Origin of the sequence: Paraburkholderia sp. (assembly GCF_036488795.1) — a bacterium.
In the GTDB taxonomy this organism is placed as follows: domain Bacteria; phylum Pseudomonadota; class Gammaproteobacteria; order Burkholderiales; family Burkholderiaceae; genus Paraburkholderia.
In genome coordinates this window covers 1-56,837 of the sequence record NZ_DASXHA010000141.1, presented here as the reverse complement: position 1 = coordinate 56,837, position 56,837 = coordinate 1, and the positions used below count along the sequence as shown (strand labels likewise).

The 56,837-nt window shown below is 63.6% G+C and carries 52 protein-coding genes and 1 tRNA gene (1 of these 53 running past the window's edge); 19 read left to right on the top strand and 34 right to left on the bottom strand.

All coding sequences use genetic code 11. The features are described 5' to 3' along the window. The 6 genes from VGH41_RS20920 to VGH41_RS20895 all read right to left on the bottom strand — a co-directional run. Positions 1-25, bottom strand: partial view of a 50S ribosomal protein L25/general stress protein Ctc gene (locus VGH41_RS20920; RefSeq protein ID WP_331599463.1) — the start only. It extends 599 nt beyond the left edge of the window; 25 of the gene's 624 nt are visible here — the first part of the coding sequence; the start codon lies at positions 23-25; the stop codon falls past the left edge of the window. A 155-nt stretch (positions 26-180) separates the two neighbouring features. After that, positions 181-1,137: a ribose-phosphate pyrophosphokinase gene (locus VGH41_RS20915; RefSeq protein ID WP_331599479.1), complete on the bottom strand. Its 957-nt coding sequence runs from the start codon at positions 1,135-1,137 to the stop codon at positions 181-183. Between the two features lie 45 nt (positions 1,138-1,182). After that, positions 1,183-1,259: transfer RNA gene (locus VGH41_RS20910), tRNA-Gln, on the bottom strand. Positions 1,260-1,311: 52 nt separating this feature from the next. Beyond that, on the bottom strand, positions 1,312-2,193 hold the full coding sequence (gene ispE, locus VGH41_RS20905; RefSeq protein WP_331599462.1) for a 4-(cytidine 5'-diphospho)-2-C-methyl-D-erythritol kinase: 882 nt from the start codon (positions 2,191-2,193) through the stop codon (positions 1,312-1,314). 34 nt (positions 2,194-2,227) lie between these two features. Beyond that, complete coding sequence (gene lolB, locus VGH41_RS20900; RefSeq protein ID WP_331599461.1) at positions 2,228-2,872, bottom strand: lipoprotein insertase outer membrane protein LolB; 645 nt, start codon at positions 2,870-2,872, stop codon at positions 2,228-2,230. Further along, positions 2,872-4,713 carry a tetratricopeptide repeat protein gene (locus VGH41_RS20895; protein WP_331599460.1) on the bottom strand — a complete coding sequence of 614 codons (1,842 nt, stop codon included), beginning with the start codon at positions 4,711-4,713 and terminating at the stop codon, positions 2,872-2,874. Before VGH41_RS20895 ends, lolB begins: the two co-directional genes overlap by 1 nt. 87 nt (positions 4,714-4,800) lie before the next feature. On the opposite strand from VGH41_RS20895, the gene mutM reads away from it, so the two are divergent. Continuing rightward, positions 4,801-5,631, top strand: coding sequence for a bifunctional DNA-formamidopyrimidine glycosylase/DNA-(apurinic or apyrimidinic site) lyase (mutM, locus tag VGH41_RS20890; protein ID WP_331599458.1), 831 nt, complete (start codon positions 4,801-4,803; stop codon positions 5,629-5,631). A gap of 5 nt (positions 5,632-5,636) precedes the next feature. Beyond that, positions 5,637-6,761 carry an A/G-specific adenine glycosylase gene (gene mutY, locus VGH41_RS20885; RefSeq protein WP_331599457.1) on the top strand — a complete coding sequence of 375 codons (1,125 nt, stop codon included), beginning with the start codon at positions 5,637-5,639 and terminating at the stop codon, positions 6,759-6,761. A gap of 37 nt (positions 6,762-6,798) precedes the next feature. Here mutY and VGH41_RS20880 read toward each other — a convergent pair whose 3' ends face one another. The 11 genes from VGH41_RS20880 to kdsD all read right to left on the bottom strand — a co-directional run bounded on the left by VGH41_RS20880 (position 6,799) and on the right by kdsD (position 16,241). Beyond that, entirely contained in the window at positions 6,799-7,431 is a 633-nt protein-coding gene (locus tag VGH41_RS20880; RefSeq protein ID WP_331599456.1) for an LON peptidase substrate-binding domain-containing protein, read from the bottom strand. Between the two features lie 38 nt (positions 7,432-7,469). After that, entirely contained in the window at positions 7,470-8,363 is an 894-nt protein-coding gene (rapZ, locus tag VGH41_RS20875) for an RNase adapter RapZ (RefSeq protein WP_331599455.1), read from the bottom strand. Between the two features lie 115 nt (positions 8,364-8,478). Beyond that, the gene (hprK, locus tag VGH41_RS20870) at positions 8,479-9,447 is read right to left on the bottom strand and encodes an HPr(Ser) kinase/phosphatase (RefSeq protein WP_074263299.1); all 969 of its coding nucleotides are present in this window, start codon (positions 9,445-9,447) and stop codon (positions 8,479-8,481) included. A gap of 132 nt (positions 9,448-9,579) precedes the next feature. Beyond that, entirely contained in the window at positions 9,580-10,095 is a 516-nt protein-coding gene (locus tag VGH41_RS20865; protein WP_137955000.1) for a PTS sugar transporter subunit IIA, read from the bottom strand. A gap of 291 nt (positions 10,096-10,386) precedes the next feature. Further along, entirely contained in the window at positions 10,387-10,746 is a 360-nt protein-coding gene (gene hpf / locus VGH41_RS20860; protein ID WP_090684953.1) for a ribosome hibernation-promoting factor, HPF/YfiA family, read from the bottom strand. A 171-nt stretch (positions 10,747-10,917) separates the two neighbouring features. Then, positions 10,918-12,426, bottom strand: coding sequence for an RNA polymerase factor sigma-54 (locus VGH41_RS20855; protein ID WP_331599454.1), 1,509 nt, complete (start codon positions 12,424-12,426; stop codon positions 10,918-10,920). 184 nt (positions 12,427-12,610) lie between these two features. Next, positions 12,611-13,393, bottom strand: coding sequence for an LPS export ABC transporter ATP-binding protein (gene lptB / locus VGH41_RS20850; protein WP_331599453.1), 783 nt, complete (start codon positions 13,391-13,393; stop codon positions 12,611-12,613). Positions 13,394-13,398: 5 nt separating this feature from the next. After that, positions 13,399-14,070: a lipopolysaccharide transport periplasmic protein LptA gene (gene lptA / locus VGH41_RS20845; protein ID WP_331599452.1), complete on the bottom strand. Its 672-nt coding sequence runs from the start codon at positions 14,068-14,070 to the stop codon at positions 13,399-13,401. 19 nt (positions 14,071-14,089) lie between these two features. Further along, positions 14,090-14,698 carry an LPS export ABC transporter periplasmic protein LptC gene (gene lptC, locus VGH41_RS20840; RefSeq protein WP_331599451.1) on the bottom strand — a complete coding sequence of 203 codons (609 nt, stop codon included), beginning with the start codon at positions 14,696-14,698 and terminating at the stop codon, positions 14,090-14,092. Beyond that, positions 14,695-15,258 (bottom strand): HAD family hydrolase, encoded by a 564-nt coding sequence (locus VGH41_RS20835; protein WP_331599450.1) that lies wholly within the window; start codon positions 15,256-15,258, stop codon positions 14,695-14,697. The genes lptC and VGH41_RS20835 overlap by 4 nt, the downstream gene beginning before the upstream one ends. Beyond that, a complete protein-coding gene (kdsD, locus tag VGH41_RS20830; RefSeq protein ID WP_331599449.1) occupies positions 15,258-16,241 on the bottom strand; it encodes an arabinose 5-phosphate isomerase KdsD in 984 nt (327 codons plus the stop codon). Before kdsD ends, VGH41_RS20835 begins: the two co-directional genes overlap by 1 nt. Positions 16,242-16,376: 135 nt before the next feature. Between kdsD and VGH41_RS20825 the strand changes: the two genes are divergently transcribed. The 5 genes from VGH41_RS20825 (at position 16,377) to purU (ending at position 21,569) form a co-directional block, all read left to right on the top strand. Next, the gene (locus VGH41_RS20825) at positions 16,377-18,383 is read left to right on the top strand and encodes a cation:proton antiporter (protein WP_331599448.1); all 2,007 of its coding nucleotides are present in this window, start codon (positions 16,377-16,379) and stop codon (positions 18,381-18,383) included. A gap of 132 nt (positions 18,384-18,515) precedes the next feature. Continuing rightward, positions 18,516-19,082, top strand: coding sequence for an adenine phosphoribosyltransferase (locus VGH41_RS20820; protein WP_331599447.1), 567 nt, complete (start codon positions 18,516-18,518; stop codon positions 19,080-19,082). A gap of 39 nt (positions 19,083-19,121) precedes the next feature. Further along, positions 19,122-19,736, top strand: coding sequence for a LysE family translocator (locus VGH41_RS20815; protein ID WP_331599446.1), 615 nt, complete (start codon positions 19,122-19,124; stop codon positions 19,734-19,736). A 19-nt stretch (positions 19,737-19,755) separates the two neighbouring features. Continuing rightward, on the top strand, positions 19,756-20,604 hold the full coding sequence (locus tag VGH41_RS20810; protein WP_331599445.1) for an NUDIX hydrolase: 849 nt from the start codon (positions 19,756-19,758) through the stop codon (positions 20,602-20,604). Between the two features lie 95 nt (positions 20,605-20,699). After that, entirely contained in the window at positions 20,700-21,569 is an 870-nt protein-coding gene (purU, locus tag VGH41_RS20805; RefSeq protein ID WP_331599478.1) for a formyltetrahydrofolate deformylase, read from the top strand. Between the two features lie 93 nt (positions 21,570-21,662). Here purU and VGH41_RS20800 read toward each other — a convergent pair whose 3' ends face one another. Together VGH41_RS20800 and uvrA are read right to left on the bottom strand one after the other, a co-directional pair. Then, positions 21,663-22,748: an AI-2E family transporter gene (locus VGH41_RS20800; protein ID WP_331599444.1), complete on the bottom strand. Its 1,086-nt coding sequence runs from the start codon at positions 22,746-22,748 to the stop codon at positions 21,663-21,665. Positions 22,749-22,783: 35 nt separating this feature from the next. After that, the gene (uvrA, locus tag VGH41_RS20795) at positions 22,784-25,657 is read right to left on the bottom strand and encodes an excinuclease ABC subunit UvrA (protein WP_331599442.1); all 2,874 of its coding nucleotides are present in this window, start codon (positions 25,655-25,657) and stop codon (positions 22,784-22,786) included. 347 nt (positions 25,658-26,004) lie between these two features. Between uvrA and VGH41_RS20790 the strand changes: the two genes are divergently transcribed. Together VGH41_RS20790 and VGH41_RS20785 are read left to right on the top strand one after the other, a co-directional pair. Beyond that, positions 26,005-27,195, top strand: a complete 1,191-nt coding sequence (locus tag VGH41_RS20790) for an MFS transporter (RefSeq protein ID WP_331599441.1) — start codon at positions 26,005-26,007, stop codon at positions 27,193-27,195. A gap of 110 nt (positions 27,196-27,305) precedes the next feature. After that, positions 27,306-27,839 carry a single-stranded DNA-binding protein gene (locus VGH41_RS20785; protein ID WP_331599440.1) on the top strand — a complete coding sequence of 178 codons (534 nt, stop codon included), beginning with the start codon at positions 27,306-27,308 and terminating at the stop codon, positions 27,837-27,839. Between the two features lie 125 nt (positions 27,840-27,964). Here the strand turns inward: VGH41_RS20785 and VGH41_RS20780 are convergent, their stop codons facing one another. The 6 genes from VGH41_RS20780 to VGH41_RS20755 form a co-directional block, all read right to left on the bottom strand. Continuing rightward, positions 27,965-29,122 (bottom strand): ABC transporter ATP-binding protein, encoded by a 1,158-nt coding sequence (locus VGH41_RS20780; RefSeq protein WP_414696689.1) that lies wholly within the window; start codon positions 29,120-29,122, stop codon positions 27,965-27,967. Next, positions 29,071-30,081: an ABC transporter ATP-binding protein gene (locus VGH41_RS20775; protein ID WP_331599439.1), complete on the bottom strand. Its 1,011-nt coding sequence runs from the start codon at positions 30,079-30,081 to the stop codon at positions 29,071-29,073. The genes VGH41_RS20780 and VGH41_RS20775 overlap by 52 nt, the downstream gene beginning before the upstream one ends. 1 nt (position 30,082) lies before the next feature. After that, entirely contained in the window at positions 30,083-30,991 is a 909-nt protein-coding gene (locus VGH41_RS20770) for an ABC transporter permease (RefSeq protein WP_331599438.1), read from the bottom strand. 73 nt (positions 30,992-31,064) lie between these two features. Then, positions 31,065-32,003, bottom strand: coding sequence for an ABC transporter permease subunit (locus VGH41_RS20765; RefSeq protein ID WP_331599437.1), 939 nt, complete (start codon positions 32,001-32,003; stop codon positions 31,065-31,067). 37 nt (positions 32,004-32,040) lie between these two features. Then, a complete protein-coding gene (locus tag VGH41_RS20760) occupies positions 32,041-33,657 on the bottom strand; it encodes a peptide ABC transporter substrate-binding protein (protein WP_331599435.1) in 1,617 nt (538 codons plus the stop codon). A 649-nt stretch (positions 33,658-34,306) separates the two neighbouring features. Further along, a complete protein-coding gene (locus tag VGH41_RS20755; RefSeq protein ID WP_331599434.1) occupies positions 34,307-34,783 on the bottom strand; it encodes an Lrp/AsnC family transcriptional regulator in 477 nt (158 codons plus the stop codon). Between the two features lie 248 nt (positions 34,784-35,031). On the opposite strand from VGH41_RS20755, the gene VGH41_RS20750 reads away from it, so the two are divergent. Then, positions 35,032-36,105 (top strand): Leu/Phe/Val dehydrogenase, encoded by a 1,074-nt coding sequence (locus VGH41_RS20750; protein ID WP_331599433.1) that lies wholly within the window; start codon positions 35,032-35,034, stop codon positions 36,103-36,105. Positions 36,106-36,211: 106 nt separating this feature from the next. On the opposite strand, the gene VGH41_RS20745 is transcribed toward VGH41_RS20750, so the two are convergent. Continuing rightward, the gene (locus VGH41_RS20745) at positions 36,212-37,015 is read right to left on the bottom strand and encodes a hypothetical protein (protein WP_331599432.1); all 804 of its coding nucleotides are present in this window, start codon (positions 37,013-37,015) and stop codon (positions 36,212-36,214) included. Positions 37,016-37,380: 365 nt separating this feature from the next. Between VGH41_RS20745 and VGH41_RS20740 the strand changes: the two genes are divergently transcribed. Then, positions 37,381-39,024: a methyl-accepting chemotaxis protein gene (locus tag VGH41_RS20740; RefSeq protein ID WP_331599431.1), complete on the top strand. Its 1,644-nt coding sequence runs from the start codon at positions 37,381-37,383 to the stop codon at positions 39,022-39,024. A 39-nt stretch (positions 39,025-39,063) separates the two neighbouring features. Here VGH41_RS20740 and VGH41_RS20735 read toward each other — a convergent pair whose 3' ends face one another. The 7 genes from VGH41_RS20735 to VGH41_RS20705 all read right to left on the bottom strand — a co-directional run bounded on the left by VGH41_RS20735 (position 39,064) and on the right by VGH41_RS20705 (position 45,724). Beyond that, positions 39,064-39,873, bottom strand: coding sequence for a c-type cytochrome (locus VGH41_RS20735; RefSeq protein WP_331599430.1), 810 nt, complete (start codon positions 39,871-39,873; stop codon positions 39,064-39,066). Continuing rightward, a complete protein-coding gene (locus VGH41_RS20730) occupies positions 39,870-41,495 on the bottom strand; it encodes a b(o/a)3-type cytochrome-c oxidase subunit 1 (RefSeq protein WP_331599429.1) in 1,626 nt (541 codons plus the stop codon). Before VGH41_RS20730 ends, VGH41_RS20735 begins: the two co-directional genes overlap by 4 nt. After that, positions 41,482-42,060, bottom strand: coding sequence for a cytochrome C oxidase subunit II (locus tag VGH41_RS20725; protein WP_331599428.1), 579 nt, complete (start codon positions 42,058-42,060; stop codon positions 41,482-41,484). The genes VGH41_RS20730 and VGH41_RS20725 overlap by 14 nt, the downstream gene beginning before the upstream one ends. A 2-nt stretch (positions 42,061-42,062) precedes the next feature. After that, complete coding sequence (locus VGH41_RS20720) at positions 42,063-42,239, bottom strand: hypothetical protein (RefSeq protein WP_331599427.1); 177 nt, start codon at positions 42,237-42,239, stop codon at positions 42,063-42,065. A 93-nt stretch (positions 42,240-42,332) separates the two neighbouring features. After that, on the bottom strand, positions 42,333-43,676 hold the full coding sequence (locus tag VGH41_RS20715; protein ID WP_331599426.1) for a cytochrome c: 1,344 nt from the start codon (positions 43,674-43,676) through the stop codon (positions 42,333-42,335). Next, positions 43,673-44,389 (bottom strand): c-type cytochrome, encoded by a 717-nt coding sequence (locus tag VGH41_RS20710; RefSeq protein WP_331599424.1) that lies wholly within the window; start codon positions 44,387-44,389, stop codon positions 43,673-43,675. Before VGH41_RS20710 ends, VGH41_RS20715 begins: the two co-directional genes overlap by 4 nt. A 447-nt stretch (positions 44,390-44,836) precedes the next feature. Then, the gene (locus VGH41_RS20705; RefSeq protein ID WP_331599423.1) at positions 44,837-45,724 is read right to left on the bottom strand and encodes a LysR family transcriptional regulator; all 888 of its coding nucleotides are present in this window, start codon (positions 45,722-45,724) and stop codon (positions 44,837-44,839) included. A gap of 100 nt (positions 45,725-45,824) precedes the next feature. On the opposite strand from VGH41_RS20705, the gene VGH41_RS20700 reads away from it, so the two are divergent. The 8 genes from VGH41_RS20700 (at position 45,825) to VGH41_RS20665 (ending at position 56,345) form a co-directional block, all read left to right on the top strand. Next, a complete protein-coding gene (locus VGH41_RS20700) occupies positions 45,825-46,454 on the top strand; it encodes an MFS transporter (protein WP_331599422.1) in 630 nt (209 codons plus the stop codon). Positions 46,455-46,587: 133 nt separating this feature from the next. Further along, positions 46,588-47,322, top strand: a complete 735-nt coding sequence (locus VGH41_RS20695; protein ID WP_331599421.1) for a response regulator transcription factor — start codon at positions 46,588-46,590, stop codon at positions 47,320-47,322. A gap of 164 nt (positions 47,323-47,486) precedes the next feature. Beyond that, the gene (locus tag VGH41_RS20690) at positions 47,487-48,179 is read left to right on the top strand and encodes a response regulator transcription factor (protein ID WP_331599420.1); all 693 of its coding nucleotides are present in this window, start codon (positions 47,487-47,489) and stop codon (positions 48,177-48,179) included. A 103-nt stretch (positions 48,180-48,282) separates the two neighbouring features. Then, complete coding sequence (locus VGH41_RS20685; RefSeq protein WP_331599419.1) at positions 48,283-48,927, top strand: response regulator transcription factor; 645 nt, start codon at positions 48,283-48,285, stop codon at positions 48,925-48,927. Positions 48,928-49,169: 242 nt separating this feature from the next. Then, the gene (aqpZ, locus tag VGH41_RS20680; protein ID WP_331599418.1) at positions 49,170-49,916 is read left to right on the top strand and encodes an aquaporin Z; all 747 of its coding nucleotides are present in this window, start codon (positions 49,170-49,172) and stop codon (positions 49,914-49,916) included. Between the two features lie 30 nt (positions 49,917-49,946). After that, on the top strand, positions 49,947-54,404 hold the full coding sequence (locus tag VGH41_RS20675; RefSeq protein ID WP_331599417.1) for an ATP-binding protein: 4,458 nt from the start codon (positions 49,947-49,949) through the stop codon (positions 54,402-54,404). Positions 54,405-54,793: 389 nt separating this feature from the next. Continuing rightward, the gene (locus VGH41_RS20670; protein WP_331599416.1) at positions 54,794-55,228 is read left to right on the top strand and encodes a CHRD domain-containing protein; all 435 of its coding nucleotides are present in this window, start codon (positions 54,794-54,796) and stop codon (positions 55,226-55,228) included. A gap of 157 nt (positions 55,229-55,385) precedes the next feature. Beyond that, positions 55,386-56,345: an alpha/beta hydrolase gene (locus tag VGH41_RS20665; RefSeq protein ID WP_331599415.1), complete on the top strand. Its 960-nt coding sequence runs from the start codon at positions 55,386-55,388 to the stop codon at positions 56,343-56,345. On the opposite strand, the gene VGH41_RS20660 is transcribed toward VGH41_RS20665, so the two are convergent. Further along, positions 56,312-56,837 (bottom strand): EcsC family protein (locus VGH41_RS20660; protein WP_331599414.1); only part of this gene is annotated, 526 nt, incomplete at its 5' end. The two genes, VGH41_RS20665 and VGH41_RS20660, sit on opposite strands and share 34 nt — an antisense overlap.

Below are 56,837 nucleotides of genomic sequence, written 5' to 3'. Positions count from 1 at the left end.
AACGCTCGAAAGCGACTACTTTCATCTTGAATCTCCAATGCACTGCCCGCGACCAGGCAGTAAAAACGGGGCCTTCACGCCATTCTGGCTGAGGCCCCAGACTCGACGACACGAACCTTCGTTCGTTCATGCCGATTGTGCAAAAGCGCAACGTGAATCACGCTGCGCCTTCGCAAATACTTAACTTTCTGCAAACAGCGACATGACCGAATCGCCGCGGCGGATGCGCGAGAACGTTTCGGCCAGCAGACCGGCGCTCGTCAACGAGCGGATCTTGGCGCACGAGCGAGCTTCTTCGCCGAGCGGGATCGTATCGGTCACAACCAGCTCGTCCAGAGCCGACGCGGCGATACGCTCGCCGGCACCGCCCGACAGCACCGGGTGCGTCGCATACGCGAACACCTTGGTTGCACCGCGTTCCTTCAGCACTTGAGCGGCCTTGCAGAGCGTGCCCGCGGTGTCGACCATGTCGTCCATGATCACGCAGGTACGGCCTTCGACTTCACCGATGATGTTCATCACTTCAGCGACATTCGCCTTGGGGCGGCGCTTGTCGATGATGGCGAGATCGCAGTTCAGCTGCTTTGCCAGTGCACGGGCGCGGACCACGCCGCCGACGTCCGGCGACACGACCAGCAGGTTCTCGTGATTCTGCTTGCGAAGGTCGCCAAGCAGCACGGGCGTTGCGTAGATGTTGTCGACCGGAATGTCGAAGAAACCTTGAATCTGGTCAGCGTGCAGATCCATCGTGATGATCCGCTCGACACCGGCGATTTCCAGCATGTTCGCCACGACCTTCGCCGAGATGGCGACGCGCGCCGAACGCGGGCGTCGATCTTGACGGGCATAGCCGAAGTAGGGAATGGCTGCAGTGATCCGGCCGGCGGATGCGCGCTTGAGCGCGTCGACCATGATCATCAGTTCCATCAAGTTGTCGTTCGCCGGTGCGCAGGTGGACTGCAGGACGAAGACATCCTTGCCACGTACGTTTTCCTGAATCTCGACCTGGATTTCGCCGTCCGAGAAACGGCTGACCATTGCTTTGCCGAGGGGAATACCGAGGATTTTTACGACTTCTTGTGCAAGCGCCGGATTTGCGTTGCCAGTAAAAACCATCAGGCCGTCATGGCTGCTCATCATGCACCTGCTTCAGGCTGGGGGGCGAGGAAATGCGAGAATTTTTGGCAGGGGAGGAAGGACTCGAACCCTCGAATGCCGGAATCAAAATCCGGTGCCTTAACCAACTTGGCGACTCCCCTACACTAACTTTGAGCTTCACCGAGCGTGTAGGACCGCTCGACGATGCAAAACTTATGACGCGAAAGCAAAGAGTGGATGCGTATCCAGGCTTGCTGTTACTGCGCTGTTCCAGTCGCCGGGCAGTTTGGCTTGCGCCAGCTCTGCTTCACCGCGACTACGAAACGCTGCAAAAACGCTTGCACCCGATCCGGTCATCCGCGCCGGCGCGATGTTATCAAACCATCGAAGCACCTGCGCAACTTCCGCGTATTTTCCCACGACAACTGGCTGCATGTCATTTCGGCCAAAACTGTCAGGCCATTCTGCGCTGCAACTATGTTGTGCAAGAAAGTCCGTAATTGTGAGGGGTTTTGAATCTCTTGTCAACGATTTCTCGGAAAAAATCGCTGCAGTTGGAACATGAACCCGTGGCGTCACAACCAGGAAATAACGCGGCGGCAATTGTACAACCTCTAATGCTTCTCCGACACCCTCTGCGAACGCATTTTTTCCAAAAACAAAAAATGGCACATCCGCGCCGAGCTTCAGCGCCAGCTCCTGCAGTTCGATGCGCGGCAGATCGAGCTTCCACAGACGGTTGAGCGCGAGGAGCGTGGTGGCCGCGTCGGAGCTGCCGCCGCCGAGACCCGCGCCCATCGGCAGCCGTTTGTCGATTTCGATATCCACGCCTTGCGCGGTGCCCGTATGCGTCTTCAGCAGGGTCGCGGCGCGCACGGTCAGGTCGTGTTCGGGCGGAACATCCGGCACGTGGGTGCTACGCGTGATGCTGCCGTCAGCGCGACGGGTGAAATGCAGCGTGTCACCCCAGTCGAGCAACTGGAAGACGGTCTGGAGCGCGTGATAACCATCCGGGCGACGGCCGGTGATGTGCAGGAAGAGATTGAGCTTCGCTGGCGCAGGGCAATCGCGCAGCGAATCGGTCGTTTCGATCATGAGGCGAGGCAAAAAACGGGTAGGGTAGCGCGCGCTACTGGTCGAGCACGAGCTTGATAGCGAGCGGCGGTTCGTCGCGGGACAGGTTGACGCGCTTCACGCCAGTGGCCGGCGCATCCGCGTAGGCCACATAGTCGATTGTCCAGCCGTCCTGACGAATTTCCTTCAGACGCGACGGCTGCTGCGGATCCTGCTCGGTCTGCGCCTTCGAGGTCGGTGCGGGCGAGGGTTGCAGCCAGTAGCGAAGACCTTCGACAGGCAACGCAAAACCGAGCGCATTCTGCATCAGCGTCGACACATTGTCTGCGGTGAGCGGTTGACGGTTCGGCAGTTCGAGCGACGCCGAAGCCGGCGACGACGTCACGATGGCGAGCGTCTGCCCAAGCGGGTTACGCAGCTGCAGGCTGACCGTATCGCCAGTTTCCTGCCATGCGAAGTTGCCGTAGGCGTTGCGCTGCGCGCCGTTCTGGTCCACGTACTGCACCGCGAAGCGACCGTGATACGCGCGAGTCGTCTGCGCGGTGACGGCCGTGGCGGCATTCGAAGTGGACGGCCCCTGGGGCTTGACCGACGCACAACCGGCGAGCACCACGGCGGCGGCCACTGCGAACCCAAGCGCCGCGCGGCGCGGCGCCTGGGTATAACGGGCAAAACGGGTGGAGCGGTTCGTGATGAGCATCAGAGATCGTTCACCTGAAAACGTTTGAGCGTTTTGAGGAGCGTATCGTTGTCAGGTTCCAGCTTGCGCGCTTCGCGCCAGGTCGCGCGGGCCTGATCCTGGTCGCCCGTCTTCCACAGCACTTCACCCAGATGCGCGCCGATTTCCGCATTCGGCTGCATGTCGTAGGCCTTGCGCAGCAGCTTGATCGCGTCTGCCGTGTCGCCGAGGCGATATTTGACCCAGCCCACGCTGTCCATGATGAACGCGTCGTCCGGCGCCAGCGACGAAGCCTTCTCGATCAGCTTGTTCGCTTCTTGCAGCCGCAAGCCGCGGTCGGCAAGCGAGTAGCCAAGCGCGTTGTACGCCTGCGGATTGTCAGGCTGCGTTTCGATCAACTTGCGCAACTGCGCTTCCATCACGTCATAGTGGCCGTTCTTTTCGGCCGCCATGGCGTAGTCGTAGGTCAGGTCCGGGTCATCGGGGAAATCCGCGGTGGCTTGTGCCAGGCGGGTTTCCGCCTCCGTATAGCGTTTCGAATCGAACAGGATGGCCGCGTCCGTGCGCGCGATCAGTGCCTGATCGCGCGGGTCCTGCGGCTGCAGGCTGGCCAGCAGCTTGCGGGCGTCGTCCGGCTTACCCTGCTTTTCGAGCAACTGGGCGCGCGTGATCTGCGCGGGTATGTATTGCTGGCTGGACGGCGCAATCTTGTTGAGCCAGTCGCTCGCGGCTGCGTCGTTTTTCTGCTCGAGCGAGATCTGGGCGAGGTAGATGTACGCCTGACCCGCATCCGCGCCCGGCGTCTTCTCCGCCTTCTGCGCGTACTGCTGCAGAAACGGCTGGGCGTCTTTGAAGTCTTTCTTCTGAATGTTGATCAGCGCGAGCGCCATCAGCGGCGTCAGGTCGTTCGCGTTGTCCTTGTGCATGATCTCGAACTGATTCTGCGCGTCGTCGAGACGGTCGCTTGCGAGGTACATCTGCGCGAGCGCAAGGCGCGCGTCATGCGACTTCGGATTCTGCTGCACATACTTTTCGAGCGACGCGATACCTTCCTTGCGCTCTTCCGGTCCCATCTGCGACAGGGTCAGCGCGGCCGGCAGGTAGTCGGGCTTGATGGCCAGCGCCTGCTCGAGCGATTTTTTCGCACCCGGAGCGTCGTCCGCGGCGATCTGCTGCCGGGCAATCGCCAGTAGCGCTTCCGGCCGGTTCATATCGTTCTTGAGCAGGTCCTGCAATACATGCAGGCCGCCGACCCGGTTCGGTCCGCGCGAGAGCAGCAGTTGCAGCGCGAGAATGGCGCTGCCGCGATTTTCAGGCGGAACCTTGGCCAGTTCGCGGGCCAGCAGCGGCTCGGCGTCGTCCGGTTTGCCGGACAGCACGAGCAGCGACGCATCGAGTTGCGCCGCGCGCTCCGAGGTGGGCGCATACTGCTGCCACAATTGCGCGGCGGCCAGGGCGTCGGAAGGACTCTGGGCGGCGAGGGCAATTTCGGTTGCGCGTTGCGCCATGCGCGGATCATGCGTGTCGCGCGCAAGCGCGAGGTACGTCTGATAGGCGGGAGCGGGCTGGCCGCGCTGCAGTGCGACTTCGGCCGCGAGCACCTGGAAGACGATCTGGCTCGACAGCGGGATGCCGGGCAGATCTTTCTGATCCTCGGCGGACTGAGGCCCCAGCGCGTCCGGGATGGTGACGGAGTTGTCGTCCGTATCCGGAGATGGATCCTGCGCGTGCGCAGGCAAGGCGGCGAGCGCCCATACGGCCAGTGCTGCAGCGCCCAGCATACGGCGAGCAGACACGGCGTGCGGCACCCGCGCCGCACGCGCCGGGCGCTTCGAAAACAGCTTCACGAAGGACAAGTTCATGGAAATCCGTTCAATGTTTCGGACGATTGTAACGCGCTCGCTACAATAAGCGCACAACCACTCACGCAAGTTGCAGACCAGTAAGACATGCCAGAGTTGCCAGAAGTTGAGGTTACCCGAAGGGGAATCGAGCCGTACGTATCCGGACGCCGGGTTGAGCGCGTGGATGTGCGCACGCCCGCACTACGCTGGCCGATTCCGGCCGACCTTGCGAGAACCTTGCGCGGCCGCGTCATCAACAAGGTCGAGCGGCGCGGCAAATACCTGCTGTTCGAACTCGACGCGGGCTGGTTCATTGTGCACCTCGGGATGACCGGTACGCTGCGCGTTCTGCGCAATCTGCCGCACCTGCCGGCCGCTGCAAAGCACGATCACGTGGACTGGATCTTCGATGAGTTCATTCTCCGCTATCGCGATCCGCGGCGCTTCGGTGCCGTCCTGTGGCATCCGCGCGAGGCGGGCGACGTGCTGGAGCATCCGCTGCTCGCCGGGTTGGGCGTGGAGCCGTTTTCGCCGGCGTTTTCGGGCGCGTTGATGCACCGGCAGACGCGCGGGCGCACGGTTTCTGTCAAGCAGGCGTTGCTGGCCGGTGAGATCGTCGTAGGAGTGGGCAATATTTACGCTTCCGAGAGCCTGTTTCGCGCTGGCATCCGCCCGACGACCGCTGCCGGCCGCGTGTCGCTGGTGCGCTATGACCTGCTGGCCGACGCCGTGCGTTTGACGCTGGCTGCCGCCATCGAAAAGGGCGGCAGCACACTGCGGGATTTCGTCGGCAGTAACGGTGAAAGTGGCTACTTTCAGCTGGACTATTTCGTCTATGATCGCGCGGGGCTGCCGTGCCGCGTATGTGGAACGCCGATCAGGCAGATCGTGCAGGGGCAGCGCTCCACTTATTTTTGTCCGACCTGCCAGCGCTAATTCTCATGCCCTCTCGCTTGACGCCGTCCGCCGTAGCCACCTCAGTCGTCGCGCCTGCCGCCCCCGCCTTGCCGGATTTTTCCGCTCGCCTGATTGCCTGGCAGCGCCAGCACGGCCGCCACGACCTGCCCTGGCAGAACACGCGTGACCCGTATCGCATCTGGTTGTCGGAAATCATGCTGCAGCAAACCCAGGTGTCGACGGTGATTCCGTACTACGCGCGGTTCCTCGCGCGCTTTCCCGATGTCGCTGCGCTGGCCGCAGCGCCGATCGACGATGTGATGGCCCTGTGGGCCGGTCTCGGGTACTACTCGCGCGCGCGCAATCTGCATCGGTGTGCGCAGGCGGTGGTCGAACTGCATGGCGGCGCCTTTCCGGCGTCCGTCGAAGCGCTTGCCGATCTGCCGGGCATCGGGCGCTCGACTGCTGCGGCAATTGCATCATTTGCCTTCGGCGCACGCGCGACGATTCTCGACGGCAACGTCAAGCGCGTGCTTGCCCGCGTGTTCGGCGTGGAAGGCTTTCCGGGCGAAAAGCGCGTTGAAAACGCCATGTGGACGCTGGCTGAATCCTTATTGCCTTCAAACGCGAGCGAAGCGGATGTGAGTGCCTACACTCAGGGCTTGATGGACCTCGGCGCGACGCTATGCATGCGTGGCAAGCCGGACTGTGTCCGCTGCCCGTTCGCCCCCGACTGCGTGGCGAATGTGACCGGCCGGCAACGTCAGCTGCCGGCGGCACGTCCGAAGAAGGCCGTGCCGACCCGCCGTACCTGGATGCTGGTGCTGCGTGACGGTGATGCGGTGATGCTGGAAAAGCGCCCGCCAACGGGTATCTGGGGCGGCCTGTGGAGCTTGCCGGAGGCGCCCGACGAAGCGGCGCTCGCGGGCCGCGCGCGCGACTTTGGCGGTGACGGCGCGGTTTCGCCGCTGGCGCCGCTCACGCATACGTTCACCCACTTCAAGCTGGATATCGAACCGCGCCTCGCCGAACTGGATCGTGTGGGGGGCGGCAGCGCCGCGCTCGGCGACGCGGAGACCGTATGGGTGCCACTGCGCGAGATCGATGCGTACGGTGTGCCCGCGCCGGTGCGCAAGTTATTGGACGGTCTGCAGGGGTCGTTGCTGTAGAGGCATGGCACGGCATCAGGCGCGCCGTGCCAGCACCCTAAAGCAACTGATGCTGCTGCATATAGTGATGAACCACGTCGATGCGCGCGCCGGCGTCCTGCAACTCCATCAGCTTTTGCCGCGCCCGCAACGCAATCGGCAGCACTTCCGAAAGCCGGTTCGACACCCACGTAGGATCATCGAGCTTGAACGGTTCGGCGAAGGGCAGGCTGTCCGCGTCGCGCTCGCGAATCGTCGCAATGATGCGTTCCAGCACTTCGGCGCAGGCGCCGAATTTAGCCAGTTGCTGGTTGCCTTCGAGCGGCACGTCGTCGCCCAATGGTTCGGCCATTCCCACCAGTAATCCGTCTGGCTGCACGCGATGCGAGAGCAGCCTGAAGCGTCGCGTGCCTCGCGCGCGGATCAGCAACATGCCGAAGGTTTCGACGTCGCATTCCTCGATTTCCGCGAGGCAGCCGATGCTCTCCGGCACCGAAGGCTCGTCCGGCTGCGCGACCTCACCGCCGCTTTTCAGCAGACATACGCCAAAAGGTGTTTTTTCTCGCAGGCAGTCGCGCGCCATGTCCAGATAGCGGGCTTCGAAAATCTTCAGGGGCAGCAGGCCGCCGGGAAACAGCACCGTGTGCAATGGAAAGAGCGGCACATCGGCAAGCACGGAAGTAGAGGACATGGCGCAACACTTCAGTTAAGGCCGCGCAATGCGGCCGGTTAAGCCACTAGCTTCGATGATTCGCCGACGTCGACCGGCGCATCGCGGTGCCGCACGATCACATTTGCCTGCTTCGCAAGACGCGCGGCGAGCGTCTCGGCAATGAACACGGACCGATGCTGGCCGCCGGTGCAGCCAATCGCAACGGTGAGGTAGCTGCGGTTATCGTCACGGAAGTGCGGCAGCCATTTGACGAGGAACATTTCGATGTCGCCCATCATGTCATGCACGACGGGCAACGCGCCGAGAAAGTCGATGACCGGTTTGTCGAGACCCGTGAGCGGGCGCAGTTCATGATCGTAGTACGGGTTGGGCAGGGTGCGGACGTCGAAGACGAAATCCGCGTCGAGCGGCACGCCGCGCTTGAAGCCGAACGATTCGAACATCAGCACGAGACCGCTGTGTTCCTGTTCGATGAAGCGCTTGACCCATGCACGCAGCACGTTCGCGCGCAGATTGCTGGTATCGATCTGATGACCGAACTCCGCCAGGTTGGCGACGAGTTCACGCTCGCGTTCGATTGCCTCTTCAAGCGAGGTCAGCAAGCCCACGTCGGCGTCATGCGCGGTCGAACCGGACAGAGGATGGCGGCGGCGTGTTTCGGAAAAACGTTGGATCAGCGCCTGGGTGCTGGCGTTGAGGAACAGCACACGCACGTCGTGCTCGCGCGACAGGTCGCGGATCATCGCGGGCATGTCGTCGAGCGAGGCGCTCGAGCGCGCGTCGATCGCCACCGCGAGACGGTCTTGCCCATCTTCGGCGAGGTAGGTGGCGAGTTGCGGCAGAAAGCGCGGCGGCAGATTGTCGACGCAGTAGTAGCCCGCGTCTTCAAGCGCGTTGAGCGCAACGGATTTGCCGGAGCCGGAAATACCGGTGATCAGAATAATGCGCATGGAGTGGTGAAATCTGTACGTTTCATCATAGCATCTGCTCCCCGGGCGCGCGCCCGTCTGCCGTCTAGCGCCTGCGTGCCGGGTGCTGCGTGTACTGCGCGAACGGTCGGCGAGCCTAGATCAGCTTGCCGGGAAACTGGCTGTCCGGGTCCTGCATGGCCAGACGCTGGCGGTCCATGAAGTCGCGCAACGTGTCGATACCGCGCAATTGCAGGATCGTATTGCGCACGGCGGCTTCCACCAGCACGGCGAGGTTGCGGCCGGCCGCCACCTGGATGGTGACCTTGCTGATGGGCAACCCCAGTACGTCGACAGTCTGGCTTTCCAGCGGCAGACGCTGGAATTCACCATCCGGGCGCCGCACCAGCTGAACGATCAGCTTCAGCTTCATTTTGCGACGCACCGCGGTCTCACCAAAAATAGTTTTGATGTCGAGCAGACCCAGACCGCGCACTTCCAGCAAATTTTGCAGCAGTGGCGGGCAGCGGCCTTCGACGAAATCAGGTCCGAGACGCACGAAATCCACCGCGTCGTCCGCCACCAGACCGTGGCCGCGGCTGATCAGTTCGAGGCCGAGTTCGCTTTTGCCGAGACCCGAGTCGCCGGTGAGTAGCACGCCCATGCCGAGGATGTCGAGAAATACGCCGTGCAGCGTGGCACGTGGCGCAAGAATGCGCGACATGTACAGACGCAGGCTGTCGATGACAGCGGCGGCCGACATGGGTGTAGTAAAAAGCGGTGTGGATGAACGTGTACAGCGCAGAACCAGTTCCGGCGGCGCGGCGACTCCGCCTGCGACCACGAGAAACGGCGGTTCGAGGGCGATCAGCTCGGCCATGTGGCGCGAGCGGTCTTCTTCGCTCTGCCGTTGGTAATAGTCGACTTCGGCGTCGCCGAGCACCTGAATCCGGTTCGGGTGAATCAGGTTCAAGTGGCCGACAAGGTCGGCGCTCGAGGTGGCATTGGCCACCGTTTCCGCCGAGAAGCCGCGCTCCCAGCCTTCATGCCCCGTCAGCCAGCTGAGTTTCAGCATGGCGGCGTTGTCGTCGAAAATACTTTGGGCGTTGATGCTGGACGTATCCATGAGTCCGTGACTCCAATGTGGGCCGCTTATTTCCGCTGTGCCGGCTGCGTTAGCGCAGCCCGGCTGGCCGGCACGAGCCGGTTTCGACGCGGCGGGGCTGAACCCGCGCGCGTGCGGTTTGCCGCTGAGGCATCAAGGTTGCCACTGAGTGAGCAGCCGATGCAACGCTTCGCGATCTTCTTCCGTATGCAAGCGCTCGCGAGCTTCGCGATCCGAGAGCAATTGGGCGATTTCCGACAGGATTTCAAGGTGTTGCTGGGTGGCCTGCTCGGGTACCAGCAGAAAGATCAGCAGCGATACCGGCTGACCGTCGGGCGACTCGAAGGGGATGGGTTCTGCCAGACGCACGAACGCGGCGAGCGGCTGCTTCAAGCCTTTGATCCGGCCATGCGGAATCGCGACGCCTTCGCCGAGCCCCGTCGACCCGAGGCGCTCGCGCGCGAACAGATTGTCTGTGACCGTGCTGCGGGCGATGCCGTTCTGGTTTTCGAAGATCAGGCCCGCTTGCTCGAAAACGCGCTTCTTGCTGGTGACGGATAGACCGACGACGACGTTTTCGAGGGGAAGAAATTTGGCTAAACGATTCATGTTGGCAGGCGGAAACGTGGCCTGGATACTCCTCGCTGTGGCGTTTGAGTGGCGTTCCATTCTCGACGACTGATGCTCACGGCGATGTGCCCGGGAGCCCGAAAGCGCAGGACTCCGGCTGAATAACCCCGATTGACCCCGATGGTAACCGGCCCATTATAGAACAGCGTGGACGTGCCTGGTGCGGCGCGCCATGCATAGATCATGGCGGTCTGCCGGAGTGCGGCGAATTGCCGCCCCTTGATGAAGGCGCTGGGCGAGGCGCCGCCTGCAACGAAAAACCGCCCGTTGCCGGGCGGTATGCGCAAAAGTCTGGATCAGAAAACAAATAAGGAAAACCTTCTGGTTCCCCTATTGCGGCGGCACTTCCACTTGCGGCGCCAGCGGTTGATACTTGATCGCTTCGTGCTGATGACCTTGCAGGCGATCCTTGTGACGAATGACTTGCCGGTCGAGCTTGTCGATCATCAGATCGATCGCGGCGTACAGGTCGCCGTCACAGCTCTCGACAAAGATGTCCTTGCCTTTCAGATGCAGGTTGATTTCAACCTTCTGCCTCTTTTCCTTTTCCTTGTGGTTGTCGACCGAGAGGACCACACTGCCATCGATCACCTGATCGAAATGTCTTAGCACCCTATCCAGTTTGGTGATCACGTATTCTCGCAACGCTGGCGTTACTTCGAGATGGTGTCCACTGATCTGCAGATTCATAGTGCTTCTCCAAGCTAGTGGCCGCTTGATCCACACGAAGGAGGCAGTACCGGTCGATCTGTCGGCTCGCCTGAGTCGTCCCCCGTTGACTGACTTCTGGCAGGTCGCATCGGCCGGCCTGTCCGCCAACAGCGGAGCGGCCGGAAAATGCCCGCCACAGAAGGCGACGGGCTACAGAGACTTGCGCAGGTTGACTGCCGGAATCTTGAGGGCTTCGCGGTACTTCGCGACGGTTCGGCGTGCGACCACGAATCCTTGCTCCGCCAGCAGTTCGGCTATGCGGCTGTCTGAAAGAGGAGATTTGGTGTTTTCCGCTCCTATCAGTTGCTTGATGAGCGCGCGTATGGCCGTGGAAGACGCCGCGCCGCCCGTGTCCGTTGAAACGTGTGATCCGAAGAAGTACTTAAATTCAAGCGTCCCAAATGGGGTCAGCATGTATTTGCCGGTTGTCACACGGGAGACAGTTGACTCGTGTAGGCCCAGCGTATCAGCAATCTCCCGCAAAACCAAGGGCCGCATGGCAATTTCGCCATGTACGAAAAAGCTCTTCTGGCGCTCCACAATGGCTTGCGCAACCCTGAGGATGGTTTCGAAACGCTGCTGGATATTCTTGATGAGCCAGCGTGCTTCCTGGAGTTGCTGGCGCAGCGAACCGCTGCCCGGATCGCCCCGGTTATTGCGCAGAATGTTCGCATACAGATGGTTGATGCGCAGCTTCGGCACCACCTCCGGATTCAGTTCGGCCTGCCACCCCTGCGACGTTTTGCGCACCATGATGTCCGGCACGACGTAGTCCGCTTCGGCCTTGCCGTACGCTGCGCCCGGGAAGGGCTCGAGCGAGCGGATCAGGTCGTGGGCGTCGCGCAGGTCGTCGTCGCTGGCCTTCAGATGCTTGCGCAGACGCGTGAAGTCGCGCGCGGCGAGCAGCTCCAGATGGTGAGCGACGATGTCGAGCGCGAGCGTGCGGGTCGGCGAGGACGGCAGCCGCAACAATTGCAGCTTCAGACATTCGGATGCGGAGCGTGCGCCCACGCCGGCCGGGTCAAAGCTATGCAGCAGGGCGAGCGCGGCGTTCAGCTCGTCCTGATCGACTTCTAGCTCTTCCGGCAGATCCGCCTGCACCTCTTCGAGGGTGGCGGTGAGATAGCCGTCGTCGTCGAGCGATTCGATCAGGAACGTGATCAGCGCGCGATCGCGCTGGCCCGCCTGGGTCACGCGTAGCTGCGCCATCAGGTGATCGCGCAGCGAGGTGCTCGATTCGTGGATTTGCAGCGGGGGCAGGTCGTCGTCGTCGGAGGCGGTGCCGGAGCGGCCGTAGTCGTCGAGATTCCACTGCGTCGAGTCGCCGTTGTTGTCCGAGGCGAGGCCGTTGTACTCGTCGACGCCTTGCGGCTCGCCGCTCTCCGCTCGCTCCGTGCTGCTGCTGGACGACGAGCCGTTGCCCATCTGTTCGGCCGGGGCGCTATTGGGCGCCTGAGCGATCAGCGAGCCGTCCGCGGCGACCCGCAACGGGCTGGCGATCCAGTCGTCTTCGTTTTCGAGCAGGGGATTTTGCGCGATCGCCATCGCGACCTCCTGCTGCAGTTCAAGCGTAGACAGCTGCAGCAGCCGGATGGACTGTTGCAGTTGAGGGGTCAGCGCAAGATGCTGCGACAGGCGGAGTTGGAGGCTGGCTTTCATGGCAAGTTGAGATTCATTGTAAAGAGTTTGCCACGAGCGCGATACCTTGCGACATTCGCAATAACGCGCGCACCCGGATGGGGTTTGCGAGGAGGCGGGCGGCCCGGATTGTCAAAAATACGGATTGGCCGCCGCAGCAAGGGGCAGGCGGCAAGTTGTGCCGCCGGGCGCGCCCCTCGCGCAGTTACATGCGGAAGTGTTCGCCTAGATAGACGCGCCGCACACTTTCGTTTTCGATGATGTCGCCCGGCGCGCCGGCGGCGAGCACGCTGCCGTCGCTGATGATGTATGCATGGTCGCAGATGCCGAGCGTTTCGCGCACGTTGTGGTCCGTAATCAGCACGCCAATATTGCGCTGCTTCAGGAACTTGACGATCTTCTGGATTTCCAGCACGGCGATCGGGTCGACGCCGGCGAACGGTTCGTCGAGCAGGATGAAGCTGGGATTGGTGGCCAGCGCGCGCGCAATTTCCACGCGGCGCCGCTCGCCACCCGACAGCGACAGCGCCGGATTCCCGCGCAGATGCGCAATCTGCAGCTCGTCGAGCAGCGCTTCCGTGCGGGTGGTGATGGTGTCTTTGGAGAGGCGCTTGCCGTTGTCGCCGAGCTGCAGTTCCAGCACGGCGCGAATATTCTCTTCAACGGAGAGTTTGCGAAAAACCGAGGCTTCCTGAGGCAGATACGACAGACCGAGCGAGGCGCGCTTGTGAATTGGCAGCAGGCTGATGGACTTGCCGTCCAGGTCGATTTCGCCGGCGTCGAGCGGTACGAGCCCCACGATCATATAGAACGAGGTGGTCTTACCCGCGCCGTTCGGGCCCAGCAGACCGACCACTTCGCCGCTTTTGACGTCGAGCGACACGTCCTTGACGACCGTGCGCGAGCCATAGCGCTTCTTCAGGTTGCGAACTACCAGCGAACTGCTGGTCCCAGCCGGCTTGCGATGGGGGAGGGAGGGCGAATTCACTGAGTTCACTGCGTGGGGGCTCCCTGAATCGTGTTGGACGGCGCGAGCGTAGCCGAAGCGCCGGTGAGCGGCGCAGCGCCGCCGTTACGCGGCGAGAGCATCGCGCGCACGCGGCCCGAAGGATTGCCCGGACCCGCGACGTCCTTACCCGCCTTGGCGGTGTAGAAGTCGTTCTGGCCGTCATAGGTGATGACGCTGCCGTGCACCGTGTCCATCACCGTCGACAGGCCCTGCAGGCGGTTCACGGTGGCGTTGGTGGTGAGCGTGGTGAGATCCAGCTTGCCGTCGTAGTCGATCCGAACCGCAGTGCCGTCGACATATTCGTTCAAACCTTCGCGCTTCTGGCGGAAATACGACAGATTGCCGCCGCTGGAGGTGCCGGTGGCGTACTGATAGCCTTGCGGATCCTGGGTGACTTCGACGCGATCGGCCTTGATCACGATCGTGCCTTTGGTGGCCACGACGTGTCCGGTGAAGATGTTGACCTGCTTCAGGTCGTCGTACGTCATGTTGTCCGCTTCAATGTTGAGCGGCTTGTCCTTGTCGGCGCGTTCGGCGTGCGCGAGCGGCGCGAAGCCGGCAAACGGCAATGCGACCAGCAGCGCGGCAAGTCCGGCGCGGCACGCGTAAAGCGCGCGCAAGCGGCCAGTATCAAAACGGTGGAACGATTCGTTCATGCAGTCACGCTGAGATGGATTACCCGGGTTGCTTCAGGGAGCTGCCGGCGGCGTCGGACGCGGCAATCGCGCCGCGGACGTTGCCGAACAGCTGCATAACCCGGGTGACGTTGTTGTAGTTCATGCCGCTGGCCGTCATGACAGACAGGCCGCGCTGAAGTTTAACCGGCTTTTCGGTCTCGATCACATCGTCGTTGACCAGCACCCGAAAATGCTGGGAATCGGCCTGCATCTGCGGGTCGCCGTCGCCGGCGGCGCGCAGGATGCGGGCGTTGTCGTACAAATCGACGATCGACGCGTCGCCGTTCACCTTGCCGGTGTCGCCGGTTGCCGTGACGATCGGCTTGCCAGGCTGGAATGCGCGGATAGCCGGCTTGACGAGGTCGCTCAATTCGTCGTCTTCATAATGGATCAGATGGGTGGCCGTCAGCCGGTACTGCGTGGCGCCGGACTGATCCAGTTCGGACACCGAGAAGTTATCGGCGAAGTAGTCCGGCGTGTGTTCCTTCGGCTTCACCTCGCCTTCGTGCGGCGGCGGCGCGGTGGCTTGCAGCAGCCACCACGTGATGCCGGCGAGCGCGGCCATCGCGACCAGCGGGATCAGCGAAGTCAGGCGAAACTGGTTCATCCGACAAGGCCCTTCTGCTGCTCGCCGCTGCAGGCTGCCGCGAGCAGTGCGTCGTATTTGTTCTGCGCGCGCAGCAGGGTATCGCACACTTCGCGCACCGCGCCGTGGCCGCCGCGCGCTTCGCTCACCCAGTGGGCGCGCGCGATCACTTCAGGATGCGAGTTGGCGGGCGCCGCGGCAAAGCCGACCTTCAGCATCACCGCGAGGTCTACCCAGTCGTCACCCATGTAGCCGCATTCCTCGGGCGTCATGCCGGTCTGCTTGAGCAGGTCGGCAAAGGCCGCGGGCTTGTTTTCAATGCCCTGGTAAAGATGCGTGATCTTCAGCTCTTGCGCGCGCACGGCGACGATGCCCGACTTGCGGCCGGTGATGATCGCCGTTTCGATGCCGGCTTGGCGCAACAGCTTCGCGCCGTGGCCGTCCATCGAGTGGAACGACTTCATCGTGTCGCCCTCGGCGGTAAACATCAGGCCGCCGTCGGTCAGCACACCGTCGACGTCGAAAATCATCAGCTTGACGCGGCGGGCGCGTTCAGTGGCAGTAAGGGGAGCGGCAGCCATCAGATCACCTTCTTCGAGAAAAGGTCGTGCATATTGAGCGCGCCAATCAGCTTGCCGGTGTCGTCGACCACCAGCATCTGGTTGATGCGATGGCGCTCCATCAGTTCCACCGCTTCGACGGCCAGATGATCCGGACCGATGGTGCGCGGGCCGGCGGTCATCACGGAGGCGATCGGCAGCGCGCGGAAGTCGCCGCTGCGTTCGAGCACGCGGCGCAGGTCGCCGTCGGTGAAGATGCCTTTGACGCGCTGGTTCTCGTCGACGATCGCCGTCATGCCCATGCGCTTGGCGGTCAGCTGAAACAGCGCGTCGCGTACTGTGGACTCGGGCATCACCATCGGCACCTGATCGCCGGTACGCATGACGTCGCGCACATAAGTGAGCAGGCGCCGGCCGAGTGCACCGCCCGGATGCGAACGCGCAAAGTCGTCCGGTCCGAAGCCGCGTGCGTCGAGCACCGCCACGGCCAGCGCGTCGCCGAGCGCGAGCGCGGCGGTGGTGCTGGCGGTGGGCGCGAGATTCATGGGGCAGGCTTCCTTCGCGACGCCGGCGTTCAGATGCACGTCGGCCAGTTGCGCGAGGCTCGAACCGGGCTTGCCGGTGATCGCAATCAGCTTGGAGCCGAGGCGCTTGACGAGCGGCAGGATCGCGATCAGCTCTTCGGATTCGCCGGAATTGGACATGGCCACGAACACGTCGTCGGCGGTGACCATGCCGAGGTCGCCGTGGCTCGCTTCGGCCGGATGCACGAAGAAGGCGGGCGTGCCGGTGCTGGCGAAGGTGGCCGCCAGCTTGCGGGCCACATGCCCTGATTTGCCAATGCCCGAGACGACCACGCGGCCGCGGCAGCTTAAGATGAAATCGATCGCCTCGACGAAACCTTCGTCGAGTTGATCGCGAAGCGCGCGCACGGCGTCCGCTTCGATGTCGAGCACGTCGCGAGCAAGCGCAAGTGCCCGGTCGCCATTGATTTTCGCTATCATTCGCGGAGTATAGCAAAGGCGTTTGTTCGCCGCGCCGGGCGCGCTCTGCCCGGCCGTTGCCCTAACCGGCCCCTCAACCTTGTCGCACGGCGGTTTGCGTGCGATGGTTACGACGACGAACCAGGACGCTTTCAGATGATTTCCCCGCTCGAAATGACGCTGTTCCTGCTGCTGGCATCGGTGGCGGGCGTCGTCGTTTTCCGTTTCCTGAACCTGCCGCCCATGCTCGGCTACCTGACGGTGGGCATCGTCGTCGGACCGCACGCGTTCGGCATCGTTCCGGATTCGCGGGGCGCGCAGAATCTGGCCGAATTCGGGGTGGTGTTCCTGATGTTCTCGATCGGCCTGGAGTTTTCGCTCGCCAAGCTGCGCGCAATGCGCCGGCTGGTGTTCGGTCTGGGCCTTCTGCAGGTGATTGGCACGGTTGCGGTGGCGGTCGCGCTCGGCTTCGTGCTGGAGCGCTGGATGCACATCACGTGGCAGGGCAGCGTCGCGCTGGGCGGCGCGCTCGCCATGTCGTCCACGGCAATCGTCAGCAAGATGCTGGCGGACCGGCTCGAGATCGAAACCGAGCATGGCCGCAACATCTTCGGCGTGCTGCTGTTCCAGGATCTGGCGGTGGTGCCGCTCCTGATCGTCATCTCGGCATTGGGCGGCAACCCTGAGAGCCTCGTGCCGTCGCTCGGACTGGCGGCGGTGAAGATCGTCGTTGCGCTGGCGTTGCTGCTGATCGTCGGGCAGCGCTTCATGACGCGCTGGTTCAATGTGGTCGCGCGGCGCCGCTCGCAGGAGCTGTTCATCCTGAACCTGCTGCTCGTGACGCTCGGGTCGGCGTTCATCACGGACAAGTTCGGCTTGTCGCTGGCGCTCGGCGCGTTCATCGCGGGCATGCTGATTGCCGAGACGCCTTACCGGCATCAGGTCGAGGAAGACATCAAGCCGTTCCGCGACGTGTTGCTCGGCCTCTTTTTCGTCACCACCGGCATGCTGCTCAATCCGGTCGTGATCTGGACGCATCCGTTGATCGTGCTGGCCTTCCTGATTGGGCCGATCGTGTTGAAGGTGGTGATGATCACCGCGTTGTCGCGCCTGTTCGGCGCCTCCCCGGGCGTGGCGATGCGCACCGCCATCGGGCTTGCCCAGGCCGGCGAATTCGGCTTCGTGCTGTTGAACCTGATTCTCGACAAGCATCTGGTGGATGCCACGCTGTTGCAGGCGATCCTCGCCGCCATGCTGCTTTCCATGCTGGCCGCGCCCTTCATGATCCAGAATGCGGATCGGATCGTGCTGCGGCTGTCCTCGACCGAATGGATGATGCAGTCTTTGCAGATGACCCGGATCGCCACGCAAAGCCTGAAGCAAAGCGGCCACACGATCATCTGCGGCTACGGCCGCGCCGGGCAGAACCTCGCGCGCATGCTCGAACACGAAGGGCTGTCGTATGTGGCGCTGGATCTGGACCCCGATCGCGTCACGGCGGCCGCGGCGGCGGGCGAGTCCGTGGTGTTCGGCGATGCCGGGCGGCGCGAGTCGCTGCTGGCGGCGGGTATCCACCGCGCGGCCGTGGTGGCCATCACCTACGCGAATACGCCGTCGGCGCTGCGCGTGCTGCACAACATCCACGAACTGGAGCCGACCCTGCCGGTGATCGTGCGTACCGTGGATGACGCCGACCTCGAAAAGCTGCTGGCGGCGGGCGCGACGGAGGTGATTCCGGAGATCGTCGAAGGCAGCCTGATGCTCGCATCGCACACGCTGGTGCTGATGGGCGTGCCGATGCGGCGGGTGGTGCGCCGTGTCGAGGAGATGCGCGACGAGCGTTATAGTCTGCTGCGCGGCTACTTCCACGGCGCCGACGACGTCGGCGACGACGACAGCCATGAGCAGGTGCGACTACAATCGGTGCCGGTCGACGAAAGCGCGGACGCGGTGGGCCGCACGCTGGCGGAGCTGGGGCTGTTCGAGCTCGGCGTCGAGGTGACGGCGATCCGCCGTCACGGCATTCGCGGCGTGGAGCCGGACCCGTCGACCAGGCTGCGCGCGAGCGACATCGTCGTGTTGCGCGGCTTGCCCGAAGCGCTCGCCGCCGCCGAAGAGCGCCTGTCGCGGCATCGCCGGGCGGGCGCGGCCACCGCTGCCTGAAACGGGTGTTTGCAGTTCGCCGCGCGCGGCCGGCGGACGTACCGCAAGTCGTAAGAAGCGCGCAGCGCAGCATTGCCGCACCAGTCATTTAAGCCTTTTACCTGGGTCCAAGGGGACCCGTCGGGAGTCATCATGTCCAACGCGCTTGCGAGCGCTCCGCTCGATGCGGCTGCGTTCGTCAAAAGCCAGATTCGCACCGTGCCTGACTGGCCGCAGGCCGGCGTGCAGTTTCGCGACATCACGCCGCTGCTGCAGCAGCCGAAGACGTTTCGCGTGCTGATCGACCTGTTCGTGCAGCGCTATATCGACGCACAGCTCGACTACGTCGCCGGCCTCGATGCGCGCGGCTTCATCTTCGGGCCGGTGCTCGCGTATGAACTGAATCTCGGCTTCATCCCGATCCGCAAGCAGGGCAAGCTGCCGTACAAGACCGCGTCCGAGTCGTATCAGCTCGAATACGGCACGGCGACCGTGGAGATCCACGAGGACGCCTGCAAGCCGGGCGACCGGATCGTGATCGTCGACGATCTGATTGCCACCGGCGGCACCATGATGGCCGGCAAGAAGCTGCTGGAGCGGCTGGGCGCGGTGGTGGTCGAAGGCGCGGCGATCATCGATCTGCCGGACCTGGGCGGCTCCGGCCTGTTGCGCTCGGCGGGCCTGCCGCTGTATACGGTGACGGAGTTCGGCGGTCACTAGAGTCCAACCCCGCGACGGATTTGCGACAAGGTAAGCAGCATGCCCAACTTCCTTCTGTTCCTCGCCACCTCGATAGCCATCACGCTGGCGCCCGGCCCCGACAATCTGCAGGTGCTCGCACGCGGCATCTCGCAGGGCCGTGCGGCAGGGCTCGTGGCCGCGCTCGGCTTTGCGGCCGGCATCACGTTTCATACCACGCTCGCTACGCTCGGCGTGGCTGCGCTGTTGCGCTCGTCGCCGCTGGCTTTCCAGGCCATCAAGTACGCGGGCGCCGCCTATCTGGTGTGGATCGGCATCAAGGCGTTGCGCAGCCAGGGGTTGGCCACCGCGCATGAGCGCCCGCCGCAGGCGCTATGGTCGGTGTTTCGTCAGAGCGTGTTCGGCAACATGATGAATCCGAAGGTGACGCTGTTCTTCCTCGTGTTCCTGCCGCAGTTCATCGACGCGCATGGCGTGCAAAGCGTGCCGCTGCAGATGCTCGAACTGGGCCTGCTGTTCATGCTGCAGACCGTCGTGGTGTTTTCGCTGTTCGGCGTGTGCGCGGGGATGATCGGCAGCTGGCTGAAGCGCCGTCCGCGCGTCGGCGTGTGGCTCGATCGTCTGGCGGGCGCGACCTTCATCGCGATCGGGATTCGCGTGGCGTTGCGCGATTGAGTTTTGTGCGGGAGCCTTCATGACTTTGCCTTGCATTACCAAAGCACGCGGCTTCGATGCGCAAGCGCATCAGCCGTTTTACATCGACGCTCAGCAGGTCGGCTGGATCCGTCGTGCCGACGTGCCGTTGCTGGCCCGCTGGCCGGATGTGTTCGCGATCGACGCGGCGGGCGTCGTGTTGTCGTCCGGCTTCGCTTCGGTCGATCTGCGCAGCGCCGCGTTGGGTGCGGTGATCGGCGCGCTCGCCGCGGAAGGGCGCATTCCGGGCTGGCGCGACGAGACGTACGCGATCCGCAACGCCTTCGACGCAGCGCCGCTCGCGTACATCGAACGCGCCGCGTCGCGCTTCTTCGGCACGATGACCTACGCGGTGCATCTGAACGGCGTCGTAGAATACGCGGACGGCGCGCCGCAACTGTGGATCGCGCGCCGCAGCGACACGAAGGCAACCGATCCGGGCATGCTGGACAACGTGGTGGCCGGCGGAATCGGCTGGGGCTTCGGCATTGCGGCCACCCTCGTCAAGGAGTGCTGGGAAGAAGCGGGCATTCCTGAAGAGATCGCGGCGCGCGCCGCGCCGGGCCGCACGCTGCATGTGCTGCAATCGCTGCCGGAAGGCACGCAGGCCGAGCAGATCTTCGTCTACGACCTTGCGTTGCCGGAAGATTTCGCGCCGCGTAATCAGGATGGCGAAGTAGGCGAACACCGGCTTGCGCGGATCGACGAAGTGGCGCGCTGGATCGAAGAAGATGCCATGACCGTCGACGCCAGCCTCGCCACGCTGGATTGCCTGCTGCGCCGCCGCTGGATCGACGCAGACGCGTGCGCAGGAATCGACGCGTTGTTCGTGCCGCCAGCCGTGGCGTAACCAGGCGCGAGGCAATGGTCAGCAGATCAACAGTGCGCAGCAGTTACGCTTCGCGCTGAACGAAATACGCATTGAAGAAGGGAGTCACCCAGGTCATGTCGACCGATCACAGCTTTATTCTCAAACTGTCGTGCGCCGACCGGCCCGGCATCGTGCATGCGGTCTCGGGCTTCCTGTTCGAGCGCGGCAGCAACATTCTGGACTCCGCGCAGTTCGGCGACAGCCATACCGGTGAGTTCTTCATGCGCGTGCATTTCCAGCAGGTGGGCGGCGACCCGGGGCTCGACGCGCTGCGCGCTTCGTTCGGCACGCTCGCCGGGCAGTTCGGCATGCGCTGGGAGTTGCACGACGCGAACGTGAAGCCGCGCGTGGTGATCATGGTGTCGAAGATCGGCCATTGCCTGAACGACTTGCTGTTCCGCTACCGCACCGGTCAGTTGGGCATCGAGATTGCGGCCATCATTTCGAACCACAAAGAGTTTTATCAGCTCGCGGCGAGCTACGACATTCCGTTCCATCACTTCCCGTTGACGTCGTCTGCGCCGGACGCGAAGGCTGCCCAGGAAGCGCGCGTACTCGAGGTAATCGACGAGCATCAGGCGGATCTGGTCGTGCTTGCGCGCTACATGCAGATTCTGTCGCCGCAGCTGTGCGAGCGCCTGCAGGGCCGCGCGATCAATATCCACCACTCGTTCCTGCCCAGCTTCAAGGGCGCGAAGCCGTACTACCAGGCGTTCGACCGCGGCGTGAAGCTGATCGGCGCGACCGCGCACTATGTGACGACGGATCTGGATGAAGGTCCGATCATCGAGCAGGAAGTGGAGCGCGTCGACCACAGCATGACGCCGGAGCAATTGACGGCGATTGGCCGCGACGTCGAATGCGTGACGCTTGCGCGCGCGGTGAAGTGGCATGTCGAACACCGCATCGTGCTGAACGGCAGCAAGACGGTGGTGTTCCGTTGATCTGACCGGTCGGGCTGCTGCGCAAAAAAAAGGCTGCCTGTCGTCATGACAGGCAGCCTTTTTTATGGACCGGTTTGGGCCTCGCTCACGCGTTCAAACCAGCCGCAAATAAATCAGTTCCCGCTTGATGTACGCGTAGAAAATCGGCGCGGCAATCACGCCGGGGATGCCGAACGCCGCTTCCATGATCAGCATCGCGATCAGCAATTCCCACGCACGCGCCTCGATCTGACCGCCGACAATGCGCGCGTTCAGGAAGTATTCGAGCTTGTGGATCAGGATCAGAAACACGAGCGACATGGTGGCCGCCGGGAAGCTGACCGAGAGCGCCACGGCGACGATGATGGTGTTGGAGATCAGATTGCCGATCACCGGCAGCAAGCCGACGATGAACGTGACGAGCACCAGCGTCTTCGAGAGCGGCAGGCGGTCGTGGAAGATGGGCAGCAGCACCAGCAGGAACAGGCCGGTGAAGGTTGCGTTGATGGCCGAAATCTTCACCTGCGCGAACACGATGCGCCGAAAGGCGTCGGAGAAGCGCGTCACGCGCGTGACGAAGGCCGTGGACAGCGGCAGCCGCTGCATGGGCCGCTGCGCGCCCACTGCGATGATCGCGCCAATGATCATGCCGATCAGGATATGGGTGAAGACGCGCGCCGCATTCTTGCCGCCTTGCTGCAACATGCCCGCGTGCGTGTGCATGAGTTCGGCTGCACGGCTTTTCATCTGGTCGGCGTCGACCGGCAGATAGTTGGCGACGAATTGCGGAATCCGGCTGCGCGCCTCGTCGATCAGCTGCATGGCTTGATCGAGCAGTTTCTGCACGCTGGGCACGTCGCCCTCGAAATGATCGATGAGGCCGATCACGAGCCCCGTCAGGCTGCCGACGATCACCACCGAGAGAATCACCACCGACAGCCAGCGCGCCCGCCCGCTGGACATATGCTTTTCGATACGCGGCGCGAGAGTCTGGATGAGCTGATACACCAGCAGGCCGGCCAGCAATGCGCCGAGCAGGTTGAGATCGAGCACCGCCCACATGCCGAGCAGCATGGCCAGGTAGCTGCCAATTTCCACCGCCGACAGTTTGGGCAGGCTCATGTCGCTCGTCAGCCTGACCGGGCGAGGGCGCAGATCCTGCACCTGCCCGTCTTCGGGCGCCTCGTTACGCTTGGTCATGGCTTATTTCCGTATCCAACCCAAAGGTTGCAGCATCACTTTTTGGCGGAAGCGCGTTTCAACAACGGCGCCAGGTATTTACCGGTAAAACTTGCCTTCGACTTCGCGACCTGTTCCGGCGTGCCTTGCGCGATGATCTGACCGCCGCCGGCGCCGCCTTCGGGACCGAGATCGATCAGCCAGTCGGCAGTTTTGATCACATCGAGATTATGCTCGATGATCACGACAGTATTGCCCTGATCACGCAAACGGTGAATCACTTCCAGCAGCAGCGCGATATCGTGGAAGTGCAGACCTGTGGTCGGTTCGTCGAGGATATACAGTGTCCGACCGGTATCGCGCTTGCTCAGTTCCAGCGAGAGTTTGACTCGCTGCGCTTCGCCGCCCGACAAGGTGGTTGCCGATTGCCCCAGGCGAATGTAGCCCAGCCCCACATCCAGCAGCGTTTTCAGCTTGCGCGCCACCACCGGCACTGCCTTGAAGAACTCGTACGCGTTTTCGACGGTGAGCTCCAGCACTTCGCTGATATTTTTGCCCTTGTACTGGACTTCCAACGTTTCGCGGTTGTAGCGCTTGCCGTGACAGACGTCGCAAGGCACGTACACGTCGGGCAAGAAGTGCATTTCCACCTTCAGCACGCCGTCGCCCTGGCACGCTTCGCAGCGGCCGCCCTTCACGTTGAACGAGAAGCGGCCCGGGTCGTAGCCGCGTTCCTTGGCAGCCGGCACGCCCGCGAACAGTTCGCGGATCGGCGTGAACACGCCGGTGTAAGTGGCCGGATTCGAGCGTGGCGTGCGGCCGATCGGCGACTGGTCGACGTTGATGACCTTGTCGAAGTGCTCGAGGCCTTCGATCGCTTCATACGGCGCCGGCTCGGCCGACGAGCCATACAGGTGATGCGCGACCGCGTGATACAGCGTGTCGTTGATCAGGGTGGACTTGCCCGAGCCGGACACGCCGGTGATGCAGGTGAGGAGGCCCACCGGCAGATCGAGCGTCACGCGCTGCAGATTGTTGCCGTACGCCTCGACGATACGCAGACGGCGCTCGTCCGGCTCCTTGCGTTCGTCCGGATACTCGATGCAGCGCGCGCCGGACAGATACTGACCGGTGATCGAAGCCGCGTCCGCCTGCACCTGGTTCGGCGTGCCTTCGGCGATCACCATGCCGCCGTGTTCGCCGGCACCGGGTCCCATGTCGACCACGTAGTCGGCCATGCGGATCATGTCCTCGTCGTGTTCGACGACGATCACCGAATTGCCCAGATCGCGCAGGTGCTTCAAGGTCGAGATCAGACGGTCGTTGTCGCGCTGATGCAGGCCGATCGACGGTTCGTCCAGCACGTACATCACGCCCGTCAGACCGGAGCCGATTTGCGAGGCCAGCCGGATGCGCTGCGCCTCCCCGCCGGATAGCGTTTCCGCGCTGCGCTCGAGGGACAGATAGTCGAGGCCCACGTTATTCAGGAACATCAGCCGCGCGACGATTTCCTTGACCACCTTGTCGGCGATTTCGCGCTTCGAGCCTTCCAGTCGCAGCGTCTGGAAATAGCCGAGCGCGTCGCGCAAGGGCCAGCCGCTGATTTCGAAGATGCCGCGCGCGTCGCCGTCCGCGCCGATCCGCACGAAGCGCGCTTCGCGTCGCAGACGGGTGCCGGCGCAGGCCGGGCAGGGCTGGTTGTTCTGGTATTTGGCGAGTTCTTCACGCACCGCGACCGAATCGGTCTCGCGGTAGCGGCGTTCGAGATTCGGGATGATCCCCTCGAACACGTGCTCGCGAATCGATGCGCGGCCCCGTTCGTTGATGTACGAGAACGGGATGGTCTGCTTGCCCGAGCCGAACAGCAGGATCTTCTTGACCTTCTCCGTCAGATCTTCGAAGGCCTCGTCGATGTCGAACTCGTAGAACGCCGCGAGACTTTGCAGCATCTGGAAGTAAAACTGGTTGCGCCGGTCCCAGCCCTTCACGGCGCCCGCCGCGAGCGACAGCGACGGATGCGCGACCACCCGTTTCGGATCGAAGAAGGTGATCTGACCGAGGCCGTCGCATTCCGGGCAGGCGCCCATCGGGTTGTTGAACGAGAACAGGCGCGGCTCGAGCTCCTGCAGCGAGTACGAGCAGATCGGGCAGGCGAACTTGGAGCTGAACAGATGCTCCTTGTCGGTGTCCATTTCGAGCGCGATGGCGCGGCCGTCGGCGAGGCGCAAGGCGGTTTCGAACGATTCGGCGAGGCGCTGCTTGATATCGGCGCGCACTTTCAGACGGTCGACCACGACGTCGATCGTATGCTTGTCGTTCTTCTTCAGTTTGGGCAGCGAGTCCACTTCGTAGATCTTCGCGACGCCCTCGTTAGCCGTGCCGCCGCCTGAGCGCACCCGAAAGCGGATGAAGCCTTGCGCCTGCATTTCTTCGAACAGTTCGACGTGCTCGCCTTTGCGGTTCGCCACCACCGGCGCGAGGATCATCAGCTTTGTGTCTTCCGGCAGCGCCAGCGCGGCGTCGACCATCTGCGAGACGCTCTGCGCTTCCAGCGGAATTTCGTGGTCCGGGCAATACGGCGTGCCGACCCGTGCGAACAAAAGTCGCAGGTAGTCGTGGATCTCCGTGACGGTGCCGACCGTAGAGCGCGGATTGTGCGACGTAGCCTTCTGTTCGATGGAAATGGCGGGGGAGAGCCCTTCGATCAGATCGACGTCGGGCTTTTCCATCAATTGCAGGAACTGGCGCGCGTAGGCAGAGAGGCTTTCGACGTAGCGCCGCTGTCCTTCCGCGTAGAGCGTGTCGAAGGCAAGCGACGATTTGCCTGAGCCCGACAGGCCCGTGATCACGATAAGCTTGTGACGTGGCAGGTCGAGACTGACGTTCTTCAGGTTGTGGGTACGAGCCCCACGGATACGGATTTGTTCCACGCGTTGATCCATTACCTGGCCATGAGCTGGCGGAAAGAGGAAGAGGCTAAACCTGCTACTATAACGACTTTTCAAGACCGCTGTTACGGCTTCCTGACGACGCGCAAGAGGCGCGGGCAGACTGTAAGGCAGCGGTCGAGCGCCGTGTTGAATGGGTTCCAGCTGGGGCCATTTTTCGCGACTACAAGGCGGCAGGAAGTGCCTGCTACCGGTGCCGGCCGCTCACGGCGGGCCGCCCGACGGTAGGCGCGCTACGGTATGCCGCCTCGCGGCACTTTACCCAGCGTGTTTCACCTTGCGAGCTCGTCTGACGGCAAGCCGTCTCGTTCATTCAAACTACGTTCCCGATGTCCAATCCGTCCGCAACATCCTCACGCATGAGCGCGCCTGAATTGCGCGCGACCGTGTCGCTCGCCGGCATTTTTGCGCTGCGCATGCTTGGCCTGTTCATGATCATGCCGGTGTTCTCGATCTACGCGAAGACGATCCCCGGCGGCGACAACGTGCTGCTCGTGGGTATCGCGCTCGGTGCGTACGGCGTGACGCAATCGCTTCTGTACATCTTCTACGGCTGGATTTCGGACAAGATCGGCCGCAAGCCGGTGATCGCGATCGGGCTTTTGATTTTCGCGCTCGGCAGCTTCGTCGCGGCGGGCGCGCACGATATGACGTGGATCATCGTCGGCCGGGTGATTCAGGGCATGGGCGCGGTATCTTCCGCGGTGCTCGCGTTCATTGCGGACCTTACCTCCGAAGAGCATCGCACCAAGGCGATGGCGATGGTGGGCGGCAGCATAGGCGTGTCGTTTGCGGTGGCGATCGTGGGCGCGCCGATCGTGTTCCAGTGGGTCGGCATGAGCGGGCTGTTCACGCTGGTCGGCATTTTCTCGATTCTGGCCGTGGGCGTGGTGCTGTGGGTCGTGCCGGACGCGCCGAAGCCGGTGCATGTGCGCGCGCCGTTTTCGGAAGTGCTGCATAACGTCGAATTGCTGCGCCTGAACTTTGGCGTGCTCGTGCTGCATGCCACGCAAACCGCGTTGTTCCTCGTGGTGCCGCGCATTCTGGTGGCGGGTGGCTTGCCGGTCGCGGCGCACTGGAAAGTCTATCTGCCGGTCATGGGACTCGCCTTCGTGATGATGGTGCCGGCCATCATCGTCGCGGAAAAGCGCGCCAAGATGAAGATGGTGCTGGTCAGTGCGATCGGTCTTATCCTGATTGGACAGTTGTTGCTGGGCGTCGCGCCGCATACCATTCTGAGTGTGGCGGCGATCCTGTTTGTCTACTTTCTGGGCTTCAATATTCTTGAGGCTTCGCAGCCTTCGCTGGTGTCGAAACTGGCGCCGGGCTCGCGCAAGGGCGCGGCGACCGGCGTGTATAACACCACCCAGTCCATCGGTCTTGCGTTGGGCGGCGTGATCGGCGGCTGGCTCTTGAAAACGGATGGACAGAGTGCTGTCTTCTTCGCCTGTTCGGGGCTGGTATTTTGCTGGCTTATAATCGCGGCAAACATGAAACAACCGCCTCGCAAGAAGGCATAACAAACTCACCGGTGGCCGGCTGAGGCGCAGTTCGGTCCCGGGCCCCCCGGCCTCGAGATGTGAAACGTGCGTTGCCGCGCCACCTGCAACGGAATCAACAGGAGAAACTCATGGCATCCGTGAACAAGGTCATTCTCGTCGGCAACCTCGGAGCCGATCCGGAAGTCCGTTACCTTCCGAGCGGTGACGCAGTGGCGAACATCCGCCTTGCAACGACGGACCGGTACAAGGACAAAACGTCCGGCGAGATGAAGGAAGCCACCGAGTGGCATCGCGTCTCGTTCTTCGGCCGTCTCGCTGAGATCGTCAACGAGTATCTGAAGAAAGGTTCGTCGGTGTATATCGAAGGTCGGATTCGTACGCGCAAGTGGCAAGCGCAAGACGGCACCGACCGTTATTCGACGGAAATCGTGGCTGAACAGATGCAAATGCTGGGTGGCCGCGGCGGCGCGATGGGCGGTGGCGGTGACGACGGCGGTTATAGCCGTGGTGAGCCGTCCGAGCGTAGCGGCGGCGGTGGCGGCCGCGTGGCGTCGGGCGGTGGCGGTGGCGCTTCGCGCGGCGGTAGCGGCGGCGGTGCGAGCCGTCCGAGCGCGCCGGCCGGCGGCGGGTTTGATGAGATGGATGACGATATTCCGTTCTGACGCCTTCCAGGCCGCTGAACCACCAGAGCGAATCGAGAAGCCCCGCACATTGAGCGGGGCTTTTTCTTTGCATCGACACCTTTGCAGCAACACCTTTGCAGCAACACCTTTGCGGCAACACCGTCTCACACGGGAGTGGTCGCCGTCCCGACCCGAATACACGCCACCCGCCGATCCCCCGTCCCGCGGGAAATCGACAGCGGCACCTCTTCCGCACACGCGCCGATTGCCTCCGGACAGCGCGTTCGAAACGCACACCCCGACGGCAGGTTCAACGGCGACGGCATCTCGCCGCTCAACACCGCGTGCTTGCGGGTCCGTTCGGTTGCCGGATCCGGACGCGGCACCGCCGACAGCAAAGCGCGCGTATAAGGATGCTGAGGCGAGCCATACACCTCGCGCTTCGTCCCCAGCTCCATCACGCGTCCCAGATACATCACCAGCACCCGGTGGCTAATCGCTTTCACCACCGCCAGATCGTGCGCGACGAACAGCAGCGACAGCGACAGCTCACGCTGCAAATCACGCAGCAGATTGACGATCTGCGCCTGAATCGACACATCCAGCGCCGACACCGGTTCATCGCAGATCACCAGCTGCGGCTCACCGACCAGCGCGCGCGCAATGCCAATCCGCTGGCACTGGCCGCCCGAAAACTCATGTGCATAGCGCGACAGATGGTGCTTGCCCAGACCCACCCGTTCGAGCATCGTTACGACGCGCGCATGAATCTCGTCACGCCCAAGTCCGGGGCGTTGCACCTTGAGCGGTTCGGCGACGATCTGCTCGATCGTCATGCGCGGATCGAGTGACGCCAGCGGGTCCTGAAACACCATCTGCACGTCTTTGCGCAGCCGCTCCATTGCAGCCGCGGGACGCTGGCCGTCGTCGCGCACCGTCTCGGTCTCGCGCCAGCGCACGCTGCCCGCCGTCACCGGCGTGAGGCCGACGATCGCCCGTGCGAGTGTCGACTTGCCACAGCCCGATTCGCCGACGAGCCCCACGGTCTCGCCGCGGCGCACATCGAACGTGATGCCTTCGACTGCCCGCAGCGTCGCCTTGCTCGACCATGGGTAAGCGCCGCGCGGCACGCGGAAATGCACTTTGAGGTCGCGCACGGACAACACCGTTTCGCCCGCTGCGCCTGAAACCACCGGAACGGCCGCGCCGCGCATCGGAGGGTTTGCTGTGCCGCCCTCACTGCGGATTGCACCCTGGGTCGCCATTTCACTCATCGCACCACCTCCGCAATCTCTGTGACCGGCCGCAGACATGCGCGCCATCCGTCGCTGATCCCCGTGATCGGCTCGAGCGCCGGCCGCGTGCCATGGCAGCGCTCGGTCGCGCACGCGCAGCGCGGCGCAAACGCGCAACCTTCGATCGCCTCGCCCGGCGCCGGCGGGTTGCCGGCAATCGTGCGCAACGGCGCTTCGTCGTCGTCAATCTCGTCCGCGCCATCCGGAATCCGCGGCAGCGCGTTCAGCAAACCGCGCGTGTACGGATGCGTCGGCGTTTCGAACAGCGCCTGCGCGCTCGCGCGCTCCACGGTGCGGCCGGCGTACATCACCATGACGTCGTCGGCGAGCCCCGCGACCACGCCCATGTCGTGCGTGATCAGAATGATCGCGGTGCCGAGGTCGCGGTTCAGCTCGCGCAGCAGTTCGATGATCTGTGCCTGCACCGTGACGTCGAGCGCGGTAGTCGGCTCGTCGGCAATCAGGATTTCCGGTTCGGTCAACAGGGCGGTTGCGATCGTCACGCGCTGGCGCATGCCGCCGGAGAACTCGTGCGGGTAACGATCAATCCGCTTCGCCGCATCCGGAATCCACACGCGCTGCAACGCGGCGATCGCCTGGCGGCGCGCTTCGCGGCGCGACACGCCGCGGTGCTGCTGCAGCGCCTCGGTCATCTGGCGCTCGACCGTCAGAAACGGATTGAGCGACGTCATCGGATCCTGAAACACCATGCCGATCCGGTCGCCGCGAATCTGGTTCATCTCGCGCGGGCTCAGCGTCAGCAGATTGCGCCCGCCGTACACCGCCTCGCCGGATGCCTGGCCGTTGCCCGGCAGCAGGCCGAGCAACGCCATCACCGTCTGACTCTTACCGGAGCCGGACTCGCCGACGATCCCCAGCGTCTTGCCTTTTTCGAGCGTGAACGACACGCGTTGCACCGCATCCACCGGCGCGCCTTCGCGGCGCGTGAAGCGCACGCCCAGGTCCTTGACTTCGAGCAACCCCATCTCAACGCTCCTTGGTATCGAGCGCGTCGCGCAGCCCGTCGCCGACGAAATTCACGCAATACAGCGTGACGCACAACATGATGGCCGGGCAGAGCAGCAGCCACGGCATCGACTCCAGCTTTTGCGCGCCGTCGTTGATCAGCACACCCCAGCTGGTCATCGGCTCCTGCACGCCGAGACCCAGAAACGACAGCACCGACTCGGTCAGCACGATGCCCGGCACCGTCACCGTCGCGTACACCACCACCACGCCGAGCAGGTTCGGCACGATGTGCCGCGCGATGATCGATGGCGTCTTCACGCCGGTGGCGCGCGCCGCATCGATGAATTCGCGCGTGCGCAGCGAGAGCGTCTGGCCGCGCACGACGCGCGCCATATCGAGCCACGAGAATGCGCTGATGGTCAGCACCACCAGATAAAAGGCGCGGCCGAACAGCGTCATCATCAGGATGGCGATCAGCATGTAGGGAATCGCGTACATCATGTCGACGATACGCATCATCACCGCGTCAGTGCGCCCGCCGATGTAGCCGGCCGTCGCCCCCCACGCCACGCCGATCAGCCCCGACACCAGCGTGCCGAGCAAGCCGACTTCGAGCGACACGCGGCCGCCAGCGAGCGTGCGCACCAGCAGGTCGCGGCCGAGTTCGTCGGTGCCGAACCAGTGCTGGCCTTGCAGCGTGGGCGCAATGCTGATCGCGGACCAGTCATTGGCGGTGGGGTCGTTGGACAGGAAGAGCGGACCGGCAAAACACACCAGCACGATCAACGCGAGAATCACGAGGCTCGCAAGCGCGGCGCGATTGCGCAGGAAGTGGGCAAACGCGAGCGCCAACGGGCTACGCGAACGCGGTCTGTTGCCAGGTGAGCCCGTAGAGGCGGCGGGCGCGGCGGGAGTGGATGAGTTCATGACTTTGCTGGCAAATGTCGGTGAGCAAGCTGGCTATAGGGAAATGATCCGCAGGGAAACCAATGCGGGCGCCTCAGTAGCGGATGCGCGGGTCGAGCCACGCGTAGGCCAGATCGACGAGCAGGTTGAACAGCACCGCTGCGACCGTCGTCAGCACGACGAGCCCGAGCACCAGCGTGTAATCGCGATTGATCGCGCCGTCCACCACCAGCTGGCCGAGACCCGGCAGCGCGAACACCGATTCCGTGACCACCGCGGCGGTGATCGACGAAATGCAGATCGAACCGAGCAGCGAGACCACCGGCATCAGCGCGGGCTTCATGGCGTGCCGCAGCACGATCACGTGGCCGGGCAGACCTTTGGCGCGCGCGGTGCGGATGAAGTTGCCCGACAGCACCTCGATCATGCTGCCGCGCATCACCCGCGCAATCGACGACACGTTGATGATCACCAGCAGGGCCATCGGCAGGACGCGATAGTGCCAGCCGCCGTCGCCCCAGCCGCCGGCGGGCAGCCAGCCATGGCCGTCCGAACGCTTGAGCAGGATGGCGAAGATCCACACCAGTACCGGACCGAGCACGAACGGCGGCACCACGTTGCCGAGATTGCCCAGCAGCATCACCACGCGGTCGGTCAAGCCGTCGCGGCGCACCGCGGAGGCCGTGCCGAGCGCGACGCCCAGCACCAGCGCGATCGGCACGGACAAGCCGCCCACTCCGAGGCTGACCGGCAGCGCCTTGCTCACCAGGTCGTTGACGGACCAGTCGACGTAGCGCGTCGACGGCCCGAGGTCACCGTGCAGCAGCGCGTCCAGATACAGCAGGTACTGCTTCCACAGCGGCAGGTCGAGGTGGTATTTCGCGTTGAGGTTGGCAAGCGTGGCCGCGGCCAGATGCTTGTCGGTATCGAACGGGCCGCCGGGCGTCAGGTGCAGCATCAGATAGCACACGGTGATGACGGCGAGAACGGTGGGAATGACCCACAGGGTGCGGCGCAGCGCGTAAGCGAGCATGACGGATCTCGTTGCTTCGGTGGTCGATGGTCAGCGATCAGTGGGCCAGCAGGTACATGTCCTGCGACGCGCGCTGGTCGACATAGTTGGTCGGCAGATAGCCGCCCACGTACGACTTCACGAGCCGGTCCGCCGAGTACTGGAAGAGCGGAATCAACGGCGTGTCGTTCATCGCCAGATTGTGCGCCTGCGTGAGCAGGGCAGTGCGTTTCTGGTCGTCGAGCTGGGCGTTGGCCTGGTCGATCAGCGCATCGACTCGCGGATTGCAGTACTGCTGGTCGTTCTGCACGCTGCCGCAGCGCAGTTGATCGAAGTACGACATGGCGTCGTTATAGTCGACGAACCAGCCATCGCGCGATGCCTGGATCTTGCCCGCATGGCGCTCGCTCAGCAGCACCTTGTACTCGACGTTTTCCAGCTTGACGTTCGCGCCGAGCTTGGTGCGCCACTCTGAGGTCGCGAACAGCGCGACCTTCTTGTGCAGATCGTTCGTGTTGTAGGTGAGCGTGAAGGTGAGCGGTTTGGCGTCGGAATAACCGGCGGCTTTCAGCAGACCGCGCGCGTACTCGATGCGTTTGGGCATCGGCCAGCTCGCCCAGTCCGGTTTGTAGACGTCGGCGCCTTTGGTGCCTTGCGCGATCAGGCCATACATCGGCACTTCGCCTGCCTGCGTGAGCCGCGACGTGAGCAGGTCGCGATCGATCACCATCGACAGCGCCTGGCGCACGCGCGGGTCACGGAAGGCCGGATCCGGATCGTTCAGGCTGTAGAAGTAGGTGGCAATCTGCAGGCCGGTGCGCAGTTCCTTGCCGAACTGCTTCGCGACTTGCGTGTAGATGCCGGAGGGAATCGCGTACGTGTAATCGAGCTGGCCGGACTGATACATGCGCATCGCCGTCTCGTCGCTTTCGACCATCGCGTAGGTCACTGAGGAAATCACCACGTGCTGGGCGTTCCAGTAATTCGGGTTCTTCACGATCACGATGCGGTTGTTCGGCTCCCACGTGGTCAGCTTGTATGCGCCGTTGCTCACCAGATTGCCGGGGCGCGTCCAGCTGTCGCCGAACTTCGTCACCGTGTCCTTGTTCACCGGCGCCATCGTCGCCATGGCGGCAAGCTCGGGGAAGAACGCGGCCGGCACTTCGGTCTTCACTTCAAGCGTGTACGGGTCCAGCGCGCGGGCACCCAGCGACGTGAGCGGGGCCTTGCCGGCGATGATCGATTTGGCGTTCTTGATGAATTCGACGAGGATCGTGTATTTCGAACCGGTCTTCGGATCCAGCACGCGTTGCCACGAATACACGAAGTCCGCCGCAGTGACCGGCTGGCCGTTGCTCCACTTCGCGTCATGACGCAGCTTGAAGACCCACGTGTCCGGCGCCGTGCGCGTCCACGACAGCGCGACGCCCGGCACCACGGCACCCGAGGCGTCGAGACGCGTGAGGCCCTCGAACAGGTCGAGGCCGATGGTGTTGCCGGTCCACGATTCGATATGAGCGGGGTCGAGCGATTCGACTTCGGTCGGCACCTGGCGCGTGATGTCCTGTTTCGCCGCGAGCGAGACGCCGGGCGGCACCGTGACCGCCGACGCGCCGCCGGCCAATGTGAACATGAGCGCAACGAGCGCCGCACTGCAAGAACGCGACAGTTTCATAGCCTGATCAGAGAGATGATGAGAGAACGGGGAAAAGAAAGGCAATGCCGTGGCACGACGACGCTCGCATCAGTCCGAGGGGCAAGCGGCCCCTGCCAGGACGGCAGCGTGCGAGGGTGTGTCCGGTGAGATGTCTCGCGGCCATCGCGCGGGCGGATGGCTCAGGGTAGTGGGGTAGTGCGGGTCTTGCGGCGCCAGTCGGTGCTTACCCGGTGCTTCGATGCCGGCGGCCAATACCATTTTCATACGTTTCACTTACCGTTCTTCCTGTCGTTAAAGCCACAATCTTGGCGCTTTCCATATTGAAAGTTCCATCAGGGTGCGGCGCCGATTGTGTCGGCGGCACGCTGGTTTGAGGCGACGGCAGCAACAGCAGAACACATGCCAGCGGACGGTTCGCGCTCCGTGAAACGCTGCGCCGCCTCTGCGACCTGCATGCGACATGCTTGATCTGATTACAAAAAGAACCGTTGGATAGGCGCCCGTATGGATGCCCGGCGTCCCGGTTGGCTTCGAGCTTATATCACGCTGAAAGTCCGCCAGGATTGGGCGTTCAAAAACTAGAGGGAATCGTCTACGGTATTCTGGTGCAGGATTCGCACCGCTTCGATTGGCCCGTGCAGCATCACGCAACCTGCGTTCGAGGCCCTCACGGCTCGACCGACACCGACCGCTTCAGACACCGCAGCGCAAAGGTCGAGCGGCTATTCTGAAACCCCGGCAGCCGGTACAGCTTGCGCCGCAAAAACGACTCGTACCCTTCGGTACCCGCCACCGCGACCTTGATCAGATAGTCGTATTCGCCGGAGATGAGGAACGCCTCGACGACCTCCGGCAAATCCGCAAGCGCCTCGCCGAAGCGCTCGAGCGTGCGTTCGTCGTGCTTGTCCAGCGTCACCTCGATGATGACGGTATCGGGCAGACCCAACGCCTTCTGGTTGAGCAGCGCCGCATATCCTTCGATCACCCCCGCTTCCTCCAGCGCACGCACCCGGTTCCAGCAAGGCGTGGCCGACAGGCCGACGCGCTCGGCCAGTCTGGCGTTGGACAGGCGGCCGTCGCCGCGCAGTTCGCGCAGGATGCGTTGATCGATGGCGTCGAGCTTGATGGACATGGATGTAGGCATCTGCAAAAGAATCGTCTTTAAATGGCTTGTACTGCAGGCGATGTTTCTGCCGCGGGAGCCATGATGCCAGACAAAACAGAAGAAATCTCCAGAATTGGCCTCGTACACTCTTGCGATCGAGACGTGCTGAACGACAGCCGCCTCGCCTTTACTCCGCAGGCCTCCGCGATCCGGAAGGCCTGCGGTCTCGCGTGAAGCGATCGCTTCGCGCGGATCCCGATCTGCCCGCCCACAAGGAAGGAAACCTGATGGACCGACTGACGACCACCGCTGCCGGCACCCTGTTCGGATTGCACGGCGAACCCGCCCACGAACGCATCGTGCTGGCCACCGACGCAGCCTCCGGCCTGCAAGCCATTGTTGCCGTCTACAGCACGGCTCGCGGCCCCGCGTTCGGCGGCTGCCGCTTCTGGCAATACGCGTCGGACCATGAGGCGTACAACGACGCCCTGCGTCTTTCGCAAGGCATGGCCTTCAAGAACGCACTCGCCGATCTGCCGTTCGGCGGCGGCAAGGCGGTGATCCTGCGCCGTCCGGAAACGCTCGACCGTGCCGCGCTCTTCAAGGCGTTCGGTCGGCTGGTGGAGTCGCTGGAAGGCATTTACATCACCGCCGAGGACGTCGGCACGACCGCCGACGACATGCGCGCCGTGCAAGGCGAAACCCGCTACGTGAGCGGCATTCCGCGCGCCAATGACGTGTATGGCGGCAACCCGTCGCCGCGAACCGCATATGGCGTGTTCGTCGGTTTGATGGCCGCGGTCGAAGCGGCGCTCGGGCGCAAGTCGCTGGACGGCGTATCGGTAGCGGTGCAGGGTCTCGGCTCGGTGGGTTGGGATCTGTGCGAGCGTCTGCATCAAGCGGGCGCGCAACTGATCGTGTCGGACATCGACGCCGGCAAGACCGCTCGCGCGCAGCAACATTTCAATGCGCGCGTGGTGAGCACGACGGAAATCACCGGCGTCGAAGCCGACGTGTTTGCACCGTGCGCGCTGGGCGGTTCGATCACGGAGTCGGTGGCCGCGCAGTGCCGCTTCAAGGTGGTAGCCGGCGGCGCGAACAACCAGTTGCTCTCGCTGGCTGAAGGCGACGTGCTGCATCGGCGCGGCATTTTCTACGCGCCGGACTTCCTCGTGAACGCAGGCGGCATCATTAGTTGTGTGCGGGAATATCAGGGTTCGGCCGAAGAGCAGGCGGTACTCGCGGAAGTCGCGCAAATCGGTCCGCGCGTGTTCGAACTCGCGGAGCGCGTGCAGGCCACGGGTGTCGCGCCGGCGCGCGCGGCGGTGGCGTGGGCGCGCGAGAAGATGGTCGCCTGCTGAGGCGAATCACAGCCCGGCGCCGTTGCAATCGCGGCGGCGCCGGAACCACAAAGGGGCGTCCTGTGATGAACAGGACGCCCCTTTGTATTTGGGCCTTGCGTCACGCTTACCGGTTCAGGTGGGCAAGCGCATCGCGCATGGGCTGACTCGAAATCACGATCGGGCCGGAGAACGGTGTATCCAGATCGACCATCACGTAGACGGCTGAGGCGATCGAAAGCGCGCCCATCGTGATCATCACCAGCGCCAGCGCATTGCGCGGCGCGATCAGGCCAAAACTCAGGAAGATGACGATCAGCCAGAACGTCAGCGTCATGAAGAACGGCTTCGAGATCGTGCTGTGCGCTTCTTCGATCAGCTTCCAGCGCTGATCTATGGTCCGCTGGAATTGCACGATGCTGTCGTCTTTCAGCTTCTGATGGTACACATCCGGCGCAACCAGTTCCCGCAGCCTTTGACCCGCGAGATTGAGCATGTCGCCGAGGCGCACGTCTTCCAGCTTGTCCCGATCGTTCTCCGGGCCCACGTCCTTCGGATAATAGTCGCCGGCAGGAAACGGTTCGTCCGGCCAGGTGCTGGCAATCGCCGCGGCGGTGTAGGCGCGCAGCATTTGCCGCACCTCGGCGGCGCCTTCGCCATATTGGCGCAACGTGGCGTTGAGTTCGATCAGATCGGCGGAATACGTGCGGAAATCGGTGCCGACCGTGTCGAAGCTGTTTTTCGCGGATGCGGTCATCAAGCCCAGCACCAGCGCCGCGAAGGTGACGAGCATGCCGATCACCAGCTGGATGAGCTGCACTGTTTCGTGCGCCTTGTGCTCTTCGGGCAGCAGCGGCCTGACGAAGACGCCCACCCCCGTGCTGATCAGCAGCAAGGCGAACACCACCAGGGCAGACCCGATCTCATACATGGCGCGGCGCTCCGCGGAAACGGCGTTTCGCTACTTTCCATCAAGTCGCGAATGAGGACAAGGTCGAAACGTGCCGTCCGGTTCGAAGCCCGAAGAGCCCTTCGGGTTGCAAAGCGCTCAATATTCAGGATCACGAGAGGAACGGTAAGGAACTCCGAATCGCGGACCAGCCAGCCGCAACAGGCGCTCAGGCCAATCGCCCGGCCCGACTATAAAGTTTTTTTTAATCTGGCCGTAGTCCATCTGTGAGGCGCTCGCTTAAATATCAATCAAGTTGCGGACCTGGCCCATGCGGCCTGGGCGCAGCACGCCTGAGGAGAAGTCTTTGCTGACCTCCGCCGGGTAAGCCCAAAGGAGACCAGTCCGTGTTGAAAAATCTGTCCATTCGCGCCTGCCTGACCGTGATGATCGCCTTCTTCGGCGTCGTACTGCTGATCGGAGCGGCGGCCGGGCTGCTATCTCTGCGCGCGAGCAACGCTTCGCTGCAGCAGATGTATACGGTGGACACCCCCGCGGTTGCCGATCTCGAAGGCAGCGCCGGCCAGTTGTTGCGCCTGCGCCTCGCGTTGGCCACGTACGCGTCGTTATCCGATCTCAACGATCAGGATGGCGCGTCGGCAGTGCTGCAACGCTTTGATCAGTATCTCAAAGTATCGAACGACCGCCTCGCCCACTATGTGAGCCGTGCTGGTTCGGATGACGAAGAACAGCATCTCATCAAGGATATGCAGGACAAGCGCGACACGTTCCTGCACGACGGCGTCGAGCCGGCCATGGCTGCGCTCAAGTCCGGCGACAAGGCCACCTTCCAGCAATTGCAGGCGCACAAGCTGCCGTCGCTCTACAACGCCTACGAAAAATCGATGCTCACGCTTGAGAAGCTGCAGCTCGATCACGGCGCGCAACGCTATCAGGACGCGCAAGACCGGTTCTATGCGATCAGCGTGGCGGTCGCGGTGGGCATGGTGCTGGCGCTGCTGCTCGCCTGGCTGGGACGGCTGGTGCTGGTGCGTGCGATCGTGCATCCGGTCGATGCGACGATCGCGCAGTTTCAGCGTATCGCGAGTGGCGATCTGACCGGCAGGATCGATGCGACGAGCAACAACGAGATGGGCAAGCTCGCCACCGCGCTGCGCAAGATGCAGGACTCGCTGATTTCGACGGTGAGCACGGTGCGTCAAGGCACGGAATCGATCGACACGGGCGTGAGCGAAATCGCCGCCGGCAACGCGGACTTGTCGCAACGTACCGAAGAGCAGGCGGCATCGCTGGAAGAAACCGCGGCGAGCATCGAAGAACTCACGTCGACCGTCAAGCAGACCGCCGAGAACGCCAGACAGGCAAGCACGCTCGCGCAAGGCGCGTCGAGCCTCGCCGCCCAGGGCGGCGAGCTCACGCAACAGGTGGTCGGCACGATGAATCACATGGTCGACGATTCGCGCCGCATCGCGGACATCGTCGGCGTGATCGAAGGCATTGCGTTCCAGACCAATATTCTCGCGCTCAACGCCGCCGTTGAAGCGGCGCGGGCAGGCGAACAGGGTCGGGGTTTCGCGGTGGTCGCAAGCGAAGTGCGCTCGCTCGCGCAGCGCAGCGCCGGCGCGGCAAAGGAGATCAAAGGCTTGATCGACGAATCGACTTCGCGTGTGCAGTCGGGCGCGCAACTGGTCGAACGGTCCGGCTCGACGATGACCGAGATCGTCAATGCAATTGCTCGCGTGAGCGCGATCATGGGTGAGATCGCCGCCGCCGCGAACGAACAGAGCACGGGTATCGATCAGGTAAACCTGGCGGTCGCGCAGATGGACGAGGTCACGCAGCAGAATGCGGCGCTCGTCGAACAGGCCGCGGCTGCGGCGAGCTCGCTGGAAGATCAGGCGCGCCGTCTGACGGCTGCGGTGGCGGTGTTCCGCACCGAGTCGAACGGCTCGTCGTCGGACGCCCGCGCGCGCCTCGCAAGCAGCCTGCGCGCGAATGCCGGCCTTGCGGCCGCCGCGGCTTCCGCATAAGCGAACGGTCCGAACCCGGCGCCGCGCGTCACACCGCGCTCAAGGCTGCGCGGCGTAGTACTTTGCCAGACCGTCGATCTCATCCGGCGTCAGATGCCGCGCGATATTGCGCATTTGCTCATTGATGTCATTACGGCGCTCGCCGGTGGCGAAGCGCTGCATCTGCGCCGCCAGATAGATCGACGACTGGCCACCAAGCCACGGCGCGGCGCCCTTGCGGTCGAGCTGTCCATGGCACGCGGCGCACGGTGCGATGTTGCGCATCGGGTCGCCTTGCATCGCGAGCTTCACCGCATTGGCATCCAGCCCCTCGCCTGATGCGCCGCTTTCGGCCGGCGCCGCGCGCTGCAAGGACGCGTAATAAGCCGCCAGGTCGTGAAGATCCTGCTCGCTGCGATTGCGGATGATGGGCTGCATCACCGCGCTGACGCGCTCGCCGGTCTGATAGTCGCGCAATTCCTTGTAGATCGCATCGGCATACTGACCTGCGAGCGCCGGAGCGGTCACCTGCACGGTGCCGAGCACGCCGTGGCACATCGAGCAGTTCTGCGTCGCCAAAGTTGCGCCGCGTCCAATCGAACTGGCGTCGACGCGTTCGCGATGCGGCGGCAGCACGACCACTTCGCTAGGGGCGGTCCCTGCAAGGTTCGAGCCGGCGTCGTACCAGCTGGATGGCGCCCCCGCGGCGCTGCAGATGGTCGCCCACAATCCGTGTCCGCTGAAGTCGCGGTTCGCGGACGGCAGCCAGACAAAGCCAATCAGGATCGAGATGATCGCGAATGCGATCACACCGCCCACGCTTGTCCTGAACCAGGGGTTACGCAGGCTGAAAACGCGTTCCTCGTTCATCGCTGGGCTCCCACCACGACCGCCGGCACGGAAGTCTGCTGCAGCCGCACCAGCTGGAAGATCGGCACGCTGTAATTGACGACGGTGAGGCCGATCATCAACCCGACCCACAGCCCGAAGCTGTTGAGCGCGGCCGGCACGTGATCGACCGGTTGCGTGGCCGTACTGAAGCGGAATTCGTTCGGCTGCACGCGCGGTCCGAGCTGGGACTTCGCGAGAATGTAGATGAAGAGCACGCCGGAGATCACCAGCACGAAACCGCCGATGGCCGACATGGCCACCCACACGGCCTGCTCCCTTAGACCCGGTGCGCTGTAGTCGTAGTAGGCCATGCGGCGCGGCGCGCCGAGCAGCCCCACGTAGTGCCACGGCAGGGTGACGACCATCATGCCGATGAACCACAGCCAGAGCTGCGTGCGTACCAGACTGAGCGAGCAGAGCGCGCGTCCCGTGAGTTGCGGCCACAGCTCATAGGCAATCGCGAAGTACATGATGACGATCGCCCCACCGTAGATGAGATGGAAATGGCCGGTGACCCACTGCGTGTTGTGGATCGTCGAATTCAACTGGTAGCTCATGTTGATGAGGCCGCCGGCGCCGCCCAGTCCCAGCATCACGAAGGAAAACGCAATCACCAGCATCATGGGATTGCGCCAGGGCAGTGCGGCCAGCCAGCCGAACGCGCCTTTGCCGCCGCGCAGCCGCCCGGCGATTTCCACCGATGCGCAGATCGTGAAGACGGTCAAGAGCGTCGGAACCGACACCATCCCCGTGAACGCCGCGTGCATGAACTTGAAGCCCGCGCCGACCTGCGGATCCGCGAACAGGTGATGAATGCCGATAGGCATCGCGAAGACGAGGAACAGGACGAACGACACGCGCGCCATCGAATCGCTATAGAGGCGTCCGCCAATCGCGCGGGGCACGATCGTGTAGTACGCGATATACGCAGGCACCAGCCAGAAATAGACGATCGCATGCAGCGTCCACGAGAACAGCACGCGGGCGAGCCCCGCGTCGATGGTGGCTTTCCAGCCGAGCGCGACCGGCAGGATCTGCAGCAGGATTTCGAGCGCCGCGCCGATCGCGGTCCACGCCCACAGATACGCGCCCGCCACATTGGCGAACATCGCAAGCGGCACCGGTTTGCCGGGATTGGCGCGCTTCCACACGCGCAGGTTCACATACATCAGGGCGACCCAGATCCACGAACCGACCACCACCAGCACCACGCCGATGTAATAGAGCGGGCTGCCGATCAGCGGCGGATAGAAGGTGAACAGCACCGACGCGTCGCCCATCGAAACCGGAATCATCGCGACCACCGCGCCGACGGCCAGCACGATGAAGCCGGCCCACGCCCACCGGAGCCCGACCAGCGGCTGACGCAGCGCCAGTTCGACGATCGCATAGCCGAAGCCCATCGCCACCAGGGTGGGCAGCACATAGGCCATCACAGTGCCGTGCGCGGTGACGGAGCGATAGTAAAGCTCAGGATCGCCGACCCACGGCAGCAGGGGGCTGCGCACCAGCATTTGCCACGAGCCCATGAAGAGCGCCAGCAGAAAAGTGATGAAGGCGAGCCAGAAGTGCGCAAGAACGAGTCGCTTAGCGAGAAACACAGCTGAGCCTCCGTGATTGTCGAGCCTGCTCGAGGAAAGCGGCTTTGTCGATCACCTTCACATGCGCCCACATCGTCTGATGGCCGAAGCCGCAGAACTCGTGACACGGCATCAGATGATCGCCGGGGTGATCGAAACTCGTCGTCAGCGTGGCGATATAGCCGGGCACCACCATCGTATTGATGTTGGTGTCGGTAACGAGCAGGCCGTGCACCACGTCCGCGCTGGTGGTGCGAAAGGTGACGGGGGTGTCCGTCGGCACCAGCAGGCATTGCGGCGTGAACGAATACTGCTGCGCGATGAAGCGCACCACCACCGAGCCATCTGGCTGAACGGCCGCGCCGAGATTCTCTTCGACGAATTCACCGGAGAGCTGCAGACGTGTCGGATCGACGGTCTCGACGCGCGACGGCGGCATCATCGCCCAGTGCACGCCGGTAAACACGACCACGACCAGCATCAGCAGGATCAGGGCGGCCGCGAAAATGGCCCAGCGCCGCTCGGCGCGCAGCGCGACGGCGTGGCCGCCAGACGTGTGATCGGGAGAAGGAGAAGGAGTCGACATGGTCAGTGAATGACGCCGCGCGGCAGAAAGACGAAGAAGTAGAAGCCGAACCAGATCGCCACCACGACCAGCGCGGCGACGCCGGCCACCGCGATCGCGCCGTGCGGGCCGGCTGCAACGACGCGTTCCACCTCTTCATCCGTCGGTGGGGCGGTGCTCTGGGTGTCGTTGGCGTCCATCTGCAGGTTCTCCGGATCAACGTATCGAACAGCTCACACACGCGCTTTTTGCCAGACTCACTTGCAACTCACTCGAAGCGCTGCGTGGATGGATCAATGAAGGGGTGCCTTGCGCAGTTCGTTGACCTGACGCTCCGTCACCGGGTGCCCATGATTGCCCCAGGCGGTGCGGATATAGGTGACGACCGCGGCGGCATCCGCGTCGCTCAACTCCTGCCCGAACGGCGGCATGCCATACGGCTCGGGATTGCGTTGCGTGCCTGGCGGGAAGCCGCCGTTCAGCACGATCCGGATCGGATTGACGGCCGAATCCATTTCGATCGACTGGTTCTGCGCGAGCGGCGGGTAATGCTGCACGTGACCTTCGCCCTTTGCGCCGTGGCACAGCGCGCATTTGTCAGCGTAGATCTGTTCGCCGAGCGCGAAGACCTTGGTGTCGGTGCTGGCGGAGGGGCCGGTTTTGCGGCCACGGTCGTTGTCGGGCAGCGTCTTCAGATAGGCGGCCATCGCCTTGACGTCGTCGTCCGTCATGTACTGCAGGCTGTGATAGGTCACCTCGGCCATCGGTCCGTAGACCGCGCCGCGATCGGAGATGCCCGCTTGGAGCAGATCGACGATGTCCTTCACGCTCCAGTCGCCGAGGCCGCCGTCCTTGTCCGACGTCAGCGACGGTGCGTACCAGTTCTGCACGGGGATCAAGCCGCCCGCAAACTGTTCGCGCGGCGACGAGCCGCCCAGCAGGTTGATCCTCGTGTGACACATCGTGCAATGGCCGAGGCCCTCCACCAGATAGGCGCCGCGATTCCATTCCACCGAACGCGTCGGGTCCGGCCTGTACTCGCCCTCGCGGAAATACAGCGTGCGCCAGCCGAGCAGCAGGTCGCGCTGGTTGAACGGGAACTTCAAGGCATGCGGCTTGTTCGGCTGACGCACCGGCGGGACCGATTTCAGATACGCGAAGATCGCGTCCGAGTCTTCACGCGTCACCTTGGTGTATTGGGCGATCGGCATCACCGGGTAGATCAGTTTGCCGTCCGGTTTGCGGCCGGTGCGCATCATCTTGAAGAAGGCTTGCGTGCTCCATGCGCCGATGCCGTACTGAGCGTCCGGGCTGATGTTCGGCGAATAGAAGGTGCCGAAGGGCGTTTCCATGGGCAGGCCGCCGCCGAACATCTTGCCGCGCGGGGCGGTGTGGCATGCAATGCAATCGCCGGCGCGCGCGAGATATTCGCCGCGCTTGACGATGTCGGGGCGCGTATCGTCGGCAGGCGTCGCGTTGCTGGCCGCTTCGGCCGCTTCGGCTGCGAACGCGCCTGAGAGCAATGGCGCATGCGGCGCAAGCGAAGTCACGATCAGAGCCACAAGCACGATGCGCCACGCGATTGCGCAGCAGCGCTTGCAGAATGCGTCCAGGAGAGAGAAGGAGATCGGCTTCATTGCGGTTGACTCCCGCAGGCCAACGGCAATTTGCCGTCGCTCGCCGCGCCCGGTCGCGGGTCCGCCGGCCGCGGCTGACGCGCGAGCCAGCTGGACACGGCGGTAATGTCCCGGTCGGTGAGCTTGACGGCAATCGAGTGCATGCAGTCCGGCGCAACGGCATGACGGGTGCCGGAGCGCCAGGTCCCCATCTGTCCGGCGATGTAGCTGGCATGCAGACCCAGCAGGCCCGGAATGCCCGGTTGGGCGCCGGTCAAACGCGCGCCGTGGCAAGCCGCGCAGGCGGGCAGCTTGCGCGCGGGATCGCCCTGTGTGACGAGCCGCTGACCGTATTCCAGCACTGCGGGCGAAACATTGCCGGTGTCCGCATTCGGATAGGGCGGCTGCAGGTCCGCGAAGTACTGGCTGATCTTGCGCAAGTAGTCGTCGGGCAGGAACGCGAGCAGATAGCCCATGGGCGGATAGGTGCGGCCGCCGTCACGAAACGAGATCAGCTGATTGAACAGATAGTCGGCCGGCTTGCCGGCGATGCGCGGGAAGTAGTCGTTGTTGAGCCCCTGGCCTTGCACGCCGTGACAGGAGGTGCAGGCGCGCACGCGCTCGTCCATGGCGGACGGCATGGGCGTGGCTGCGTCGGTGGCGGCGAGTGTCGCGCAAGTCCACGCAGCGCAAATCAAAAACAGAAAGGACGATCCGATAGTTCTGCGATGCACGCCAAGCCTCGTCGGGAGAACGCGTTTTCACGCACGTTACTCACGCATGCGAAATTCGCCGCATGACAACCCTTCAAACCTGCTTTGGACCGCAACTGCGAAACGATGAATCAGAAAGGATTAATTTGATTGGTGAGCAGATCGAATCAATACGGCCATGCATTTACCAGATTCGATACGCCGATGATGCGCAAACGCCTGTGGGGTGAAGTGTTCGGGCGTGAGCAATTTACTTTCTTGCGCTGCGCTATACCTTATTGCAAGCCGATGACCGCACGAGATTTCCGCATGCGTCAACAAGGGCCCAAATGCAATTCACGCGGATACCGGCTAATCATAGGCGGCATCCAGAGCGCTTTCAACCGCGCTTTTGCCGGGCAGCAGACGGGCCTGCTGCGAATGGAGTGCACGCGTGTTTCCAGCCACGCCAGGCACGCTTTTTTGCGCTCAGCTAAAGAGGCGCACCAGCGCAGCATGCGCATTGCTGACCCGTTCGCTTTCACCCGCGCGCCCGGGCAGCAGATGAAATTCAACCGAAGGTAGTGCCGGTAAGCCAACCGCTGGCGCAACGGCAACGACGCCGGCGCCGATCGACGATTCATTCAGACAGGAGATGCCGAGTCCCGCCTTCAACGCGAGTTGCAGACCGGCCACGCCCGACGCCGAGTGCGAGATCACGTAGGGCACCTTGCGTTCGTCGAGCAGCTTGACGACGAAGCGCTGCAGCTGGCAAGTGGACGGCAGCAGCACGAGCGGATAGGGCTCGGCGACGCGCGGGTCGGCGTCGGCGGAGACGGCCCAGAGCAGTTTCTCGCGGCGCACGGCCGTGCCCTGTGCGCGAGCCGCGCCGGTTCCGCGCCGCTGGGCCGGCGCGGCAAGACGCAGCGACAGGCCAATGTCGAACGACGCGTCGTCACCGGCGCTGCTGTCGATCACGGCGCTCGGCAACACGGTGACGTGCAGCTTCAGCCGCGGGTACTGCTCCGAGAACGTTTTCAGAATGCGGGCAATGTCGTGCGGACGGTAATAGTCCGTGATCGCAATGCGCAGTTCGCCGTCTAGCGAATGGCCTTGCAGGTCTTCGAACGCGGCTTCGCTCATGGCGAGGATGCGGCGTGCGTGATCGAGCAGGCGCGCGCCGGCCTGCGTCGCAGTCACGCCCTGTTTGCTGCGTACGAAGAGCGGCTGGCCGGCGCGCTCCTCGAGCTTCTTCAACTGCTCGCTCACCGACGACTGCGACAGGAAGACGCGCTCCGCACCTGCCGACACGCTGCCCGACTCGGCGACGGCGACAAAGGTACGTAGTTGGGTCAGATCGAATCCACGTAAGGTCATGATTCGGATTATCCGATGGAAGTCATATGATTTTCCTGATTCTCCGATGGACAGTCCAGTCTTGCGATGCTGCCAGTTCATCTCGGATCCTGGGGGCGTCATGGGACGTGAATTTCCGCAAAACGCGCACGCGACCCACGCGCGCGGCGTCAATCACCGCTGGAAGGCGTTAGGGGGCGGCTTTGCCGCAAACGCGAGTTTTTCCGCGGCGTTTTCAGGCCTCCCGACCACGGCGGTCTTTCTGCGTTCCGGGTATCACGTCGGCAATAGCGGCCTGGGACTGGTGCTCGGGATGATGGGTCTTGGCATCGCGTTGAGCGAATTGCCGTGGGGTCTGCTGACAGATCGTTGGGGCGGCCGCCGGGTGCTGCTGCTCGGCCTCGGCTCGACGGCGGCGGCACTTGCGGCGATGGCGTGCTTCGTGGTGCCGCACGGCGCATCTGTACCCGGCCTCGCAATGCTGGGTGGCGTGTGTGCTTCGGCGTGGCATGGCGTGGCGTTCACCGAACTGGCGACGCTCGCGGGCACGAGCCGTGCCGGCACGGCGCTGGCAATGGGCAACACCTTTGCGTTCCTGACCTTGTTCGTGACGCCATTGGCCATTCCGCTGCTGCTGTCAGTTGGATCGTGGCCCATGGTGTGGGCCGTGGCGCGTGTGTTTGCGCTGATCGCGCTGCCGGTGTTTCCGCGCGCCGTCGCTGCGAGGGCGCGCGCCGCAGCGCGCGTGTAGTGTGGGTGTGCGCGAAATACGAGGGTTTTTGAAAGAAATAAGTTTGCTAATTGAAGGCTATTCGGAAACCTCCGATTCGCTTCTTTCGAACAAACTGATTTTATAGACGAGTTTGCCACGCCGTTCCCGCGCCATGAATTGGAACGTCGAGCCGAACACCCGACAGCGTTTTTTTCAGACGTCTGACTCGCGTACACATACAACAAACGAGATAAACATGGTGCAACTTCGGGTCGTTCTGGCCGACGACCATCCCTTCGTGCGGCTCGGCGTGCGGTCCGCCGTTTCCGCGCACGCCGACATCGTCATTGCCGGCGAGTCGGCGAATCCCACTTCCCTGATTGAACTGCTGCAGAAGGTCAGGTGCGACGTGCTCGTGACCGATCTGAGCATGCCTGAAGCAGACGGCACGATTGACGACGGCATGCGTCTCGTGAGGCGCATTCGCTGCGACTGGCCGGCGTTGCGCATCGTGGTGCTGACCAGCCTGGCAAGCCCCGTCATTGCGCGTTCCATCTTGCTGGATGGCGCGGTGAGCCTGCTGAACAAAGCCGGCTCGATGGACGAACTGGTCAGCGCGATCCGGTCCGCGAGTGCAGGGCATGTGCACATCAGCCAGTCGATTCTGGCGGCGCTCACTGAAGTCGACGGCGTGCCTCCCGTGTCGTTATCGACGCGCTGTCTGTCGCCGCGCGAGACGGAGGTGGTCGGAATGTTCGTACGGGGAAGGTCAGTGTCTGAAATCGCCCGCGTGCTTGGACGAGATATCCGCACCGTGAGCCGCCAGAAGCGCATTGCCATGGCCAAGCTTGGGGTAGATAACGATCCCGCTTTATTCGCCTACGTTCGAGTTCACGGAACGGTCTGATTATCACGTCGGATAACTAATCAATTAAATCAGAATGACAATGGAAAATTCTCATTTAAGAGCGCTCTTATGTTTGTCGATTGGCAAATGTTTGATGCTCGCCGCTGGCCCAGTTGTTCCTCAAGAGAGCGACAGGATGTGACGAATCGGGAAAACCGAACACGATGAAACAACGCGCCGAAATCAATGCAACCACGAGAGCGATTATCGCGGACGATCATCCGCTGGTTTTGCTCGCAATCGAAAACCTGCTGTCCAGCTTTCCCAATCTCACAGTCGTCGGGCGTGCTACCGGTTCGTCCGAACTGTTTGCTGAAGCCGATCGCGTCGAATGCGATCTCGCCGTGATGGATCTGCATATGCCGGGTGATCTGGGGAGCGACGGCATCGACACAATCAGGTGCTTCAAGAAACGCTACCCGGACGTGGCGCTGGTGGTCCTCACCATGGAGACCGAGGCGCAAGCGCTGCAGCAGGTGCTGTCGCTCGGCGTGGATGCGCTCGTGAGCAAGCGCGATCGCATCGACCTGATCCATGTTGCTATCGTCACGGCATTGGCGCACGAGTGCTACGTGGGGCCGGCAGTGCGCTCGCTGATCGCGGAGGCAACCGTAGCGCGCCGCCTCGAGTTCGTGCGCCAGTTGTTGTCGCCGCGCGAACTCGAGGTGCTGACGCACTACGCGGCGGGGCTGGGCGTGACGGAGATAGCGTCCCAGCTCGGTCGCAGCGTCAAGACCATTAGCGCGCAGAAATGCACCGCCATGCGCAAGCTGGCTTTACAGAGCGACAGCGAGTTATTCCGGTTCGCGGTCGAGCATGGCGTGCTGTCCGGCGATCGCCGACTGAACCGGCGCTGATCCGGCGGGCGTCGCGCGCCACCCGCGCGACGGTGAATCAAAGGTCCGGCAACTCCTGGGGATGCACCACGTGCGGGGAGTACCGGCCAGTACACAACAAAAAATGAAACCGAAAATTCGAGTGATCGTAGCCGACGACCACAGCTGCGTCCGTATGGGCGTCAGACAACTGCTGCAGCCCCTTCCACATATGTCGATCGTCGGCGAGGCAGCCGATGCGCAAATGCTGGCCGAATGTCTCGACACCTGCCCATGCGAGGTGGTCGTGTCGGATCTCGGCATGCCCGATATCGAAGGCTCTGGCAACGCAACCACCGTGTTGCGGCGTGCCCTGCGCCACGCGCCGGGTTTGCGCATCGTCGTACTGACGATGATCTGCCATCCGCCCACACTGGCCGGCTTGCTGCAGATGGGCGTGGCGGCCGTCGTCGACAAACGCGACACGGTGGAGGCGCTGGTGGACGCCATCCACGCAGCGGCAAGCGGCGGCAACTATGTGTCCGCCTGCGTGCGCGCCGCCTTCGACCAGACCGGCTCGTTTCCACAACCGCGTGCAGGTGTCCTGAGTGCGCGGGAGTGGGAGGTGTTCCGTCTGTATGTGCAAGGCATGCGCATCCGCGAGATCGCCGCGCGTCTGGAACGCAGCGGCAAGACGATCAGCACGCAAAAGCGAAGCGCGATGCGCAAGCTAGGCCTCGAATCAGAAGCCGATCTCATCAGATACGCACACCAGATCGGTTTGACTTGAGCGTGCGAGAGAGAAATTTCTGATCATGTCGGGCGAAAAATCCTTGAATTAAGAATCGTCTGATTAGGCGCATGACAACGCGATCTCATACTTGCGTGATGGCATGCGGTTCACGTCTGGCGTCGTCAACCTCTCACGAATCAGCGATTCGGCATGCCAATCTGAACAAAAAATCTGCATGGCGGCGACTCGACGCATCGTATGCGTCGTCGCACCGTGCGACGCGCATACAGAGGCACGACATGGTGACGTTGGGTAAGCGTTTGGCGGTCGAAGGCGCGGGCACGGCCTGGTTCGTATTCGTGGGCTGCGGCAGCGTCGTTCTGAATGCGGGCGGCGCGCCGCAAGGCTACGGCGTGCTCGAGGTGGCGCTGGCGTTCGGCCTTGCGCTGGCGACGGCCACCTACGCACTCGGACGCCTGTCAGGCGCGCACTTCAACCCGGCGGTCACCATTGGGCTCGCCGTCGCCAACCGTTTTCCGGTGCGCGATCTGGTGCCGTACATTGCCGCTCAGATCCTCGGCGCGGTGGCCGGCACCGCGCTGCTCGCCTATGTGGCAAGCGGCCGGCCGGGATTCGACCTCGCGGCAAGCGAATTCGCAGCTAACGGCTTCGGCGATCACTCGCCGGCGGACTATCAGTTCCACTCAGCGCTGGCGATCGAACTGGTGATGTCGTTTGCGTTCGTAATGGCGAACCTGATGATCTCGCGCAAAAACATCTCGCGTTCCATCACACCGCTGGTAAAGGGCGCATGCCTCGCGCTTATCTACCTCGTGGCGCTGCCCGTCACCAATGCATCGATCAATCCTGCGCGCTCCACCGGTCCGGCGCTGTTTGTCGGCGACTGGGCACTCGACCAGCTCTGGCTCTTCTGGGCCGCGCCAATGGCGGGCGGCATCGCTGCCGGTGCAGTCTACGCGCTCCTGTGGGGTAAGCCGCGCGCGCAACAGGCTACTCGCGAGGCAATGCGCCATGACGTCATCTAGTTTTCACCTGTCTGCCCGGTCGGCGCGCGCATGCTGAGGACGCCCGCCAACGCCAACATGAGCGCGGCGCTGCAATCCCTGTTGCGGTGCTGCGTCGCGCTGTTCATGCTACTCGGCGCCCAGTTCGCGTATGCCGCCACCCCGCCCGGCGTAGCGTCACAGGGAAACGCCGTCGGCAATGCAGCGCCCTCGACGCTGAGAGTGGGTGTGCTGGAAAGCGGCTGGGCGCCGTTCGAGGAATTCGAGGGCGGCCGATTGACCGGTCTGAGCGTCGACTATCTGCGCGCGCTCGTGGGGCCGGATGTCGTCGTGGAGCCCAGGCTATATCCGGATATGCCGCAACTGCTGGCAGCTGTCTCCAGGGGCGACGTCGACGTGACGATGAGCATGGCCCGCACGCCTGAGCGGGAGCATCGTCTCGCCTTCACCGCGCCTTACTTCCGGTCATCCATTTCGGTCGTGGCCAACGCTCGCGACACGACCTTGCAGAGCGTCGAGCAGCTTGCCGACGCGCGCATTGCGATCGAAAGAGGCTTCGCCCTGGAACGGACGCTGCGCGACCGGTTCCCGCACGCGCAATTCAGCCTCTTCACCGACACCGCTTCCGCGTTACGCGCCGTTGCACAGGGCGACGCCGATTCTTATCTCGGCTTCACCCCTTCAGTGCAATTCGCGCTCGCCAACGACGCAATGCGCGATCTGCGCGTTGCCTTCGAAGACAACGTCAGGCCCAGCGAACTGCGCTTCGCCGTGAAGCCCAGTCGTACCGCGCTGCGCGACCAGCTCGATCGGGCGCTGGCGGCCATGGGTCCGGCCGATCAGGCGGCCATCGCCGTACACTGGCTCGGCAAAAGCTTCGATGAATCGTCCATCGCCGCCGCCCGGCGACTGGTGCTCACGCCCGGCGAGCGGGCCTGGCTGCATTCGCTGCCGCCGCTCGCCGTGGGCTTCGATCGCGGCTGGCCGCCATTCAGCTATCTCGACGAGTCGGGGCGCCCGAGCGGCATCGCCGCCGAATACCTCGACTATCTCAGCCGTTCGCTCGGTGTCCGCTTCAGCCGCGCGCCGATCGAAGACTGGCCGTCGACGCTCAGCGCGTTCCAGCGCGGCGAACTGGCGCTGCTCGCCACCTCTTCGCCCGGCGATCCCAGCCTGGCGGGCGCCGCAAAGACGCGTCCTTACGAAAGCTATCCGCTCGTCATCGTGGGGCGCGAGGACGAGCCTGTTGCGCGCAGTCTGAGTGACTTCGCGACTCGCCGCATTGCCGTCTCCGCGCACGTCGCCGGCTCGATCCCGCTGGCCGCCTACCGCATCCCTGCGGCGAATGTGACGGTGGCGCCCAGCCTCGAAGATGCACTCAATCTGGTGGCGAGCCGCAAGGCGGATGTGCTGGTCGGCAACGTGGCCGCTGTCGACCTCGAATTGAAGCAGCGCTACGCCGGCGTGCTCAAGATTCTTGGCACGGTCGGCGAATCCGACTCCCTCGGTTTTGCGGTGCGCCCCAGTCTCGCGCCGCTCGCGGGCTTGATCGACCGCGCGTTGCTCGCCATGCCGGCAGCCGAAAAGCAACGCATCCGCCAGAAATGGGTGACCGGGAATGCCGGCGACCCTCGCGGCTGGAGTGTGACGGCCGTGCGTTTGCTGCCGCTGCTGATCGGTATTGGCGTGGTGCTGGTGGTGACCCTGCGTGCCTATCTGCTACTGCAGCGCGAAGTACGGCTGCGCAAGCGAACCGAACGGGCACTGGCGGCGCAACTGAATTTCCAGCAAACCATGATGGAGACCGTACCCTATCCGCTCGTCGCGCGGGATCTGGAAGGACGGTATATCGCCATCAACCGCGCTTACGAAGAGTGCTCGGGTCTGAAGCGCGAGGAAATCATCGGACTCAAGGGCCGCGAAGTGCAGGCATGGGGCGCATTGAATAGCCGCAAGCTGGAAAACATGATCCGCCAGATGCTGAGGACCGGCGAACACGGCCAGGTCGAACTCGAATTTGCAGACCGCGCCGGCGAGATGCGCCACGGTCTGTTCTGGACCCGGATCTGCCGTGGCGCGGACGGTCAGCCGGCCTGCGTGCTGGGCACCATGGTCGACATCACCGAGATCCGCCGGACCGAACTGCTCGCCCGTGAGAACGAGCGGCGTCTCTTTGACGTGACGCGCTCGCTGCCGGCGGTGGTGTTCCAGCTGCGGCGTGACGCGTTCGGCCGCTACTCGTTCCCTTATCTCGGCGGTGACACGCAGAATCTGCTGGGCGGCGATGGCAGCACGCTGATGAGCGCGGGCGAAATCAGCTTCGAACGGATCTGGCCGGAAGACCGGTCGCGCGTGCTGGCCGAACTCGAGCGTTCCGCGCGCTCGGAGACGCCCATCCATATGGAGTTCCGGTCCGGGACGCACGCCGGGATCAGGTGGGTGCGTGCCGAACTGGCGCCGCGCCGCGAGGAGGGCGGCAGTGTGGTGTGGAGCGGCTATTGGGTCGACGCCAGCGCCGAGCACGCGCGCTCCGACGAACTGGCGCGCGCGCGTGACCTCGCGGAAGCCGCGTCGCGTGCCAAGGATGACTTTCTGGCAATGATGAGCCACGAAATCCGTACGCCGATGAATGGCGTGCTCGGGCTCGTCGAAGTGCTGGAACGTACCCGTCTGAACGCGGATCAGGGCGAAATGCTCAGCATGATCCACGAGTCCGCGGGCGCACTGTTGCAGATTCTCGATGACCTGCTCGACTACTCGAAGATCGAAGCCGGACGCCTGACCATCGAAGCGGAGCCGATCGACCTGCGCGAACTGGTCGACAACGCGGTCGGGCTGCTCGCCGGGCGGGCGCATGAGAAGGGCCTGAAGGTGCGCGTACATATTGCGTCCGAGGTGGCCGCCAGCCTGCGCGGCGACAGCGTGCGGCTGCGCCAGATTCTCTTCAACCTGCTGGGCAATGCAATCAAGTTCACGCTGGCCGGCGAGGTCGATGTGCGCGTCGCCGTTGCGGCGCAAACGGATCGTGGGCAAACGCTCGAGGTGAGCGTCGAGGACACGGGCATCGGCATCGCGCCGGAGGTGCAGGCGCGCCTGTTCGAGCCGTTCGTGCAGGCCGAGTCGTCCACCACGCGACGCTTCGGCGGCACGGGGCTTGGCCTCACCATCTGCCGTAAGCTGATCGCGCTCATGGGCGGCACGCTGGAACTTCACAGCGCGCCTGGCGTGGGCACTCGCATGACGGTGCGGCTGACGATGCCCGTCGAGGCGCAGCGCTACAGGATGGGTGGTCTGCGCGGCAAGCGCGGCGTCGTGGCCGTCACCGATGAACGCGTCGCGCAGGCGCTGATGCACTTTGGCACCGCGCTCGGCATCGAACTGCGCTGTGTGTGTCCGGCTAGCGGGGGGGTGCAGGACCCGGCGGTGCTGGCCAACACAGATCTGATTTTTCTGAGTGAAGGCATCGAGATACCCGAAGCGGCGCGTGCGGATTCTCGCGTGATCAGCATGACCGAAAAGCCCAAGCCGACCGGCTACCGGATCATCAACGAAGCGGTGCGCGTCAGTATCAATCCGATTTCCTGGCGTGGCCTCGGTGCGGCGTGCGCCGCGGCGTTGACCGGTTTGTCGCCGTCGCCAGCGCGTGTGCGCGGCACCGACGAGGCGGCCGCCGCGCCGCCGGACCGGGAGCGGGCGATTGCGAGCGGCCGGCTGATTCTGGTGGCGGAGGACCATCCGGTCAATCAGGAGCTGATCCGTCATCAGCTGGCGCTGTTGGGGTTTGCGTGCGACGTCGTGAACGACGGCGCCGAAGCGCTCGCCGCATTGAAGCACACGAGCTACGGTTGCCTCATCACCGATTGCCATATGCCGAATCTGTCCGGCTACGAACTGGCGCAGCGGGTGCGGGCAGACGAAGCCGCGCTGCCGGCTGGCACCCAGCCGTTACCCATCCTCGGTATCACCGCAAACACGGCGCCGGAGGACCTGAGCGAATGTCTCGACGCGGGCATGGACGACTGCCTCGTCAAGCCGACCCGCCTTGCGACCCTGCGCGAACATCTGAGCCGCTGGTTCGGCCCGGACGGCACACGGCAGGCGGTGCCCGCGGAAGCGCAGAATTCACCGCCGGCCGCCGCAGCGCAAGGCCCCGACGTCGTCGAAGCCTTCGTGCCGGTCGACCTGGGCCACATGACCCAATTGTGGGGCAGCGAGTCGACGGTAAAGGCGCTTCTGGATTCCTTCGTGACGTCGGTGCGCGATGACGTCCGGGCGTTGCCGCCGCTGCTCGATCAGGCCGACCTGAAGCAGTTGCGGGAATGGCATCACCGGGTGGCGGGCGCGGCCGGCGTGCTGCAATACCCGCCGTTGCTGGCGGCGCTGGAGCAATACCGCAGCGGTATGACCGCCAGGTCGCCGGAGCGGCGTCGCGCGGAAGGGCTCGACCTCGTGCGCAAGTGCAACGCCATGCTGGATGGGATTGAAGAGCAGGCTGCCCTGCTTGCCTGACTCCCGCGGCACGAAGTCGCATCGGGCAGCCGGCGAGGTAATGGCGTGTGTCGCCGGTGCCGAAAGGCGATCTGCATGGGCGAAAAAAAACGCGGCCGAAGCCGCGTTGAAGATTGGAGACATCCTTCGATGAAGGAGTCACTTCTCGCTAGAACAAGAATAGCTCCGGGATGCGGTGTGATTGCGTGTAATTTTCGCAATTCTCTGTTTTGAAATGGCGGTGAAAGCGGCGATAGGGTTGCGGCGCGTAGATCAGGCATTTGGCCCGCGGGCAGCAAGCGTAACGGAGGCGTCTCAAGACGATTTGCAATAGTATGTGCTTGCCTCGCACAGGGTTTAGCGCTGCCGGACCTTCGGTGCTGCGGCGCACAAGTCTGGAGCTAAGAACGATGATTGCGCTTCGAAAGTTGAATCTGGCCGTCATGTTGTGGATGCTGGCATCGGGGATCGCATTTGCAGATACGGTCGCGCTCAAGGCGGATCTGGAGCCGTCGAGCGAAGTGCCGCCGCGCGTCAGTCACGGGCACGGCATGGTGAACGCGCAGTTCGATACGTCGACCAAAACCTTGCAATGGACCATCACCTATCAGGAGCTCTCCAGCGCGACGACCAGCGCGCACTTTCACGGCCCCGCGCCGGTCGGACAAAACGCGAAGGTCCAGATCCCCATTGAGAAGAGCGCACTGGCCAGCCCGATCAAAGGCTCGGCTACCTTGTCCGATCAACAGGTGACCGACCTGATGTCCGGCCAATGGTATTTCAACATTCATACCGTGCAGAACCCGAGCGGCGAGATTCGCGGCCAGGTATTGCCGTCCAACTAGGCATCCTGTCGTGGTGGGCGTCGTGGGCGGCGAGTGGGCGCCGCGTAGTGTTGTGCTGCGGCAGAACGCTCCTTGGGATTAGAACGCATCGTCAAGCGGCTCGCCCGTGCACACACGTACCATGCGTGAACCTTGACCGTTCATGGAGTGTGTTCCGATGAGTTGGCAATGCGCTCTCGCATGCTGGTACTTGCGTCGACAGTTTCGCCCGGCGACGCTCGCGACGACGATCGACGTCGAACGCGCACGCGCGCTGACTTCGAAGCGTGTGTGGTCGCCCAAGGTGCCGGCCGGCTGGCGTCTGGTTGAACTGTACGGCGCGAACGAGCCGTTGCGCGGCGAATGGCTCGAACCGCTGGACACCCACGCCACGACTGAGCATCGGCCTGTCATCCTCTATCTGCACGGCGGCGGCTACTACTTCTGCTCACCGCGTTCGCATCGGTCGCTGGTGTTTGGCCTGGGCACGCGGGCGCGTGCCGCGACGCTGTCGCTCGATTACAGGCTCGCGCCCGAGCATCGCTTTCCGGCTGCGCTGGAAGATGCGCTGGCCGCGTATCGGCAGCTCGTGGCGAGCGGCACGCCGCCGCAGTCCATCGTGATGGCGGGCGATTCGGCGGGCGGCGGCCTGGCGCTCGCTACGCTGGTGGCGCTGCGGGATGCCGGTGACCCACTGCCGGCGGGCGGCGTGCTGTTTTCACCGTGGACCGATCTGGCGGCCAGCGGCGCAACGATCCGCAGCAACGACGGCGCGGACCCGATGTTCAGCGGCCAGGCAATCGGCCGTGCCGCGCAGGTGTACCTTGGCGACACGCCCGCCACCCATCCGTACGCGTCACCGGTCTATGCAGACCTGCATGGCTTGCCGCCGCTTCTCATCCAGGCCGGCAGCACGGAAGTGCTGCTCGACGATGCGCGCCGGGTGGCCGACCATGCGCGAGCCGCGGGCGTAACGGTCGACTTGCAGGTCTGGCCGAAGATGCCGCACGTCTGGCAGATCTTCGCGCCGTTTATTCCTGAAGCCCGTCGCGCGCTCGACAGCGCGGCCGGCTTCATCCGTCAGGTGACGAGCGAGCGTAGCGCTCAGCCGTCCAGCGCGATATCGATCGCCTCGTAAGCGGATTTGACGAGCTCCGGCCCATACTGGCGTTCCAGCCGCCGCACGGTGAAGTGGCCGTGCGCCACGAGCTGGAAGTGGTCCATGAAAACGGTATTGACCATGGCGCCCAGCACCGCGCCGATCGCCGGAATCGACTTGGCGGCGATCTGCTCGCTCACCTGCACGGAAAAGCGCGAGGCGATGATGTTGAGCAGGCGCAGCAGCGCGGCCGAGCCGTGCGCGGTAAATCCTTTGGTTGCGATTTCGGACGACGCCTTCGACACCGCCTGCGCGAGCGCGCCGCGCATGATGAAGTAGCCGAAGTCGGCGTCGTCGTCAGCTTTCGACGTGCCGCCCATGCCCAATACGGTCAGACACTGCAGCTGCGTGTCGATGGACGACAGGTCCTCGCCCTCGCTGCGCGCGATATCGCAGATCGAGCGGAACATCAGCGTGGTCGTAACCGGCAACTCCACCGGCAGCGCGAACAGACCGAAAGCGCCGCCTGCG

Excerpts from the sequence above, each read along its gene's own strand:
- VGH41_RS20685 (WP_331599419.1), top strand. The coding sequence starts at position 48,283 with ATGAAACCGAAAATTCGAGTGATCGTAGCCGACGACCACAGCTGCGTC.
- VGH41_RS20835 (WP_331599450.1), bottom strand. The coding sequence starts at position 15,258 with ATGGCTGCCGCTCCCCTTACTGCCACTGAACGCGCCCGCCGCGTCAAG.
- VGH41_RS20755 (WP_331599434.1), bottom strand. The coding sequence starts at position 34,783 with ATGCCTACATCCATGTCCATCAAGCTCGACGCCATCGATCAACGCATC.
- VGH41_RS20715 (WP_331599426.1), bottom strand. The coding sequence starts at position 43,676 with ATGAAGCCGATCTCCTTCTCTCTCCTGGACGCATTCTGCAAGCGCTGC.
- VGH41_RS20735 (WP_331599430.1), bottom strand. The coding sequence starts at position 39,873 with ATGAACGAGGAACGCGTTTTCAGCCTGCGTAACCCCTGGTTCAGGACA.
- VGH41_RS20915 (WP_331599479.1), bottom strand. The coding sequence starts at position 1,137 with ATGAGCAGCCATGACGGCCTGATGGTTTTTACTGGCAACGCAAATCCG.
- VGH41_RS20750 (WP_331599433.1), top strand. The coding sequence starts at position 35,032 with ATGGACCGACTGACGACCACCGCTGCCGGCACCCTGTTCGGATTGCAC.
- VGH41_RS20675 (WP_331599417.1), top strand. The coding sequence starts at position 49,947 with ATGCTGAGGACGCCCGCCAACGCCAACATGAGCGCGGCGCTGCAATCC.
- VGH41_RS20700 (WP_331599422.1), top strand. The coding sequence starts at position 45,825 with ATGGGACGTGAATTTCCGCAAAACGCGCACGCGACCCACGCGCGCGGC.
- VGH41_RS20765 (WP_331599437.1), bottom strand. The coding sequence starts at position 32,003 with ATGCTCGCTTACGCGCTGCGCCGCACCCTGTGGGTCATTCCCACCGTT.
- VGH41_RS20775 (WP_331599439.1), bottom strand. The coding sequence starts at position 30,081 with ATGGGGTTGCTCGAAGTCAAGGACCTGGGCGTGCGCTTCACGCGCCGC.
- lptC (WP_331599451.1), bottom strand. The coding sequence starts at position 14,698 with ATGAACCAGTTTCGCCTGACTTCGCTGATCCCGCTGGTCGCGATGGCC.
- hprK (WP_074263299.1), bottom strand. The coding sequence starts at position 9,447 with ATGGATACGTCCAGCATCAACGCCCAAAGTATTTTCGACGACAACGCC.
- VGH41_RS20815 (WP_331599446.1), top strand. The coding sequence starts at position 19,122 with ATGCCCAACTTCCTTCTGTTCCTCGCCACCTCGATAGCCATCACGCTG.
- VGH41_RS20725 (WP_331599428.1), bottom strand. The coding sequence starts at position 42,060 with ATGTCGACTCCTTCTCCTTCTCCCGATCACACGTCTGGCGGCCACGCC.
- VGH41_RS20760 (WP_331599435.1), bottom strand. The coding sequence starts at position 33,657 with ATGAAACTGTCGCGTTCTTGCAGTGCGGCGCTCGTTGCGCTCATGTTC.
- VGH41_RS20895 (WP_331599460.1), bottom strand. The coding sequence starts at position 4,713 with ATGAACTTGTCCTTCGTGAAGCTGTTTTCGAAGCGCCCGGCGCGTGCG.
- VGH41_RS20800 (WP_331599444.1), bottom strand. The coding sequence starts at position 22,748 with ATGACCAAGCGTAACGAGGCGCCCGAAGACGGGCAGGTGCAGGATCTG.
- mutM (WP_331599458.1), top strand. The coding sequence starts at position 4,801 with ATGCCAGAGTTGCCAGAAGTTGAGGTTACCCGAAGGGGAATCGAGCCG.
- VGH41_RS20820 (WP_331599447.1), top strand. The coding sequence starts at position 18,516 with ATGTCCAACGCGCTTGCGAGCGCTCCGCTCGATGCGGCTGCGTTCGTC.
- VGH41_RS20810 (WP_331599445.1), top strand. The coding sequence starts at position 19,756 with ATGACTTTGCCTTGCATTACCAAAGCACGCGGCTTCGATGCGCAAGCG.
- rapZ (WP_331599455.1), bottom strand. The coding sequence starts at position 8,363 with ATGCGCATTATTCTGATCACCGGTATTTCCGGCTCCGGCAAATCCGTT.
- kdsD (WP_331599449.1), bottom strand. The coding sequence starts at position 16,241 with ATGATAGCGAAAATCAATGGCGACCGGGCACTTGCGCTTGCTCGCGAC.
- VGH41_RS20780 (WP_414696689.1), bottom strand. The coding sequence starts at position 29,122 with ATGGCGCGCATGTCTGCGGCCGGTCACAGAGATTGCGGAGGTGGTGCG.
- VGH41_RS20705 (WP_331599423.1), bottom strand. The coding sequence starts at position 45,724 with ATGACCTTACGTGGATTCGATCTGACCCAACTACGTACCTTTGTCGCC.
- hpf (WP_090684953.1), bottom strand. The coding sequence starts at position 10,746 with ATGAATCTGCAGATCAGTGGACACCATCTCGAAGTAACGCCAGCGTTG.
- VGH41_RS20790 (WP_331599441.1), top strand. The coding sequence starts at position 26,005 with ATGTCCAATCCGTCCGCAACATCCTCACGCATGAGCGCGCCTGAATTG.
- VGH41_RS20855 (WP_331599454.1), bottom strand. The coding sequence starts at position 12,426 with ATGAAAGCCAGCCTCCAACTCCGCCTGTCGCAGCATCTTGCGCTGACC.
- VGH41_RS20880 (WP_331599456.1), bottom strand. The coding sequence starts at position 7,431 with ATGTCCTCTACTTCCGTGCTTGCCGATGTGCCGCTCTTTCCATTGCAC.
- VGH41_RS20670 (WP_331599416.1), top strand. The coding sequence starts at position 54,794 with ATGATTGCGCTTCGAAAGTTGAATCTGGCCGTCATGTTGTGGATGCTG.
- lptA (WP_331599452.1), bottom strand. The coding sequence starts at position 14,070 with ATGAACGAATCGTTCCACCGTTTTGATACTGGCCGCTTGCGCGCGCTT.
- VGH41_RS20695 (WP_331599421.1), top strand. The coding sequence starts at position 46,588 with ATGAATTGGAACGTCGAGCCGAACACCCGACAGCGTTTTTTTCAGACG.
- purU (WP_331599478.1), top strand. The coding sequence starts at position 20,700 with ATGTCGACCGATCACAGCTTTATTCTCAAACTGTCGTGCGCCGACCGG.
- VGH41_RS20785 (WP_331599440.1), top strand. The coding sequence starts at position 27,306 with ATGGCATCCGTGAACAAGGTCATTCTCGTCGGCAACCTCGGAGCCGAT.
- VGH41_RS20690 (WP_331599420.1), top strand. The coding sequence starts at position 47,487 with ATGAAACAACGCGCCGAAATCAATGCAACCACGAGAGCGATTATCGCG.
- mutY (WP_331599457.1), top strand. The coding sequence starts at position 5,637 with ATGCCCTCTCGCTTGACGCCGTCCGCCGTAGCCACCTCAGTCGTCGCG.
- lolB (WP_331599461.1), bottom strand. The coding sequence starts at position 2,872 with ATGCTCATCACGAACCGCTCCACCCGTTTTGCCCGTTATACCCAGGCG.
- aqpZ (WP_331599418.1), top strand. The coding sequence starts at position 49,170 with ATGGTGACGTTGGGTAAGCGTTTGGCGGTCGAAGGCGCGGGCACGGCC.
- ispE (WP_331599462.1), bottom strand. The coding sequence starts at position 2,193 with ATGATCGAAACGACCGATTCGCTGCGCGATTGCCCTGCGCCAGCGAAG.
- VGH41_RS20665 (WP_331599415.1), top strand. The coding sequence starts at position 55,386 with ATGAGTTGGCAATGCGCTCTCGCATGCTGGTACTTGCGTCGACAGTTT.
- VGH41_RS20770 (WP_331599438.1), bottom strand. The coding sequence starts at position 30,991 with ATGAACTCATCCACTCCCGCCGCGCCCGCCGCCTCTACGGGCTCACCT.
- VGH41_RS20865 (WP_137955000.1), bottom strand. The coding sequence starts at position 10,095 with ATGGAACGCCACTCAAACGCCACAGCGAGGAGTATCCAGGCCACGTTT.
- VGH41_RS20720 (WP_331599427.1), bottom strand. The coding sequence starts at position 42,239 with ATGGACGCCAACGACACCCAGAGCACCGCCCCACCGACGGATGAAGAG.
- VGH41_RS20745 (WP_331599432.1), bottom strand. The coding sequence starts at position 37,015 with ATGTATGAGATCGGGTCTGCCCTGGTGGTGTTCGCCTTGCTGCTGATC.
- VGH41_RS20825 (WP_331599448.1), top strand. The coding sequence starts at position 16,377 with ATGATTTCCCCGCTCGAAATGACGCTGTTCCTGCTGCTGGCATCGGTG.